This is a genomic window from Paenibacillus sp. 1A_MP2 (genome assembly GCF_052244825.1).
GTDB classification, from domain to species: domain Bacteria; phylum Bacillota; class Bacilli; order Paenibacillales; family Paenibacillaceae; genus Paenibacillus; species Paenibacillus vandeheii.
On sequence record NZ_JBQQCS010000001.1, the window covers coordinates 2,938,890 to 2,996,560 of the forward strand.

Consider the following 57,671-nt stretch of genomic DNA (forward strand, 5'->3'; position numbering starts at 1 on the left):
GTTCCTATCCGGCAGGTGTAATTTGTGAAGTGATCAAGGAAGATGGCACGATGGCCAGACTTCCGGATCTGCAGGAGATCGCTCGCAAGCATGATCTGAAGTTGATCAGCATTCAGGACATGATTCGTTATCGGAATGAAAAGGAACAGCTGGTTCAACGCGAAGTGGCTGTACGCATGCCAACGGACTTCGGTGAATTCCAGGCGGTTGCTTATACAAATGCGGTGGACAACAAAGAGCATATCGCTTTGGTTAAAGGCGAAATTGACGGTTCCAAGCCTGTTTTGGTCCGAGTACACTCCGAATGTCTCACAGGAGATGTGTTCCATTCTCATCGCTGCGACTGTGGTCCGCAATTCGATGCAGCATTAAAACAGATTCACGACGAAGGCAACGGCGTTCTGCTTTATATGAGACAGGAAGGCCGCGGTATTGGACTGATCAACAAGCTCAAAGCCTACAAGTTGCAAGAGGAAGGTCTGGACACGGTGGATGCCAACCTGAAGCTTGGATTTGCCGCCGATCTTCGTGATTATGGCATTGGAGCCCAAATTCTCAAGGATCTTGGCGTTCGTCAAATTCGGTTGTTAACCAACAATCCGCGCAAAATTAAAGGACTTGAAGGTTACGGGCTTGAAGTGGTGGAGCGAGTTTCGATTCAGATGGAAGAGAACGAGGATAATACGGTCTACTTGCACACGAAGCAGGCGAAGCTTGGTCATATGTTGAAGTTCGACGATATCGAGCAGAATGAAGAAAAAAACTGAGCAGCTTTTCTGATGGTAAAAAAGAGTTGAAATATTTTGCCCGAAGTTCAGCAGTGTACATCATAAAAAATAATTAGGGAGATGACTTGAATGCCACACTTTTTTGAAGGACATTTGGTATCGGAAGGATTAAAATATGGAGTGGTCGTAGGACGTTTTAACGAGTTCATTACTAGCAAATTGCTTAGCGGAGCGCTGGATGCGTTCAAACGTCACGGTGTTCAAGATGATGAAGTGGATGTAGCCTGGGTTCCGGGTGCCTTCGAAATCCCGTTGATTGCACAAAAAATGGCCGAAAGTGGCAAATACGATGCAGTCATTACGTTGGGAACGGTGATCCGCGGTTCAACGACACATTATGATTATGTGTGTAATGAGATGGCTAAGGGTGTAGCCGCAATTAACCTGAAAACAGGCGTGCCAACCATCTTCGGTTTGGTTACGACTGAGAATATCGAACAGGCCATCGAGCGTGCCGGAACAAAGGCAGGAAACAAAGGCTGGGATGCAGCTACTGCCGCTATTGAAATGGCGAACTTGACGAAACAGTTAAAATAGTGCTTATTTAATATAGTGCCCTGCTCTGCGCAGACGAAAACGGGAGACCGGATTCGGCGGCTTAGCGGGGGTTTTTATTTTTCTGGCGGGAGGATTCGTCTAGTGACGGTAGTTACATACAAACTGGAGACTTTTGAAGGGCCTTTGGATCTGCTGCTTCATCTGATCGATAAGGCAGAGATTCATATCCAGGATATTCCCATCAGCGATATTACCGATCAATATATGGCGTATCTGCATTCGATGCAGGAGCTGGAGCTGGATATTACGAGTGAATTTCTGGTAATGGCGGCGACACTTCTGTCGATCAAGAGCAAACTATTACTGCCCAAACCACCGGTAATCGAGGACTTTGAGGATTATGCATATATGGAAGATGAAGATTATGATCCACGTGCAGAACTGATTGCACGTCTGATTGAATATCGCAAATACAAGGGAATTGCGCGTCACTTGCACGAACGGGAGTGGGAACGCAGCCTTATTTTCTCCAAAGAGCCCGAGGATTTGCGACCGTATATGCCTGTAGAAGCACAATCGAATCCGGTCGAGGGTTTGCATACCTCGGATCTGATTGCAGCCTTCCAGAAGGCGCTGCGCAAAGCGGAGAAGCGTACAACCGTAACTCGCATCCAACGGGATGAGATTTCGGTTAAGGATCGCATTCGCGATGTCATCGGTGCGTTGGAAAGTATGGGACCGGGAGGCAGGCTGTTATTCTCCAAGCTGCTGGATAACCAAATTTATCGGCATGAGATTGTCGTGACCTTTTTGGCGGTGCTGGAGCTGATGAAGATGAAGCAGATTGTCTGTTATCAGGAGCGGATGTTTGAGGATATCGTTATGGAGTGGAGAGGGGAAACAAAGAATCATGGATTTTCCGAAATTGAAATCGATTATTGAAGGCCTGCTGTTTTGTCCGGAGAAGAAGGTCTGAGTATCAAACAAATCGCCGAAATCGTGGATCAACGTACCGAACTGGTGTCGGATGCGATAGAGGAAATGATCGCTGAATTTGCCAATCAGGGACGTGGTGTACAAATTCTTAAAATTGCAGGGGTAGTCCAACTAGGTACGTTACCGGAACATGCGGCTTATTTTGAGAAATTGGCCTATTCTCCATCACGTACCTCTTTATCCCAGGCAGCTTTGGAGACACTCGCTATTGTGGCGTATCGTCAACCTATCACGCGGGTAGAGATTGAGGAAATCCGTGGTGTGAAATCCGAACGCGCCATCCATACGCTTGTGAACAAGGATCTCATTCAGGAAGTGGGACGAGCTGAAGCGATTGGACGCCCGATTCTATACGGCACTACCAAGTCTTTCCTGGATTACTTTGGTTTGGCTTCGCTCAAAGATCTGCCTGAGCCAGGATTGTTTGAAGATTCCGAAAATCTGGAGGAAGAAACTCAGCTGCTCTTTGAAAAATTGGATGTGCAGCATGTGGATCTGGACCTGGACAGTTCGAGTCTGGAAGACGATGCAAATACAATCGATATAACTAATCAAGATGATCCTATGGATTCATAACGTTGAAGCTGGATCGATCCAAAACCGGTACCCTGTCGGGGTGCCGGTTTTTTTGACGTGTTATCGGAATGGCTTGCAAGGTGATGTTTCAAAGAATAAATGGAATTTTCAGGTCGGACGTGAATTTTTTCCTATATAGAGTGTCATACTAGACGAGAAAAGAATTGAGGGCTTGGAGGTAAGGCCTGTGTGGATTTGGCTTGGAGGAATCGGCTTGTTGATCGCACTGCTTCTTGTCGCAGTCCTCATCTCGTATGTTCATGTGCATTTTACATTCAGGAAACATAATCATGATGATTATGCCAAGATTACGGTTCGTCTGCTATATGGCATTGTGCGTATTAACTATGAAATTCCCAGCATCGTCTTTCGTAATATGAAGGAAGGTTTTCTGGTGAAGACGGAGCAGCGAATGAGTCATTCGAGGGAAGCCCAGAGCCACGAGCGTGTTAACAAACGTAAAGTAAAAAAGTGGGCTAAGGATGTAAAAGTCATGCTCAGGGCAACGGAAGCATTGAAGCTCTGGATCAAGCAAACACTTTCTCGTGTACATATGACTGATTTGTCCTGGTCTACCCGCGTTGGCATCGGCGATGCAGCGTATACGGCTGTTCTCATAGGTTGGGTGTGGAGTATCAAGTCCATCATCATTGGATACCTCTCTTATCAAATCCATTTTGAACAAACGCCAAAGTTACAGGTTGTGCCTGTGTGGGAAGATGAAATGGAGTTCCAAACCCAGCTGGATTGGAAGCTGAAAATTCGGATTACAGCAGTCCTAATCGCAGGAATTACGTTGTTAACCCGGGTGCTCCAGGTTGAGGGAGGATGGCGTATGTGGTTAAAACTTTTAAAAGAGCAGCGGCGCAGACGCAAGCTAAAGCTCAAGAGACAACACAGCAAAGCGCACACATAAGTATGTGAATTAGCGGATATTTTCCACAGTTTGTTCCAACTGGCGGGTTTTATTTTAACGAGTCAGCAGTTTCAAGTTTAGAGGTTTTGTTAAATGGCTGGCTTACATAAGTCCCTTCAACTTTGGGGATGATATGTTTAGATCAAACCTAGCTTAAATTGAAACTGGAGGGAATTTAAATGTCAGATCATCCAATTCAAGGCTTAATGGAAACCGCAATGGAAAATATCAAGGCCATGGTGGATGTCAATACAATCGTGGGTGATGCGGTTGAAACACCTGACGGTACAGTAATCCTGCCAATTAGTAAAGTGGGATTCGGATTTGCTGCCGGTGGCAGTGATTTTCATGTGAATGAAGGAAGCAGCAAAGGGGGAAGCGGGGAAGCAGTACGACTGAACATGCCAGCTCCGCTTCGGTGGCCTCACCATTTGGAGGCGGAAGCGGGGGCGGCGTATCCATTCGTCCTATCGCGTTCCTGGTGGTTGGCAAACAGGGCGTTCACATCGTTCCGCTTGACAATTCAACTCACCTGTTCGAGAAACTGATCGATTCCACCCCATATGTGATGGATAGAATTCAGGACATGTTCCGCAGTCGGAATACAGCACAAACTCCAGAGTCAGGCATTCCTGTCACACCTGATCCTTCTACGTACAGCTAATGATTCAGCGAAGATCCCTTCCGCAGCGCATATGCGAAAGGGATTTTTGCTGTTCACTTAGTGGAATGCTGAGGAGAATAAACAAAGGCAACAACATCTCATGAGACTTATCCCCTTGTTCCGCCTAACCTAAACATGAAAAAGATATTGAAGGGGGAAGGCGATTTGCAAAGAGATACGATCTTTACGGTTTTATGTGGATGGCTGTTGTCTGCCATGGTGTACTTGGTTGGAGGGATGGATCACCTGTTTATTGCAGTAACGATTTTTGTGGGGTTGGATTACATGACAGGTGTGTTATCTGCTTGGTACAAAAAGGAACTTTCCAGCAGGGTTGGATGGTGGGGACTTGCTCGCAAGTCACTGACATTTGTATTCGTCATTATTGCTCATCAACTGGATATAGTTTGGGCAATTCCAACGACTTTATGAGAGATGCCATGCTGATGTTCATCATCGGTACTGAAGGAATAAGTATTCTCGAGAACATGGGAAAATTAGGACTTCCTGTACCGAAATTTATCACTTCTGCTCTTTTCAAGCTTCGGGGTGAGGAAGATCAATCTGAAGGGAAGGAGAAGATGTAATGATTCCGATTACCAAGGACTACATACCTGTTAATAAATATAGTCGAGCGGGAATGAAACTGAAGGCTAAACGAGGAATTGTTATGCATTATACGGCTTCTCCAGGAGCATCGGCAAGAAACATTAGTACATATTTTGCGAGCTTAGCACAGCAAATTGGGAAAGGTCGTTATGCAAGTGCACATTACTCTGTAGATCGAACTTCCATCTATAATAGCCTTCCAGATGATGAACTTGCATACCATTGCGGGAGTGAGACGTATACAAAGGAAGCTTTATCCCATCTTGGAACATATCCAAACAATAGCACAGTGGGAATTGAAATGTGTATTGAGAAGGACGGCAGCATTCATGAGGATACATTTAATAACGTTGTAGACCTTGCAGTATATTTGATTAGTGAACGTGGCTTTCCCAATGTGTTCTTTACACATAAAGAAGTTGTTGGGTGGAAGGAATGTCCATTACCTTGGATCAAAAAACCTGAGGAATATGAAAGATTTAAGCAAGTAGTCAATTCTAAATTAAGTCCACTTAAGGAAGAAGTGGCTACGGAGGATGATGATATGAATAAAGTGCTGGATTATGCTCAATGGACATGGAATGAACTTGATAAATACGTAGGAGATGCCTATAACGACAAAATCATTGACGAATGGGCATGGGTGGAGAAAGTACGCAAGAAGAAGCTCACCTACGGGGAATTGCTCATGTTGAAGGTTTTGATTGATGAACGCAGACGCCAAAAAGCTTGAGAGGACGATAAGGTAAAGAGAGGATTATTCGCAACGTTCATTTAACCAATCATTAAAATGAGCTGCGTCTTTCAAAAAATAATAATTTTGTATGATCACAATTTTGGTAGGATGTTCATGCTCATATTGTGAGTGAAACAAGGTTGAATCCACCACTCCAATTACAGAGTGATTTAAATGGTCTGTAACATGTTCTAAACCTGCTTGGTTCATATAACCATCCTTTCGTTAAATAGGTCATGTTGAAGAAGGAGATATCTGTGATGTCTCCTACATGTTCTATACGAGTTCAGAGGATGGATGTTAAGCCGTCTAATGTAAATTAGAAAAAAGTAGAGCCCCAAGTCCAATGACTTGAGGCTCTACTTTTTTGGCTTCGTTTTCCAAAAAAAATATATATCCGGTCAATTCTAAATACTGAAACTGTGTAGCTAATCTTGTAAAAAAGCGGAAAGGGCTTCATCTGCAAAATCGAGTTCTGCAAAGGCTCTGCACACTTTCTGGAAGGATCTAATGGTATTGGTTTCGTATAAAATGTTAATGGGATCGAAACCTAGCATAACTAGCGAATCAACAAGTTCTGTCTGGTCCACTTCGATATGGTGCAGTGCTTCAAGCATGGTTTCAATGACTGCTAAAAATAGAATTGCTTTATTTACTTGATCCATACGTGTTGCTCCCTTCGTTAATTCCTTTTCTCCTGTCATTCTGCCAAGGTCTATTCTTAGAATAAGCAGGGTGAGATGGAAAATAACGCGAAGCACATAAGCAAGCCAATATAAACTAAATAAATCTGAAATGAGGGGAGAACAAAAAAACAAAATAAAAATAAAAGGTCAGATGGATTTCAATGAATCTCCCCTAGTATGTAAGATTAGGCGTTCTCGTTGACCTCATTGATGATTGAATCAATTAACTCATCATCAACCAATGTACTGGCTTTTTCAAGTGCTGATAAAATGCCTTGCGGATTATCAAAAAAAACATTAAACAGAATGGGAGCGACGTCGTCTATGTTAATTTTCTGAGCTTTAACCATACTAATCAGAGCAACAACGATTTCGTGCCCCTCAACATTGCCTTCCATGAATCTATTTCTTAAGTGAGTTGCCACTGCTTCGGTCTTTGACTGCGAGTACGCCATTACATTCCCTCCAACGATTGAATAGTCTAAGTAGTGCTCCTCTTTTATGCAAGTCTAAACCAGGTTAGATTAGGAGTTATCTTAACAATAATAAGTCAGTTAGTTCAATTTATCAATAACTACTACAGCAATGAAATTTCACATGAATCCTGTCTATATACAACAAAAAAGACCCTAGAAGGGTCTTTTTTTTGGTCTTCCTTCCCAATAATCGGGAAATCCTTCGTAGTCCCAAGCGTACAGATTTTCGCTGTCTGCCTGAATGGCAACATCTGCTCCTGAACCGAAATCAACACCTACAGAGCCAAGTTCTTTTGCTTTAATGGCTAATACTTTGCCAGGTGCCCCTGCACATACAAGAGCCAGTTTCCAAGGTGTTTTTTTATGGATGTTTTCCATTTCTTTAGAGGCTGCGCTCACATGAGACCAAGAGGGACAGTCCACTGTTGCAACGATGCCTGTCCAACCGTAACGGCGTTCCAGAACTTCTTTGTATTGTTCGGCCTTGGCTCCACAGATGAGTATGGGCATGGTTTTGAACGTTTCATAGAACAGCTTAAACCGGGCGATGTAATTATTTTCAAACGCATAAAATGTCTTCTTGGGCTTAATCTTGTAATACGCTAGACACATATCAAACAAGGGTCTGAAATACCAGTGATCCGTCTGAGTCAAGTGACCAACATAATCGGCTTCTCTCAGGCAATGTACAATGATCTCTCTCGCTCCTGCATTGGGTAGCGTAATGCCACAGTATGTGGGATCATTCACCCACCCGTAATGGGATTGGATGAAATCCATGGTTAGGACAGTTCCATGGGCCAGAATAGTATTGGAAGCATCCCCGAATCGAACGGAAGCATGAGGTTCTCCATCCGAAGCCTTTTGGAACCAGTTATGAATTAATTCAACGCTCCCAAGCACGCTCTTCACCCTCTTTCGGATTGAAATGATTCAAGTCCTTGTTGTACATCTCCATCATCTCCTTCTTTTATAGAATAGAAGAAACAGATCATTCTCTCTCCTCTTTCGTGTGAAAAGTCTTTTTTGTTGGATACGCTGAAGATTGGCGAAGAACAGTCTACACTATGTGAAAGGGGAGGGATGAACGGTGGCTGACGTATTCATAGGTGCTCCTGTGAGAAACCGGGCATGGATTATGGAGCGGCACTTGCAGTCGCTCAAGCAACAGACAGTAAACAAGCGATTTTTTTACATTGTGAATGATAGTGAAGATCAGACAGAACAAATTTTAAATGATCATCAAATCTCGTATATGACTTATAACTTGGGCAAGACATGCGGTCATTTGCGCGGTCAATACTCCTATCACCATCTGGCGCAACTAAGAAATATACTTTTGGATGAGTTTCTGAAATCGGATTGTGATTATCTGTTTTCCATTGATACAGATATCATTATTCCTGAACAGAGCCTGGAGCGCTTACTCGAAAATGAGAAGGACATCTGTGCCATGCTGATTCGAAATCACCCAAGATTAAAGGCTCATAATGCAATGATTGGTGGAAAGCACGTACAAAAATTCAGCGAGGGCGTAATCCCCGTTGATTTGACAGGTGCCGTGTATCTGATTAAACGCGAAGTTATTGAAGCGGGAGTTCGATATGGTTCACATCCGATTGGTGAGGATGCTCCTTTCTGTGAGCAGGCTCAGCAGCTTGGTTATGGACTATATGTGGATACACGGCTTCGTCCGGTTCATGCCTATGAGGAAGGAGTGGAGTTGGTTGCTGAATTGGCTGGTACATAGAAGTAGGCAAAAAAACGCATGTATTGAAAGCATTGAAATGACGATCATATATCCACCTGCACTCGATTGGAATCTGTTGTTTCAACGTCCACAGCAATTAATGACCGCATTCTCCAAGATTCCAGGGGTGCGTGCTATTTTTATTAATGAAGAAACGTATAAGAAACAGAGCCGTCCGATTGAAAAATTGAATGACGACCTCTTCCTTGTGCAAAAGGGTATTAACTATGACCATCTAGTCAAAGGAAAAAAGGTACTCTGGTTCTCCAGTCCAGGTCAGTATAACTATGGGGATGGTCGTAATTTTGATTTTACCGTATTTGACTACTTGGACAATTCAGCCGATGAATTTGCGGTGTGGAAGGATTACATTCCGAAATGTTTTGAACGAGCAGATCTTATTGCTACAACGGCTAAGGTGATGTACGAAGCTCATAAAAATGACGGCAAACCGATCTTTATGTGCCCGAATGGGGCGGATTATGAGCATTTTAAGAAAGCGCGTGTATCACTCCCAATACCGGCAGACTTCCCCGAAGTTAAGGAGAGACAAAAGGTTGTGGGATTCCATGGGGCTATGGCTTCATGGGTGGACTATTCACTTATTACCGACATTGCAGACAAGGGATATCATGTAGTTCTGATAGGAAACAATGCTCTGTATCAAAAGAACATTGTGCATCCGAATATAACTTGTCTTCCACATAAGGATTACAGAGTTCTTCCGCCTATATTGCCCAATTTGATGTTTGTATTGTGCCATTCAAACTGACAGAAATGATCCGTGGATGTGACCCGATTAAATATTACGAATATTTGTCTGCGGGCAAGCCTGTTATAACGACTCGTATGGAGGAAATCGTCAATAAATACAGTGATGTAACCTACTTTATGGATCGCCATAATTGTGGGCAGATGCTTCAGAAAGCAATTAGTGAGAACAGCGAGGCCAAAATCGCGGCCCGTGCAAAGGTGGCAAGAGCTAATGGCTGGGACAGCAGGGCTATGGAAGCTGTCAAAATGATAAATCAGGTGATAGGAGGCAACGCGGATGAAACAGATGTTCAAACGAATTTTCGGTAGCCAGGCGGCTAAGCCGCCAATTGAAGTTGAAAAAATAGAGGTTCAAATGAGTGAGTTCAATTTTGAAAAATATGTGCCCCAAACCAATACAACCATTGTATATCTGCCTGCTATAGATTTTCACAGTGAACGATTTGGGCGTCGGCCACAACGACTGTTAAGAGAACTTGCGGCGATTGGTTATCATGTGATTTATATAAATTCCAGTGATGAGTTTTATCAGGTGGATGCATTGGAGTATCCTCACCCTGAGCTTCCGAATTTTGTCGTGGCTCGTGTTGGTCAGAATGTTCGTCCGTTGTTTCAGGGTGAAAGAGTCATCTATTGGGTGAATGACAGCCGCTTGGCAAGTTCGGTCGAGACATCATATCCTAATCTGGTTGTATTCGATTCACTTACGGATCCCGACCGATTTGAAAAAGACAAGCACAAGATGGAAGCTGTTGCTGACGTAGTGTTTATTACACCAGAGCGAATTTATGAGCATGGAAAATACTGCTCTCATGTTCATCTGATTACTGCCGATGAATTCGAAATCAAGGAGCGAGCAGAACAGATTGCTCAAATTATAGATGAATTGCCCAATAGACCGGCCCCTCTTATGTAGGGGTCTTTTCTGTTTATTTGATCTTAATAGAAGCTGTTCAGCTTACAGAGAAATCCCGTTTAAACTTTCGTTCAACGTATTCAGTGATATGTGTTAGGGAATGAGATTAGCGTTCTACACTATGAAAAGCAGAGACAGCCACCAGCCAAACTGCTTGGAGGAATGAAATTCTGATCTTTTCAATCCTTCGACCAGCCGCAGGCTCATGTAAGTCTCGGTAGCTAAATAATGATATTACAAATCTAAGGAGTGGACTGTTCAATGGCTAAAAAAATGATTATCAAAGGTGTAGGTACATTCATGGCGAAGCGTTATCCTACAGACCCGCTGGGTGCAATTGAAGTAATTACACTGGGTACCCTGCAAGATCTGAAAATTGACCTCAATGTAGAGCTGGAGGACATCTTTGGGGGTGATGGCCTGTTCGCCATCGACGTACTGGTGAAGTCGAAGTCCATTGAAGTATCTGCTACAGATGCTAAGTTCGATCTGGATGCGATTCAGCTGATGATGGGTTCAACCGTACAGGAACAAGTGAAGTCCTACGTATGGGTTTTGAATGAGCAGGATACTGTAACTACTGGCGCAAATAATTCCGGATTTGTTGAAGTCAAACCCAAATATGCAAGTTCAATTTATGAAAATAACGGAGATATTACGGTTCGTCTCAAAGACTCTAACAAGTTGCTGAAACAACTCAGTTCAAAGGCTGCAGCTGTGGCACCGGATGAATTCTTCTATGATGAAGCAAATGATGTTGTAGTTCTGAACGCTGCGCATATCAGTAAAGAAATTGTGCTCAACTACAAACGCGAAGAAGTGGTAGACATGGTTGATTTGCTGGTTGACGAAGTGCCTTTCCCAATCTCTGTGATTCATCATGGTACATTCCAGCAAAAAGATGGCTCTTTTGCAGGAGTTGAAACCGAACTGTACATGTGCCGTGCCAAAGGTACATTCAGCATCAATGCTCAGCGCGCTGCAGCATCGGCGTCTGCGATTTCCTTGCAGATTCTTGATCCTGAACGTGCAGACGGCAAATTGGGAAGCATCAAACGCTTTAGCGCAACAAGCAAAATCTAAGATCTCATACGATGTTCCATTGCTCCTGGCAAGGTATTTTACGGTGTCTGTGTCCTCCCCTGCACAGACCCTTGCCTTGCCAGGTTCTTTATTTTACAGGGGAGAGTATGTTCAGGGGAGGTTCTAATGATGGTGGAAACAGAACAGGAAAAGGCTGAGCGTGAGCTGGCGGAACAATTGAACGAGGAAGCTGCCGAACGAATCAAAAATGATCCGGCGAATAAACGGGTAACCCCCGAGGAAGCCGAAGCTGCTGAACGGGCATTCTTCGAAGATGATGAGATTATAACACTGCGTGATCGGCGGAAGTACCGCATCCCGCCATGTAACCTGAAGGATGCACGTCGTCTGATGAAACTGCTGAAAACGGTGAACATCGACGCCATTATTCTTAACTTTATTCCAACAGAGAATGATGAACTGGATGCAAAACGACAACAGGACTTATTTGATGTGTTGGCTATGGCGTTTAAAAACTATCCGCACATTGTGACCAAAGATGAACAGGGTGAGTATGTCATTAATCGAGAATATCTGGATGAGTACCTTGATTTAAATACGGCTCGAAAAGTCATTGATATGCTTATTGGTCTAAATGGTCTAAAAAAGTAGAACGCGCCGAGGGTGAGCCTCTGGAGGGAACCGAAATCCGTGATGAGGAAACGCAAGAGCCAATTCACTGGGGAGAAATCTTCTTTACCCTTCACAAGCACTGTGGGCTGAACAAGTGGGAGATCTGGGAGTACACACTCCCTCAGGTCGCGGAGCTGTGCAAGTCAGCCGAGAAATATATTCAATTTGAGGTTGAATTAATGACGGCACCTCTTCGCATGTTCGGTGGCGGCAGAGGGGAAGAGGAAGTTGGGGAAGATGGAAGTATTAGACGTAAACGGACCTTTGATGACGCGGACTACACAGAAATATCCGAGGATGACATCGGTTTGCTTGCACAAGCACTTGGAGGATAAGTGAGAGACGTCCCGTTTGCCTACACTAAGGTAGAACGGGATTTATGTATAAAGGTGGTGATGAATTTGGCTAATACAGAAGAACAAAAACACTCTTTAACCCAAGAGATATTAACGGATGTGGAACAGTCTGATATCCGAACCGCAGACCTGAAAGATGGAAATCGATCAGGCATTCAATCCCTTGTTCAGCGTGTTGAAGAGATGAGGGACGATATGCAGTCCCAAATGATTGCAACGTTAACCAAGGATTTGGAGACATTTTATCGTGGGGCTTTCAATGAAATGAAAGATCTGCCGGAAGCTGGTTCACAGGAGCTATTGAACTCCATGGGCAACATGATGAAATATATCTCCTCAGGCAAAGCCATAGGGTACTCACCCACTATGCTGAAGGAATCACTTGAGTCGTCACGTCAAATGGATGACCAGATGACCAAGGCCAATCAAAATTTCGAGATCAGATCATCAGGTCAGACAGGTCAAACAGACGGGATCGTCAAGGACCTGCAACGGATTGCACTGCAGCATGGCATGGATCAGGAGGATGTGGGTCTCGCATATCGCATTGGTTCCCGTTCCTATGATAATCCTGAGGAAGCCACAGCCTTTGCTAAAGAAGTCGCCAAGTTGAATTCGTTTGACAATGTGGATGTAGAGAAGACTGCTACGGGCTTGGAAGGTATTTCCACTGCTTGGGAACTGAGTGGTTATGATCTATCCAAAGTGACGGACATGATGCTTAAGGCTGCAACTATCTCACAGATAAACATCCAGGATCTGATCAAGGCCATGCAACAAACGGTGCCTGCATCGGGTGAACGTGATGGTGAAGTAACAAAAGAAGATGCTCTTGCCCGTTTCATGGCTACGTCTTCATTGTCTCTTCAGGAGAAAGGCCATTCAACGAGTGGTGGTTTAGCCCAGGATCAAGCATCAGTTGGCGCTCTTGAGGAGCAACTTAAGGCAGTTGACGAGAATAAAGCTTCCATGGTTCCGCGGACAGAGACAAGAGATAACTTGCAATTTCGTCAAAGCCAGTTCCGTACTGCATTCCAAATCTCTACATATGAAGCCATGAAGGGGTTGAAAGAGGATTTTTCTGGGCTCCAGACCTATCTTATTTCGTTCTTGCGATTAATTGGAGACCAAGCCAGCGGTATTTCAGATCATATGGAACTGATTAATCGGATTATGGAAGAAGCAGGTGTTCAAGTGGCCTGGGACAAGTTCGCCGATGTGATGAACAAAGGAGAACAGACACGTTATGGTATGGGTGATACAGGTACAGTGAAGAGCGAAAGCTCAGGAGGCAACACATCCTACCCAATCGGAGTTGCTGATGTGCACCGTGCGGGTGTAACGCAGGAAAGGGCAAGACAGCAAAACCGTCTTCGTGCTCAAGGTACCCGTAAAGCGGAGATACAGACAAGGGCAACTGCCAAGCAAGAAGAAGTGTTCAAGCTACATACTAGACGAGATGAACAACAATCACTCTATGAGCAGGCAATCCAGAATGGGAATTCAGCAGCTTCTACCTTTCACGCAGGGGAACGTGACCAAGCGGAGAAGGAAGCCAAGGCCAAAAGCAGGGAACTTCGTCTGTTGCGTGAGGAATTGAATTCACTCGATGAACAGATCGCGAAGACAAAACGGAGTCTTGAATTTCTAAGCCGTGAGTTGGATGAAAACGGAAAAGCGATTATTCAGCTTGAACATCAAGCGAGAATGCTGATGTTGGCGATGGATGATATGGATCTGGATGCTGTGGAGCTTCGAAATAAGTTGTATTTCCTGAATGCCGAGTTCCTTTATGGCTCAACCGATGTTCAGCGTTACGAATCCGAGATCCAGAAACTGCGCAAACAATCGATTCTGTTAAATGATGTGCTATCCAAATTAAGAAGTGAAGTGAATGCCCTGAATGCCTCATTCAGACAGGGATCAATGGATGCTGCGGCATATATCTCCAAATTGAAGGAGCTTGAGCAGGCTCAATTGGCAGCGATGATGAACTCTTCTGGAGGAATACTGGTCGTTCCGGGTACGGGAAGTGCAGGTGCCGGATCAGCTGCAAAAGATGATAAAGATGAAGCGAAGAATAAAACCTTTGTGGCTCGACATGAAGACCTGATTAAGGATGTCATGAAAGATGCGATAATGGATGAATTCAATCCGGGGGGCGATTCCAAAAAGGAAAATCAAAAGACCAAAAAAAGGGGCCTACTTTCCAGATTTAAGGACATGAAAGAGACAGGCAATCGTAAAGCATTTTTTGACAGCAATGCTCCGACTCGTGATGAAGGTGGAAATATTCTTCGAGATAGACAAGGTAATTTGATTACTCAGCGTGCTATCAATGCGGAGCGTGCTGCACGTGGGATTAAAACACCGGGAAAACTTTCGAAATTAGTGAAAACCGGCTCAAGGTTCTTAAGACCTTTAAAAGCCGTACCAGGGCTTGGTGTTGCAATGGGGGCCATGGATGTAATTACAGGCCTTGTTGATCCGCTTAGCAATATGGGCAAGTCTGAAGCGGAGAAGCAGAATATTCGGGCTACAAACAAGGAAGAGTTGGCAAAACAATTCAAAGATGTGGAGCAGTCATCTTTTATAGGGAAAGTATGGAAGGGACTTAACCTGGGGATGGATGCCGCTATATCCGGGACAATGAGTACGGTATTTGGAGACAATGCTACCAATAACAAGTTTGGCGATTATGTGGATGGATTCAAAGCTTTGTGGACTGAAAATGGCGGAGATGCGGTCGAGAAAAAGTTGGCCAAAGAGTATAACTACGAGCAAGAGAAAAAAGAGTCGCAGCTTCAAATGGACAAGGAGTCCGGCAAGGCGCCTGAGCAGAACGCTCAACCACAATATGTGCAGCCTCAGATTCAGTACATTCCTGCTGCTGGCGGAATGGGTACCATTGCTAACGGGTATACACCTCAGCCGCAAAGCAATGGCATTGATGAAATGATCGCCAAGATCAATCGTCAGCTCAACAAGTCAACAAGTGACAACGAAACGAATTATCAAGTTGCTCGATCCCGTCTGTTAATTAGCGGTGTCCGCGAGGATTCTGGCCAGATGCGCGCTCTGATGGAGAAATATTTGCAAGAAAATATCAAGTTTTTTGATAAGGCGATTGCTAGTTTGCAGAAGACGTATGACAAGATGGCTGAGGGCAAGGAAAAAGACGAACTCGGTCTGGAGATTAATGAGAAGAAACAGCAAAAGGCACAATCAGAGCTTGAACTGAACGGTGTTAAAAACAGTAAAATTGATGAACTCAGACGCAAGATGAATGATCAGCTTGAGCTGACACAGTTGGATTATGACAAACGAATGTACGATCTTTTGGCGGCCAATGGGGGTAAGGAAGATGCACCAGAATTGATTGCATTGAACAAATCTCGTGCATCTGAGCTGAACTCACAAATGAGTTCGATCAAGCAAGAATGGCAGAATTTGCTGAAAAGTGGCGTGTTTAAACCGGGCTCGGATGAATATATGGAAATTTTTAAACAAATCCAATCATTGGGTGTAGAACAGTCCAAGAATCTGGCCGAAATCAGCAAAAAAATGGATAAACCTATATCTACATTCAACATTCCAGCAGGACTTAAAGTCATGGATTACTTTGATTATATGACGACAAACAATACACATAAAAGTGTGATGGTTGGGGCGGGCGATGTCACGGTGCATGTGAATATCGACAATATGACTGGCAGTACAAAAGATGTGGAGAAACTGACGTCTTCACTGGATAAGACACTACGGCAGAACAACCCGGGTCTTGTAAACAGGATGGCTAGTAATGTCGGTGCAAGAATGGGGAGCAATTATCCCGTATCTTTTATTAGGTAAGGAGGGCATCTGATATGTCACAGCAAGACCCGTTTGGCTTAGTTAATGACCGGTATAAAAGAAAGCTGTATGTCGATACAGGGATGAAGTTCGAACCTGTGATGGGTCGGATTATTGATCCGTACTCTTCGCCGTCGCCCAATCCGCAAGTGAGGGAAATTAAAATGATTAATGCTCCCTCGCATTTCCATCAGATGGGTGTGTCTTCGTACAAGTCCATCATTAACATCCTGTTTAAAGACAAGCAGTCCTATCATGACTACGCCATGTACGTAGGCTGGACGCACAAATTTTATGATGAAAAGGGCAATATTTATGTTGGTGTTGTAGAGTCCATCAAAGTCGACCCTATCTTCTATCATCAGGATACGATGGATAAAGATCAGAAAGGGTACAAGGTCGAACTGACCATGACCCTGATCAAAAAAGATGGATATGACCGCAAGAGTGCGGTTCAGTTTCAGGATTTACAGACGACGGAAGGTAAGAATCACTGGGCAAGACATTCCATTGAACGCATGGCTGATTTGGGGCTGACTGTTGTAACAGAATTGGACGGCACACCCATTCTATACTTCAGGCCGGAAGATTTTATAACCAGAGCAGAATTTGTTACTTTCCTGATGCGCACCAAGCGTCTGTTGGAACGAACAATTCGAGAGTAGGGTGACCTACTCTCTTTCTGTCTATTCTAAAGATAGGGGGTGTTTATCATACGAAAATGGGTTGATGTAAACGAAGGGGACTGGTTCTATAACGATGTTATGGAAGCCACGAATATGGTTTTGGAAGATGGTGAAGTCTTTGTTGCGGGGATCAACTATAACAAGTTTGAGGAAGGCAAGCCTTTTGTATATGAGGAAATCAAGGGACAAGCGGGGAAACCTCATTTAGTCTGCCTGTTCTGATCAAGCCGACAGATAACAATCCACTGTATGTGTTTATTGATGGTGTTCAAACGATCTACCAAACGGCTGAAACCAATAGCAAGGGTTTAACGGATGTAGAGTTGTATACCGGTGTGAAAGCAGGTCAGGTGGTGTCCTTCTGTAGTTATGGAGAACCGTTGCTGGACAGTGATTGGAAGAGGCCACCCGTGTCCTGGACTGGAGATCTGCCCAGAGCTGCACTTAGTGCAGCGACGACATATTTCTACGATCCATTCAGTCGTAATCATCAGGAATATTTGTATGCAGCAGGGCAGCCGCTTCGCAGACTCAGTATTCCTTCCGAGGTATGGGCAGATACCATGGGGGATGCAGCGGCAGTAACCAAAATTGCAACAAAGGCAATCGGTTATCGAACAGATGTCTATTGTGTCAGTCCTGGGGGATCAGTGTTTCTTCCCTTTAATCTGAATGGTGTCACTTGTAAGTTCAACTATTGGACGAAGAATAGCGGTGGCGCATTCAAATTCAAGAGTGAAGACATTAAAGCGACAACCCTCAAGCCGGCATACAATAACTGTTTCTTTCCTAAAGCGATTATACAGCGGGGAGAAGCCTTTCATCTGATTAACAAGCTACGCAAGGTATTCTATGCCAGATTTACGGACAAGGAAGCACCAACGACGGGTATAAATGAGCCTATTACGGCATTTCAGGGACAACGGGTGTTTAGACTTAACGGCAATTATCCAGCAGGCAAAAAGAAACTTAAAGTTACAGTGAAATTCAAAGAAGAAAAAAAGATAAAGTCCAAGAAACTCCGGCTTATTCGGAAATTGACAACCATACGGTTGTCTTCAATCAACCTTTCTCAGAAGGCGACGAAGTGACTTTCTATTATCTCAAGGATGTGAGCGAAAGGTTCGCAGACGTCGGAAAAGATTCGGCCATTTACTATCAGAACAAAGATGAGCGAGTCGTACAGAACAAGGATGCATTCTGGAAAATGGCTGTCTCTGAAATGGAAGACGAAACATTTGCCAATAATGATCCGCTGATTGCAGGCATCAATATCAAGAAAAAGGTGGATGGTGCAGCAGTGGTAACGAATATGGGCAGGCCTGTAGGTGGTACGGAACCGGATGAGACATGGTTTTTGGGTAACTCTGCTATGACACGGGCTGAAGCCGTGGCCTTCCTGGACCGATTCATGAAGTGGACCATTGAGCGATTCAAGTAAGGGGAGATAATATATGATTCCAATTTCGGATGAGGTTATGAATGTGCTGTCCCAGCGTCTGAAGCTGGGGAAGGAGCACTTCCCAATATCCGGGTTGAAGTGGACAGGCTGGCATTTATCCCGGGACGGACAGAAGAGTTCAGGCATATGGTTTCTGAGCTAGTACCTGTCATCAGTACACAATCCGTTTGGGTGGATGAGTCGAGTAACGGGATTTATAATGGCTCGACCGAAGCTACCGCCCAGGATATTTGTTTTCCGATCAAGGGTAAAACGCTGATTACCACCGAGGTTACAGATGAATTTGGTGCTCCTCGTAAAAGCGCGTCAAAAATTCACCGAGGCATCGATTTATGGGAGCAGATCGGAACGCCAATTCTGGCTGCATGGGCGGGAAAAGTAGTCCGCATATCCCGGAATAAACAGAAGGTGCCGGTAATGCCGTGAATATAAGACATGATAATGGTATTATTACCAAATATTTTCATTTGAAAGAAATTCTCTGTTCGGTGGATGATGAAGTAGCTCAAGGGGCGGTCATTGGAACACTAGGCAATACGGGTGGCGTATATACCAATGGCCATAAGGTTTCTGCTGCTGAACGTGCAGCGGGTAAAGGGAGACATCTACATTTTGAAATTTGGGAAGGGGTTAATCCAACAACGAAAACCGGAGAAGGTGGTAAGGCGGTTAATCCCAGATTATATCTGAGCGGACAGCGCAAACTGCACGGAAATGCGAAAACAACATTTACTGATGTAGTGCCGGTTCAGGTTGAAGGATATCCAGGAGAGATTAAACTGAATGAGAAATTTGATAAACGGAACTGGTATGAGAAAAGCGTTTATACAACCGGATTAAAATTTTCAGATTACGCCAAGATCGAATCGGGCTGGACCCTGTTTGATTCAGGAGGCAAGTTGCTATATACGTTTGAAGGAAAAGCCGCGGTAGTCGAATTTGAGATCAACGTGACTAAACTGAGCATGCCTACTCAAGGGCTTCTTAGTATTGGAATGGGGACTAATTTTAGTGAAGCGGCCGGGGATTCTTTCGCTGTGGTGATTGATGGTAAAACGTATGCTTATGTCAATAAGTTCACCGGGGCATATGACCTGACTAAACTAACGGAATTGAATAATATTGTGATCCCCGCAAAGGCCAAAAGCATCAAAATTAAGGTGACTTATGGGGGCAAACAAAACGCCACTGTTCCAGCCGGCACAGTTCCTGCTACGAAGGTGAAATACAAAAAATTCGCCATTGATTATATTCGTATACAAGAGTTGTTGCCTGCTCCGTTGAAGAATCAAAAGAGTGAAGAAGGACTTGATCCGTCCAAAGGCTATTATCAAACGAATAGCTATGAAGGTTTTGTCATGAACAATAGGCCAGAATCGGATTTTATTCAGGTTGGATCTTTTGTCTATATGGACACGCAAGTTCTTCCCAATATCATTAGTGCCGAAATTGATGATCAGTTTGACTCTGAAGCCAGGGAAGCACGGCTGACCATCTCCAATCCCAGAGGATTCTTTTCACCGGACTATAATCCTGCCCATTTTCCCGAGCTTGGGGGCGTCCCATCTCCATGGTCTTATTTTGCCAATGGATTCCATGTTGGAGTTCTCAGTGAAAACACACCGATACGCATTTACATGGGCTACGGTCAGCATATGATGCGGGTATTTACCGGATTGATCGACAAAGTCGACATTAATGGTGAGGGCTCTACCCTGGAGATCACGGCTCGAGATATGTACAAGCGCATTATCGAGAAAGTCATTTCGGAGAAAAAGCTTATCCAGAGGTAGATGAGATTGATAATGTGCCGGATCCGGTGCCGCCTGCAGCGGTAGGGACGGACCGGACATCAACCATTATTCAGGCTGCCCAAGCTCAAGCTGCAAATTATGGTGTACCGGATCACAAATTTTTGCTTGCAATATGCAAGCATGAGACCGTACTTGGCACACAAGGCATGGGTAAGGAAGAGAACGGCAGTTTTATTCTTGGATACGGAATCCCTAAGAAGGAATACGAAGGTATTCAGGAGCAGATGAAACGTGGAGCAGAACGGATGTCCAAAGCACTGGCTTCCAGAGGGAAGAAAGTGACTTCCAAGGCGGATGTACTGTATTTCCATAATGGAGGAGACATCGCTCCAATGATCTGGAGTGAAGATCGTGATAATTGGGTGAACAAGGTATGGACCTTTTATCAGGAGATGCTCGCAGACCCGGCAAGCTGGACCATTACATCTACATCCACACCGGCGGTTACACCGACACCAGCTCAGCCTGTGGAACTTGAAAAGCCGGCCTGGGTTAAATCCACGGTTGTACTAGATCTGGTTAAACATGCAGGTATGGTGGGGTGGAGGGCAACCAGTGAGGATCGCTCTTATCCTGACTATGTGATCGACGAGACCTATCTGATTGAGGTGAATCAGAAGACGGGCAGAGTCATTGTTCCGGTACCGGGACAGGAGGGTGAGTTTGAAGTCAAGGATGCAAGTACGGTACTTACGCCCAATGGATGGCTTAATCCATTCATTGAGGAGTATGGCAAAACGTTTGAGCAATGGTCCGCCAAAGTTACGGAAGCCGTTCAGGATATTATTTCGGAGATTCCTTATCGAAGCTACTGTGACCGTTATGGTACATACCGATTGGAACGCTTGAATTATGACAAACCGGTCGTTGCCGAGTTTTCCGAGAATGACAATCTGATCTCCATTACCAAATCGACGGATTGGTCCAGAGGAAGAAGTCACATCGTGGTTATCGACTCGAATCAGCAACAGAGCAGTTTTGTGGACAAGGAGATCTTGCTCGAACTCAAAGGTGAGATCCGAACTATGGTGCTAGCGGTTCCTTGGGCGAAGACTGTTGAGGCCAAGAGGCAGGTGGCAGAGCGAGCTTTTTTTGATATGAAACGTATGTGCCGTACGCTACAGGTATCCATTCCTGCGAATCCTGCTCTTGATCTGCTTGACAACGTTATCGTGACGGATAAAACGACTACCACCCGCTCCGTTTACACGATTAAAAGTATCAAAACAAGCTATTCCGTGGATCGGGGCATGCTTCAGGTCATTGATATGATGTGGGCAAGAAAGGGAGTGATGGTGTAATGGCCGGCATCGTGAATGAAAATATTGTTTTTCCTGTGCTGGATCTGATCCACCGGGAATTACGCAAGTATAGCAGTACTTCAAATTCGAACAGTTCTCCTCTTGAGGGGGAACCTTCCGTTACATTATATCGGGAACACATGCAGGACCCGGACAGGGTGACTGGAGCAGACCTGTTCTACGAATCGGAATGGAAGGTTTCAATCTGGATGAAGTTCGGCTCTGAGGATGAAGAAGACTTTCCTTCCGGGGTGGGCTATTCCCACCCGGATTATGAATACTACAAATATTTCAGGTTAACACAGGTGACCGCCCGCACATTTGATCCAAGTGGAGATTCGATGTTCACCTACAATATTGGTCTAAATTATGATGACGACGGACGCTTAACTGGAACGAGCGTAAATCGTATATAGCATGTAGGGGGTGGTTCCATGGCATTTAATGTTTCTTACATCGCGGGTGGCGTCATCGACAAAGTGCGCGAGCTGCCGTACCCACACTTCAGTAAAAAAACGATCCCTTTCATACGGGGACAGATGTTGGACATTCCGGCGGCCAAGACCACCAAGTCCGATACGTTTACTCTGGCGTATGATACGGAGTTTCTGAGCATTGCGTTTGCTGCGAGTCACTACTGTGTCGGCGATTACTGGGAACTGACGATCGGAACTGAAAAGGTGTGCCACACCATCTATGCGAAGGAGCTTCCTGAGTCGGTATCCATGGGTAACAGTTTCGGAATTGTCTACCCGATTCCGGCGGGAACGATCATTAAGTTTGACTTCTTCAACGCGGTGGCTGAAGCCAAGTCGGTCTGGTACAACATCAAATTTTTGAGATAAGGAGGGTGACGATGGCACTGCAAAAACCGCAGACGAACTTTGCCGCCTATATTGACGGAGAGTCGGAAGCACAAAATCTGATCAACACGTTGGCCGATGAGATTGTGAGTGCTGACATTCCCAGAGCAGAAGGCGGGATTGACGCAAATCGTTGGGAAAAAGTCTATGAGGCTGAACAAGATTATTGGGTAACATACACCCCAAAGACTCGTCCTAACATTCAAGGGAAGTACCTTCATACGGATGGTAACTTGTATGACGTGGTTAAAATTCCTGACTACAGTAAACTTAAATTCAAGAATGGAACACCTGCTGTTGAAAAAGATGGATTTCTCTATGAAGTAAGGTCAATTTATTGGGATCCAGTCGTAGAGGGCAGCGAAGTTCCTAAAGTAAGAGATAAGGATTATGGTAACTACAAGACGGGAAGAAAGATTCAGGTCGTTCAGTTTTCTTATACTGATAAGATGGGAGATACTATTTTTGTAGATGTTCCTAATCAGCTTGCAATTTTGGTTACAGATCTTACTAAACCTGATGGTGTTTCTGCGTATATTGTAAAGCAGAGACAGACTCTTAGTACCGGTGAGGTAGTTTATTTGGATGACTGGAATGAATTCGAACTGGTTACGGAACTTCCAGATGACTGGAACTATGCTCTGAAGACGGCTTATCAGTGGGAGTATGTGAGATATTACGATTATTATAGTCCGTGGACAACGTTAAAGAACAGTCTCGTAGAGCCTAGTAAATCCAAATATACGTTTACTGAGCGTTATTATACTGCTGATCCGGTCCATGATGTGCCTTCAAGAGTAGTAGTTAAAGGTACACCAACGGTACCCACAGGAATTCCTGTTCGAGAGTACTCCGTTATGTTTGAGCAACCTACGAATGACTGGAACTACATTAACATTTATTATGGCGAAGACTTTGAGGGTATTAACGCAAGTGGAGATTCGTCGACCACATATACAGGGGCTTGTGATCCAGCTACGGTTAAACCGGGTTTAACGCCTATAGTAATAGATCAAGCCAAAGCACAAGCAATCTATGAGATGTGGAATACTGATACGATTGTCAAAACTTTCATCCCACCATCCACGAAGTGGAAGTTGGACTACGACGGGAAAACAGAAATTGTCAGCCCGGCGGCTCGCTTTTTCCATGGGCGAGATTCTACAACGTCTTGGCTGCCTAACAAAAAACGCAGACCAGATTACCTGGTAGCCTACACGCTATCGGTAAATAATGATCGGGTTATCGTTGTTCTTGAAGGTGATCCTTCACCGAATATCCACAGCTATTATCGAAGTTTTGGATACATAGGCAAAATTGTTCCGTTCAATGACTTTGACCATGGCGGGAACTTCGGGGTTACGGTTGGTATGGGTGATTTGCGGACGGATATGACAGGTTATACGAAAAAAGATATTTTAACCGACCTTAATCCGGATCTGTACGCCAAATATGGGGAGTACACTTCAAATGGCATGGATTCCATGTCCATGTTGAAGACACGGAGTAATGTCCTGTTCCAACGTTATTACCCGGCCTTTATTTCGCATCTCCCGAATTACCCTTCTGTCGGTACGCTTCCTCCGGGGCTGTCCAAACTTGTTGTCGATACGGACGGTTTCCAGAAGTCCCTCTGGACAGGAAAGTATCACGCCAGTCCAATCTACCTTGTTCATCAGGCTGAGGGGTATCGGGGATATATGGATGGTGTGGTCGCGATTTACGATCATAATCTGGTTAATCGTGATGAATTAATCGTAGATACAGAGATTTTGAAAGATAAGTCTAACCCTTCTCTGGGCACATGGACAGAAGTTTATAAATTTTTCAGTATCAAGAGCCCGTTGAACCTCTTCAAGCATTCACCATCACCAGACGTTATTACCATTGCATTTTTGAAAGAGATAAAATAAGGAGGACTACTATACAATGGCAAACTTTAAATATGTAGAGACAATCACCACTTCCCAGGACTTGTTGACAAAACTGAAAGAGGAAGTCACGGGCTTTAAGAGCTTCCCTTTTGAGTCAACTGCGAGTGAGACCCAGGAACAAAATTTGTGGGAAGTATTCTATGAGGAAAAGGACAGCAACGATCGCGTTCAGGAACTCATTCTTCGTGGAGTTATGACGATCGGTACTCAAGCAACTCCAATCACCAAAAAATTCTATGTTAGCTTCATCAATCACGCTTTGGTACCACGAGTCGTTGCACCTGTTCCGGCTTATGAAGAGCATAGTACTCTAACTGTACAGTTGCTTGAAGGACTCGAGGGCAGTGAGCCAACTACATTACCGGTTACAACCCGACCTACGTTCAAGCTGACAGGTCATCCGGTACTTTACCAATGGGCATTGGAAAACTATACACCAACGGATCGAAATAAAGAGAAACCTGTATATATGTATGTAAATGTCATGAACAACCGCTTGGCGATGGTTCTTGTTGCAGACCCTGCGGTGAACTTCCTTGATTACAAAAAATCTTTCCTGTATGCAGGTGCCTTGAAACCGTTCAAATACAACCTGAATGATGTAGACGGTAACGTGATGCTCACAGCCGGTGCCGTGATTGAGGAACCCGATATTTCTCAGATTGCCAAAACAGGAACATACTATTATGGTCAATATACTTCTGCAGGTAACAACACACTTCAGATGTTGAAAACTAAATCAGGTATTGAATTCCAGCAGCATTACCCTTCCTTTATTACACAAGCTCCACCGAAAGGTAAAGCGTATCTTGATCCGGAATTGGGGATACAGGTCTGGAACTGGAACCACAAGGCTTCCAGGCATCGAAATGGACTTCCAAATATCACTTGTCTCCAATCTATGTGGTTCACCCTTATGAGGGCTACCGCGGTCAATTCGATAACTGCATCGCAGTTACGAAGCATAATATCCTTCACCTCGATGAGTTGATCATTGATGTGGAAGGTAAGTCTTGGAACCAAGAAGTGTATCGTTACTTCGATACAGATACAGCACAGAACTTTATGAATCTATCTGCCAACCAACGCATGGGCGTGGCCATTCTGAAGGAAGTACGCTACTTGTAAGTTGAACTGAATGAAAGCTGAATCGTATAGATTCAGTGAGAGGGAACTTTCTGAGACTCCACTCAGGGGTTCCCTTTTTCATTGGAAGGGGGCAGTGACGTGAGTCAAGTAGTTAACCAGTACGATTTTACCGTAATAGATTATACGACAACTCAGTACGGCTACCTGTTCACTGTTGGAACTACAGGAAGCAGGCCTGAGGATTATCGATTTATATATATGCCTTACAGCCGTTATCCAAGTGTCCTGATGCTTGATTTCTATATGGCAAGATCGATTTCTCACGGGTTCAATCATCAACTTGTGGAAGCGATTCGCAAGGATCTTGAAGGAGAAGAACGGTTTATTGTTCTGGGTGATGCCAAACAGGGTAAAGAAGGCATTCTACCTCGCTCTTCAGAAGGAACGGGCTCGACAACTAAGCAAGGCAATATTATGGATTTTTCATTTGAGATGGAGAGATCTGCGTTAATTGAAGCTTTGGAGATGGATCATCGGCAAGAAGGTCATAGGCTAAATGATGAGAAAGTATCAGCCGTCGATGAAGATATGACAGAAGGCTGGCGGGTGGATAACGACAAAGAGCTGAAAATTGTGCGGAATTTGGGTCTTACCCGTAACTTTGTAAAGAATTTGGACAAGCTGGAGCCCGGCAAAATCAGTTTCAGGGTCAGTGATTTTGGGATGATTGCCGACTATGCAGATAGCGCAGAGGAAGACAGTCAATCCGAATTGGTGATTAAGCAATTAGTGCACTCCGTCAGAAATGATAAACCGGATATGGATGTGGCAGAGGTTTTCGAGGAAGTGAAGAAGAATATCGGACGATCAACGGAGAACAATTTTCTGTTGGAAGCACTCCAAGATAATCTTAGGACTACAGTACTCGGGGAAAGTATTCAGTCTCAGAAGGTGAGCAGACAAAATGTAGAGCTTCTGTATCAGGACTTGCTTGGGCAAAGGGAGAGCGGTAAGGAGACATTTACCGAGGAAGCTACCATCATCGGGGCGAGGATCTACAATGACCAGCAGTTATCTATTTTTTCAGAAATGTCTACAGCTTTTATACGCCGATTTCAGGAAATAAAGTATATGCATATTGATCGGACGAGCCCTCAAGGTACAAGAGTATATAACACTTCCCAGCTGGCTCTCATGCGAACGCTGGGTGGTGCTATACGAGAGACTACATTTAGTGGTATGACCACGGGGAAAATTGCTCAAGCGTTCAGGGACATTGAAGAGAGTATATTCCTGTCACAATTGAATCAAGCTACTCGCGACATTGAGTATGAGATGATGACTCATGAGAATGTGCTTGCCAAATTGAAGGACCGTCAATACCCGACATTTCTCCATACGGATATAAGAGGTGTACGCCAAGTCGATAAGAGACTTCATCTCCAAGATGATCTCGGTCAAAGCACCCGTGATCGATATCGATATGAGCCAGTACTTCGTCCAAGTGATATTCTCTGGCATCCGATGCAAGCTCAAAGAATTATAAACAAACATCCTTCAACTATAGAATCGGACATTATTTTCGCCAAAAGGGATATAGAGTCAATTACCGATGTGGAAAGGCAATTTCCATGGGCTGTTCGAAGTCATGCTGAAGATATGAACATCATAAATGATCTGACTACTGCTCAGAGAGTTTATCTGGAGAGCATGTATATTGAATATGAACGCCCTGAGGCTCGACGGATTTATGTGGTGCAAAGTACTGTTGATCGTGATGCGGATCAGGCTTACCGCGAAAGTACAGAGTATGGTTTCGTTTTCAGAGATCTGCAAGAAAGCAGACGAATCAGCAAAATTCCAGGGTATGTAGAAAGGGAAAGTACAATAGGTAAACGAGTGTTCGTAGAGGCTCTTGAATTACTTAGTAATCTTTCTCTAGGTGAAAGACAGAGTAAGCTCGAAACCTATATCGAGGAAAGATTCCATACTGCAAAATTAGAACAAAGGAAACTTTTTATTCCCAACATTGAGGAAAGTGCAGACAGAAAAAAATCCTTTAATGGTTATACGACAGAATTAACAACGGCAGAGAGAGCGCTGGCCCATGATTTATGGTTACCTGAGTTTGAGGAACATCTGGCTGAGAAAAAAGTGATACGTCCTTCCCTGTTCGAAAATTTAAAAACGTTTGGAAAGAACGATAATCAGAAGCAATTGCATCTAACAGATAAACCACTTGAATCGCACCGAGATCGTAAGAAGATGGATATGGAAGCCATTCTTCAGTCTATTCGAGATATGGGTCGGCCGACGATGATTCGAGACGAACTCTTGGACAAATTGGTTGGTGGAGGCTGGTTGGGGAATAAAGCGTACCCTGGATATCTGGACGAGGAATTCATCGTTGGGGAGATCTTGCAGAACAGTCCTGCTGTCATTCTGGAAATGATGATGGAGGCTGTGAATGATGATCGTGCTTCTAGTTACTTTGACGAAAACTTCCTGATTGGGGTTAGGGAACGGGTAGATGCGTTAATCGACTGTGGGATCTTGACAGCTGACAAAGAAGGAGCAAGGTCAGGTATTATATCCTTTAATTTCGAAGGTTCGAAGAAATCTCAGATTGGTGTTATTGGGAAGGAACTTGCAGAAGCATCGAAAAATTTGAGTGAAACAATACTTGAAGATGAATCCCTATCGGCTGAAATGAACAGACGTAGGTCCACTTTAGAGGCAGACGATTTCGAGGGAGTAAAAGTGAAGGAGAATCTGCATGGCGAAATTACGGAAGTAATTTATGGGGCAGATTTTAATGCAAGGCCGGCTATTATTGAGGCTGAAGATCCATTAGGCTACCTGATCCCAGGCGGGGGATTATATCCAGACGATCCGGCGTATCAGGGAAGTAAGGTTGAACGTAGAGGACAAGCCTCTGCCGAGTATACGGCAGGAGCAAAATTTGAACGTGATGGAGCGACTCTCGATCATGGTGTCATGGGTTCCAGCGGAAATCGTGAAAGTGTACTTCATACCGAATTCAATATGGGTGGGGCTTCCCGCGACCGTTATGGAATCATCAATGAAGAATACACACTGGGTGGCACGAACTTGCGCCAGATGCTTTTAAACACTGAAAATCTCATTGGAACACCAGTGCTTCGTGAGGGATATTCGAAAGAACATGAGGCTATGGGAACAATTCCAACAAGAGAAGCTCTATTTACTGAAGAGTACTCCATAGGTACAGCCAAGATTAGACAGTTGTATTTTAATGAGAGCTATTCTATTGGATGGATTGAACTACGCCAAGCAGCTATTGATATAGATTATTCTCTGGCTACATTGATATGGAGACCGTCTTTTCTTAGCAAGGATTATTCCATAAGCAGCGCAAAATCTCGAGATGGTGAAGCAGAGATTAGAAATACATTCGGTTCCTTGTGGGCAAGGGAAAGTGCGATGGATATTGAGTTTAATGCAGGAATGCGCCAAACTTGGGAATCGACTTTGGAAAGCGTCGCTCCTGTAGGGAACCGGGGAGATCTTTATGGTATGCTGCAAAATGAGGTGTCTCTGGCATTTACAGAAGTGAAAACTGCTGACCTTGACGATATTCTGTTGGCTGATTCAATTAAACGCGAGGGCCAATTGAGCGTTGATATCATTTCGGATAACATAAACAGATTGTCCTTCATGCTTGAAGAAAACCATTCCACAAGAATCATGAAACATGCATCAGTCCATGAGGTTGAGAGTGAAGTGGTTAAATTACGCTTCAGCCAGTTGGATGATGAGGCTGTGTACGGTGGCAAAGGTATTAGGGATGCGGACTTCATTGAACTGATTTATGAAGCGATAAAGGGTAAAAAGGATTCGACACTGGAAGATACCTTGGTTATAGGATCGAAGGGTACACGTATAGCCTTAATGGAGGAGTCCCTTCTTTCCATTCATCTGTATAGAGATACTATAAATTTCGATAATGATGTTGTCTTTGCCTGCAAGAATACTCAGGATGCTTACCTTCATGAGACAACAGAGAGCGTTATAGAAAAGATTGCTAATCTTGAAGAACAACTCGTAGCGGACAAACCGAAATATGGTTACCTTGATCCTGTATTGCCACTGGGCGGTACAAATCTGAAGTATGGTGATGTCCCAGTGGAATCGGTGGGGGCACAGGCCTCAGCTATGGAGATATGCCTATAGAAATAGTTGGCGGAACGAATTTGAAATACGGGGATGTTCCGGTTGAGATTGTAGGCGGCACAAACCTGAAGTATGGAGCGATTGAGAATGTGCTCTCAGCAGATAAGCCTCAGTATGGCAATATGGAAGAGGATCTGTTGGCCGACAAACCTCAATATGGACATTTGGAAGAAAATATTTTCGGATTGAAAAATGTTAAAGATTCATTTCTTCATTCACAGCTTCTCGGCTTGAAATACGGTAAAGAAGCTGACTTGATCCAAACTATTGATTTAAATAAAGATAGTAGATCAGCATTCCAGCATGACAACCTTTTCGGGAGGAAAGGTGAACGATGGGCACATACCCATGAGACGGTCGATGATGTAATGAAACTGCGAAATGGATCGCTGGATCAGGACATGTTATACGGAAACAAGGAGTTAAGAGAATCCATTTTGGAGATGGAACTTGTTGGATTCCAATATAAGCAGCTGGACCTAATCCAAAGCGAAGATGCTTATCTTAAAACGAGAGACGTTCATATTGAAGATGACTCGTTCATGAGCTCCAGAAGTTCTTATGACGCGTATAACCATCAATTGGATTCTGGAATGAACTTGTTAAGAAGCACGACTCTGGATTGGGAGCAACTTGCAGCGGGGAAAATAGATCGATATGGTCATTCACATGAAATGGAAAGTGGCGTTGCGGGTGAGCGAGACGGTGACCATTTCGATGGGATATATGGGACCACACTACAGAGGTTTGCTTTCTCAGGTGAGGAGTTAAGTTACGGAAATAGTCTTCCATACACAAGTTGCATTGTTAATGATGGCGAGACTTTTGGCAGCAAGTTAATAGACCCAGGTTATCTCAGTAAGAATGATTTTGAAGGGATAACTGAGGAACGTGAAACTAGCATAGAGAGAGAGTTACCGACAGGAATAGCCAATGCCAGACTATCTGAAATTGAGGATCCTGATCGGCTCATGGCTTCATTTGAAGAACGCTGTTCTCAAGTCATCACAGGTTTTATTTTCGCTGAAAGGCCTGAGAAAAGAGCAGAATATTTGGAACAGCTACACGCGTTTCTTCCTGAGAGAACAGCTCATCTCATGGAGATTTATCATGAAGCCAAGATGGAACCGCGAGATAGCTTCACACTGACTGATCATCCAGTGGGGCATCGTGAATCCACTGATGCTTACATACCGATGATGGATACGATGGCACAGGGACTTATATTCGATTACTCAGATGATTTACTGGATCGAGGGATGGATCCTGAAGATTGGGAGGGAGGCTTGGGCGTACCAGAGGACTACGATCCGAATGATCCGTTCAATGTATACTATCCTTACTCCAAGGATATGGATGCTTTGGAGCTATCCCAGTCTGATGACTGGAACAAATTCGGTAAGGGTGATTGGGATCGGGACCGATTGATTGGAAAGTTTTATTCCAAAGAAGATACGAAGGACATCAGTGGATGGTATCGTAATAATTTTCTGGCAGAGACCTACAAGTTCTCCGTTGACTTCAAGGTTGATACGGACACGGATGGTGACGGTGCAGGAATTATATTCAAATACTTTGATGAAAATAATTATTGGATGTTTATGGTTCACGGAGGAGACAGTGATAACAGCCTGGATATGAGGACACCGATGCAGTTATATAAAATCGTTGCTGGCAATCCAACTGCAGTAGGTTCTCCGATGCAACCGTTTAAGTGGGAGAAGAATAAATGGTATACATTGTCCGTATCAGTCATGGAAAACAAGCTCCAGATCTACACGGACTCGAAATTACAATATGATCTTACGGGCACCGATTAACTCGGTGCTCTTTTTGTCGTATAGAGAGATTGGGAGGTGATTGGTATGGGTCATACATTTGGTTTGTTCTCCAAGTCACAGAAAGGTGTATTGTTCGCGAATATGAGGGCGAAGATTGCGGACGAAAGTTACGACAACCCTAATAACCCTGCGTATTTACCGCAGAGTCCCAATGCACCAAGGAGCGAAACCGATCGGCATGGTGAAGAAAATAACCCTATTTTGGGTGATCCAGGTTACGGTCAAATCGGACGATGGCAGACGGTTCAATTGGATGCACTGGAGAACAGTATTGATCAAATCATTGAGCAATACCTGAGAGATAAGTCATGGTATGCGAGTGTGCGATGTCGTGAAGCGTTATGGAATATATACCGCAGGATTGAATGGTGGGTGGAACAACAGCAGCCCCCAGACAAAACACAATATCAGCGGGTACTGCAAATGATTAAAGATTGTATTCACAAGATTCTTGAAAATGCACAGAAGCCTGGAGGAAGCCATCATGGTGTGTCATTGCCAGTCTGTCCGGCACCCTATTACCATCATTTTAGTGGAAATTACTTCAATCATTTTGATGCTACCGTATATGAGATACCGCTCTTTTCGATGAAAAAGGATGTACCCTTCTCAAATAAATTTCCTGATTTCTTTAGATATGTCTCATCGACGGAGGATCAGGAATGGGTGACTGTTCACTCGGTAGGTAAAAATGAACAATTCGGTTCCGAAATGATATTGAAGCTCGATCTAGGGCTTCTGGAAATTGGAAACTCCTCCAAAATTACATTTAACTGGCGTGTGAAGCGTTATGGACAGATCAGGTTCAAGTACTTGGCTAGTTCCAAGCGCGGTAATGGCATGCTGTTCTATATCAACGGGCAGCAAGTCGGAGGCGAATGGAGCGAGAATAGCGGTTGGCAGGAAGCAGCGTTTACGCTGCAGCCAGGACAGATGTATAAGTTTGATTGGCTGATCCGTAAAATGCGCCCAGAAGTATGGCAGAACAATGGCATCTATATCAAGGATGTTGAAGTTGTTGAGATTGTGGATACACGCAAGCCGCCTGCGCCGAAGGATTACGATCTGGATGGGGAGCATGTATATGAGTATGGAAACTGGGTTGTAAGATCACCACAAAGTGTGGCACAGGCACATTTTAAAGGGCAGTTCATTATGGATGATTTGCGTAAGAAATCCATGACAATGGACCTGGACAATGAATGTGATGGTACGGTTTCATTTGCTTACAAAATGGGTGTAGATGAAGAGCCGTATCCGGATCATGATTATCAGTTGTTTTTTGACGACGAATTCGTTCAGCGGACCCAGCGTGGAGATGGAGATCATGGTAGCTATGCTCGCTCAGTGCATGGTGTGGAATGGATACTGAATGGGGACTATTCAGAAACGGAGGCCAATCAGGCCAAAATAGAGTATGAAATCGTTGCGGGGCCTGATACGACCGTGGACTTGAGAGGTACAGTTGAGGTCACGTGTCCTCCGAGAGAAATTGATCATTGGGAACCATTTCATCGTGGACAAGGGATAGGGAAATATGAATGGTACATGTCGGGAAGTCCCAGTTGGATTGATCAAGGAGAAGTATTGCGTCTGGAAGAGCCAAAGGAAGGGGATATGATTGCTCAGACCTCGGTACCTTTACAGGATGAGGGGTGGTTCATATTCAGTTATAAGCACCAGTTACGGCCTACTGAAGCGTTTGAGGTAGCTGTAAATGGTATGTCCGTTCATTATACAACGATGAATGGTAACGGCGAACAAGTACGTATTCCTCTGCAAGCTGGAAACAACGTAATCCAATTTCGAATCAGAGATAGTTTAACGGAAGAACCCTTTAAATATAAGTTGGACAAGTTGTTTACTTATGGTAATAACACGGGCAATACATACCGGACAACATCTCCTCTAGGTTCATATGTTGATGTGACACGTGGATGGGATGTAACTGATGCTGGAGCGTCTACACAAACAAGCGGTGATACCATTACATACAGTGCAGAGCTAAATCCTGGTGCCAAATTAAATATTAAAGAGCATATGCGTATTTATCCCGCGATGGATTACAATTATAATCCAAAAACGGGTGCAAATAGAGATGAAATGGTGTTTGATGAATTGTTCAATGATGAAGATAAGATTGATTCAAGATTAAGATTTATAGGAAGCTGGGATTGGAAAGAATTGATTCATGGTGATGGAGTGATGTGGGCGCAGGGACATGATCAGGAATTCATCTGCGAACTTGATGCGCAACTGGATAAGCCGGGTTACATATTCTGGCAATATGGTGGCGATTTTGATCCTGGAGAAAAATTGGAGCTTCAGGTAGATGGCATTTCCGTCTGGACAGGAAATCAATCGAATGGAGACGATGGAACAAACTGCATGTATCCTTTGCCCCCAGGCAGCCATCGTTTCCGTTGGATATATAGAGATGGGAAGTCGTATGTGCCTGGCGATGGTAACACAGGGGGATCAGGAAGCGGAACTGTCGGTGGCAACGGTAATGGTCAGTCCAATCAGCCAACCCAAAGCCCGTTTGGAGAAGTATGTTTTCCTAGTGGAATGAAAAATCATGAAATTCAGTATGGACAAAGTTCTTATTCAGGACGGTCTGACCAAACGAGTTGGTGGGGATGGAAAAATGAAGGAGCAACCTATGACGGTAGTCATAGACTTTTGGATGAAGGGAAGTTCATTACACGTGACTTTTATGCTCCTCACATTGGTAAAATTGATTATGTTGAGACGCTTAAAGTTTATCCAGTCCAAAATTTAAATACGTCGGGTTTGCGACCCATCAAAACTTCAAGTATGCAGATTCCGTATTATGCTGGGGACGGTGTGATCTATCAAAATAAAGAAAGTAATTATTATAGTTTAAATGTGAAAAATTTAAAACCAGGGACTCCTCAAACCGAATTTGATAGTCCTCATACCAAGATGATATACAAAAGGATATACTGCGATGGCGAGTTTCAAATAAATTTTAGATATATCTGTTATCTCAAAGATGGAATACAACCAAAAGCAAGATTCAGGGTATATTTTTATCCTGAAAAGGGCTCTAAACGTACAATGCTATTAGATGAATCTGACAACAGAGGTGCCAAAAACGGAAAAGTAAATTATAAATATATTACTCCCGTTGAATGGAATATAGCGGCTAATTTTACGGAAACCATTACAGATTTGAAAGCAGGTTATTACTATATTTGTTTTGGTATCACGGATACGAAGGAGGATTCTGATCAAGATTCAAGTGGTATTTTATATCATGCATCAATAAAAAATTTATCTATAAAAACCAAAGACTCTACTGGGATAAATGGGTGGGAACTGGTTTATCCTAACAGAAAAGATAGTGATACGTATGTTTTGGTTGATTTAATAGATAGAGCTACAGGAGCATCGATGTATTCATATCAGTATCCTGCAAGCAATGGCCAAGTTACAACATACCCTATGGATTTTTCTAATTATACGCAGCCTGGCAGGGCCTACACAGTTAAATATAGCTTGCACAGAGCTGCCGGCGGTTTTGGGGAAGTGGTCTAGATGCTGGTGGATTCACTCTCAGCGGAGGGCGCTTCAAAGAAACCTGGAATGCTTACTGTAAAGATGCTCAGGGACTATTGTATCGAGAAGGAGAGTCCCCTCACCCGGGAGAAGACTCGTGGAATCCACCTGGGCCAGGTACAACTGCTCCGGATGGTGGGAGCCACGCTTGGCTTGACGTCATTCGGTTATACAAAAATACGAGCAGAGCCTGTCCAGGCACAAGAATTGTCATTGAAACTTTCGAGGACGGTCAACTACTACTTCCACCACAGTACGTGACGAAAGAAGAGGACCAAATCATATCTATTGAAGTCGAAAATACATCAGATAAGAAAAAGAAATATGAAGTTCGTGTTAAATTCGAGCAGGGATGCGCAGGAGACGGTGCAATGATTTGGGGTGGTTCGTTGCATTTAGATGATATTGATAAACTTGATCCATCATGGGCAGAAGTGACCCACTTTGAAGTATGGGACAACAAACCGATCTGGATGGGCGGCTGTGATAACAGTAATATGCAAGTGAAAATTACTAGAGAAGATGGAAAGGTACTTCTAGATGAAAAGTATTACGGCAATGGTTTCCGTGGCTTTAATCTGAATGACCTGGCTCCCAAACCCTATAGTAAGTATAAAGTGGAGATTACCACAGATCAGAAGGGGCAGATCAGCGACTGGACAGGAAAGCGATATATGACCACCTTCCGGGTGCATGACTTCAAAGCCTATGAAAGATGGGTATGGGTACCTGAGCCATTTGATTGTCAGCTGGATTTTTTCATAGACGGAGAGTTAATCAAAACATTTACCAAAGAGGGTGGTTACTATACCTTCTCACATCCGGTTCCTAAAGGTAAACATGAATTCAAATGGGTATTCACCTCACTACAGGAAGCTGGCACGCGGAGTTATGAATACGCGAATTTGGACTGGATGGAACTGACCAACTGGATCTGTGATGACGTCTATGTCATTCCTTACTGCGAAGGCGGAGGTGGAGACCAGTGTGTAGAAGCACTCATCAAGTGCTTGCTGGAAGTTTGGAAAGCAAGGCCCAAGATGTGTGTGATCGGTAAACGTATCTGGCTATTCACGTAATGAAAGGAGGATCTTTATGGGTGTTGCAAGATTGAAAGAGTCGGGCAGGATTTACGAGGAAGACTTTGCAAATTCCAACTCCAGCCTTGATTTCAAATGGGAAGTGCTGCCTAACGACCCTGCCCGCTATGACGCGGGTAGAGGTAGCTTAGTGCTGAAACATGGCTCCGATCCACTGTACATGTTCTACAAACCTTTAACGGATATCAAGCAATTTGTGATGGATGTGAGGAACAGCTACAATCCTGATACGGAGGGGTGTTACGGAGGCGTTATCGTTTTTGTGGACGAGCATAATTTCATGGAGATTGAAGAGTTTCTGGATATGACTTTACCAACACCTTTGTTGAAAACTTATCCATGGATTCGGTTAGTACGGGACTACAACTATTATACGGCATATTGGTCAGATGATGGCCTGCTGTGGAACATTATAGGTTCAGTTGAATTGGCGGGAGCGCCCAAGATTGGTCTCTATTTAAAAGGGGATGGAGATCATCCAATGCAAGTTCAGTATATTCGAATCAACAAAGGGACGTCTGTTGCCGTAGATAATTTGACCAAAGGAACTGTGGTTGATCTGATTGACAAGAATGGCATTGTGCTCGAATCAAGAGTATGTCGGTCCGAAGAAACGGTTGTACATTTTGATATGGGGCAATATTCGTATCCGTTTGAGGGGAATTTCGGGGTTAAGCTTCCCGATGGCAATCGTTTTCAGGCCATGGATTCCATAAAGCTCTTTAGAGGTGACCAAATGTATTTCGAGGTTACTCCAGATTTATATTATAAAGAGTCAAATCCTGAAACAGGAGAAGATTTCGATGTGCTCCTTTATCCCAATACGGATCGTTTCCTTGGTTATTTAACAGCAGGTGGTTCTGCAACTCAAGAAGTTCGAATGTTCGCCAAAAATCCCATGATGTCAGGAGAATTTAGAGATGTAACCTTTGCGCTCACAACAGGCACGGAAAAAGTACAAATTGCTCCTGACGTTGGAGGTATCCCAGGTGCTTTCAGTTACTCAATCACGGCCTTTAGTATTTCGCCGGGAGCCTCCTATCCATTTTGGCTGCGAATGGAGAGGGAAGAATCACAAGACAGATATGCCTCCCAAGTTAAATTTTCTCTGCAAATGTATTCGACATACATCTAGCTTAATTTTGTTGAAACCATTACGTATAGATTATGTAAGGCAAGAATGGAGGTGGTCAAATGTCAGTAAGAATTAACCAGTCTCATACATCGTCCGCCAGAAGTCATAAGGAACTAAGTGATATCGGGGTTAGAACGCATACTGAGATTGATTCCTGTCTTGCAGAATTGGATGACGCCAGAGGTTCTGAGGTTAGTCTGGGTGATCGAATTACCCTAGTAGAAGAATCTGCAAATGTTAGCCGGGATAAGGTAAATGATCATGAGCAGAGACTAGGCGATGTGGAGACTACAGTTACTTCGAACATCTCGCGACTTGATGATGTTCAGAAGGACATTCTGACGGTAAGAGCAGATGTCAACGTCCTTTCGAAGAATCAGGATGATCATGAGAAAAGATTAAGTTTGGCAGAGATAGAAATTAAGGAAGCGCGTGGAGCAGAGTCGTCCATAGATCACCGGTTTGATACGTTGGAGAAAGCCGTTGAGGTTGTATCAAAGCAGCCCATTCAGGATCTCGGTATTACGAATCCAACATATCTGAGTATGTATAACAGTGTTCAAGTTACGATTAATGCCGGTAGAGCAAGTATCAACAAGGTTATTGTGGATCAATTTTCCCAAACATTCAGCATTCCGGACATCACGGCAAATACATCTTATTATATTTTTCTGCATGAGGACGGCAGGTACTCCTATAGTTTGAAAAAGAGGAGCCACAAGATGCCATAATTATTGGTGGACTTGATGTCGGGGTATCACCAACGACTTCACTCACGGCTATGGATTTTAGATATTTCCTAACCAAGGGCTCTATCGAAAATGACATGTCTGCACTAGGAGAACGTGTATCTGATCTGGAAACAACTGTTGGCAAGCATACCACAAAAATCGTTACACATGATGCAACGATCAAAGCCATGCAGACCGAATTGGAAACCACTTCAAATGAGGTTGTTGTTTCACGGGAAGATAAAAATGGAGTCGTCTATGATGCTCTCAAAGACAGACTCGACAACATGCAGAGCCGACTGGAGTTAGCTGAAAGCCGAGGTACCATGGAACATCAATCGGTATTTCACTTCACATCGTCTCCTAACAGCAGATTGTCGATTACCAGGGATTTTCAGGTACCACGATACGTGATTGGTTCGAATTCCGCAGAGGTATTTCTGGACGGAATACGTATGGATGTAGGAGACGATTACATTGAATATAGTGATACGCTTATTCGGTTTAGATTTGATGTGCCCAAGGAAGCCAGAGTAACTGTCATTGGCCGTGGGTCTGTTATTAACACAACTTCGGTAACGGACTATACCTACTATACCGATGGAAAAGTACATATAGAAAAGGTTAATGGAGGAATTAATCGTACTATTGAGTACTTCTATAGCATGGATGGAAACCTGGAACGACAAGAGATTACTGAAAGTAACGGACAGATCAAGTCTATTGAGTATCAGCGTGATCTTACAGGTAAGGTCCTGAGGGAAATTAACAATGGAGCTGAGTATTACGTGCTTCAAGGGGGAGATACCTTCGATGATACGGACATCCGCAGAAGAATTGATTTTCTCGAAGGATCTGCGCAGGAGCTAGACATCGTATATAACTATTATTCAAATGGTGACATCGAGTCCGAAGAAGTGTACTCTGTGAACGCAACTCCGCATCTTTTGAAAAGAACATCTTTTACCTACAATACGGACGGTACGGTTAAGACCGAAACCTTGATTTATGACGGCCGGGAGTTCATAAAGCATTTGAATATGACGCTATCGGTAATATCAAACAAGTAAAAATCAGAAAGGTTGTGATTTGAAGTGACGAGGACTGTACAGGATGTCAAATTTGCACTCCATACCATTATGGATAAGTTAGTGGGCAATAATTCGGAGCCGTTCAATACAGAGGAAATTGAAGTACTGATTTTCGCTTTTGAAAGCCATATTCTGTTTGATAATGTGGCACATAAGTTTTTGTCCTCGCTTAAAGGATTGGTTGAAATTTCAGATTTGAATTCAAATAAGAATAATGAAGAGCACACACCAGAAAGTAGAGAATTTTTATTTATTCAAGAAAGAAGCACGATGGTTAAAACTCTTCTTCTAACTGTTATTAAAGAAAGCATCCTTCGAGAAATGAGTATTCGATTCGGTAGTTAAGGGGGGAAATCATGGCTGAAAATATATTACTCGGACCATTACGAAGATATGAATTCTATTCTTACTGTAATAACTTTATTTCTGAACTACACAAGACCGTAACTCAAGATTTATATGGAGATATTCATTGGGAGTGGTCATATTATAACAATAATGAGTATGCCGTACCTAAAAGTTGGAATTCTACGGGGCGGACTTCTACTAATCAGGGACAATTACCGCGAAGAATGTAAAAGACCCAAGTATGTTCTTTACAATTAGCATGAATTTCTCGCGTTTCTATACGAATTACGATTATGTAGATTACAGCAGAAGTTATGTTTGGCGAGTAGGTTTACGAAACAATGGGACTGAAATCAAGCCAGACTTATACACAGATGTTGGTCACATGACAGAGATACCTTTGAATACTTGTATTCTAGATGGAGGAACTCGTAGTCATAATGCAGTTAACACTTATTATAAGTGGAATTTGTTCATCACGGAGCAGTATATTTTCCTCTATGGAGAACCTCAATCAGGAAATCAGGCATATCCAGTAAGACTATACATGGGAAGATTGATGGCTCTTGAGAATGAAGATCCACTTATTGCAAATGACTTTGTTGGAGTTTTTAGTCACTATCCTCTCGGCCTGAATAATGATGATGATGAGCTCATGTATAGGGCAGGACGAGGTTATGTGCGTTCTTCACGAAATGGTAAGCCTAACTCTTTATACCATTTTGCTACAAGTTCTCAAGTTCCGTCACCTGGAGTAGGGGGAAGATTTTTTATTTCTCCATTTTATGTTTGGCATGATAGAGAAGGTGTAAGAGGCGAGTTTTATGGAGTGAAGACAGCAGTTCTTAGAGATTCAAGTATGTATCCAGATGGTTCGATTCTCGATCTCGGAGATGAAAGGTATTATGTCTTTCATACCTTATCTCAGCAGAATCCACCAACTTATCAAGGTTGGGCCTCTACAGCAGGTGGATTTTTCTCAGGCCAACCATACTTCTTCGATTCCCCTTTACTTCTCGGTGGCGGACAGCGAGTGCTGTTGTTCGAGATTGAAAAGGAGGTTTAGCGCATGACCATGATTCGTAGACACGAATTTACCAGCACCCTGAGTCTATTCGCTACTACACTTGTTAGCACGTTAAAAGATGCACTGGATCCCTATTGGGATACGATATATACGGCTGAAACGACCTATGCCAACTGGGGAAATGCGCTACTTACCAATAAAAAAAATTCATCCATGCGTTTTACGATGTGTGTATGGGCGCACGCCAGAGGAGTCAATATTCGTTGGGGACTGAAGAACCTTGGAAGCAATGTAGCATCGCCAGATCTATTCGTAAATCCGCCAGTAGATACAGATAAATTCATGTTGGAAACTCCCTTTTTGTGTCATAACGGACAGTATAATGTGAACTATAAATGGTCTGTGATTACGAACGAAGATATCTTGTTCATCCACGGTGAGAGTCTGAACTACCCGGAACGAGCTTACCCAGTACGGATATTTCTAGGCAAATGTCAGTCGCTGGAACAAGAGGATCCGGCGATCGCCAATAAGTTCTATGGTATATTCCCTCATATGCCTTTCAATACTTCGGATAACAACACAGTAGATCAATATGATACACCAAGGGGTGTCGTAATGACTTCCCGGAATGGAACAGAATATGCGCTATACAACTTTGGAACGGAATCCATTCCTTCTCCGGGTGTTGGCTCAAGGTACTATGTCACTCCGTTCATGGTCTACCATCCATTAGAAGGTGCGCGGGGTGAATTCAAAGGCATGCGGTCCATTGTTTTCAAAAATAGTACTCAGCACCCGGACGGATCGATACTCGACCTTGGCAATGATGGCAAGTATTACGTGTTTCATGTTGTGGATCAGGATTATCCCAATACGGATTATGGACGTTATTACCACAATACGAATCTGGTTACTGTGTATGGCAGGCCTAAGTTTTTCCACGGTGCCAGGCTGCTTGGTGGCGGGCAAAGGGCACTACTTTTCCAAATCTAGGAGGTGTTTATGAGGTATGGCCAATTTCTCAGGTAGAGTTAAAATGAATGAATTATTCGCAAATATGGTGCAGGGGTTTAAAACGATTGCGGGTTCGCCCTGGTCGATCTTTTATGAAACAGCCAGTGTGATCGTGCTCAAATCAGTTGGTACGACAGGTACAGACAAGTTGTTCTTCAGACTTGAGGTTGGAAATACGAAGGGGACTACGGGGAATAAACTGACAGTAAGCGTTGCTGAAGATGTAATGGCAACAGACGGCAGCAACCCGGTGGGCAGAACCGAAGTGAAAAAGGACTTTCTATGTCATACCAGTATCGTGGACACGAATCTATTAATCGATTATCAGGTTTCCGTCCAAGCGAACCGAATCATCATTTATTTGCAGGGTGATGTGAACTCGGTTACAGGGATCTCTAATCTAGGTTACTTCGGAATTTTGAACAGGTATGCCACAGAGGCGGATTCCTCTAGTTTGGGTGTCGGTCTCAGTTACAACGGGGACAACGGCATCCGAACGTTAAGGGATAAAGATAAACAGATGGTCAACAACATCTATGATGCTTATTCTGCAATGCTTCCGGTTAATCCAGGTTGGGGTTCTCTTTATCATCTTGCTCCGGTTATTATGTGCAATGGTGTGGAAGGACCCAGAGGTGAACTCATTGATATTTATGCGGTACCTTCTGCCGGTGTTTCCCATGGAGACGAGATCAAAGTAGGTACCAGAACATATAAGGTGTACTCGTTGTCCATCGGTGGACAAAGCTTCTTATCAGGCGCTACGGTTGCTGTTCTGATGAATTAAGGTGGTGAGTGGACATGACTGTACATCAAGGAAAAGTTGTAGGAACCGCCGCGAGCGGTTCTCTTTTTACCCAAAGTAAGGCGAGAGTTTCTTATCGTGTTGGATACGATCTAGAAGCTGTTCCGTTAACCTTTGAAGGTAAGGAAATGATCTTCTCTGTAGGTACTTTAAACACTACTGCAGAACTGGTTGACATCTATCGTTGGGGAACGTGGAGGCTGCTTGACACCCATGGTGATCATCTCATCGGATTCGTTTCGGACAAGTACATTTACGGAGCAAGAACCAGGACTGGAATTCCTTACGAAAAAAATATGATTCTGAAGCACAAGTTCTTGACTCAATCTAGTGGAGTAGGCTTAATCCGAGAAACGATCCGAGGACTGAAAGTAAATCAGAATTATGCAGGTCTCGATTGGTGTATCAAGGTCAAAATTCCAGTTAACCAGTCTGGATTGGTAGGGAAGACGTGGGGAGATTGGTCTTACGGCAGTGATGGAAATACGTCCGGTGCTCATCTTCGTCCACGGAAATATCCGGATACACATATTCCTAGAAGGAGGGAAGAGTCTTGAATCGAACATGGAAACTGATGGAGGAGATGAGAAAAGTGCTATTGCCAGTTTCGTTTGCCCGAAAAGTAGAGTATGTTGGCGGAGGGGCAAAGGCGTTGATCGATATTCCGATGGAACATCCTCGATTCATGATTAAAACGATCAGGGTCATTCCGTCCAGAGAAACAAATGTGGAAGTTCATGTACTGAATAGCGCTGGCCCTCATCCAGAAGTTCTGTATTTCAACAATGCCCAATACTCGACGGGAAATTTTATGGAAGGCATTTACGATATGATCGATTTGCCTTATGAGGACATTGACGGAACTTCTACACTTCACTTGTCGTTGAAAAATTTGGGAACAGATGTGGCCAACTTCGATGTTGAGGTCGTTGGTTTGACTACAAGGTAGGAGGGGGATACCATGGATATTGTTTCATTCAGCAAAGCTGCCAAGGTAGAACGTGAAGTCAAACAAGCCAGAGATTCCTTTGCCACGCTTGATGGAAGGCTGGACGCAGTGTCCACTGGCAATGTCGTTTCGGTGAGACTAAAGACAGAGCTGCCGACCATAGGTGAAGCAGGAAGATTATATCTGGTACGCCAGGACTCAAGCAATCAGAACACCTCAACTACGTATACATACAGTGGTGGGGAATATGTGAAGGTTGGCGGTGACCGAGTTTCTAATCATATCGATAACGGAGCAGTGAGTATCAATGGTACCAAAACGTTGATTTATTCCCACCCCGACACACATAGTGCGGACATGTTGGTAGATGGAAACACGAAAGTGGTTATGACTTCACAAGAGCGTGAGAAGCTGTTCAATGTAGAGATCGAAGCGAATCATTATATTCATCCGGATACACATAGCGCAGATATGATCATCGATGGCGCAACCCATGTGAGCATGACTGTATCCGAGCGCAAGCGCCTGAGTGTGTTGGACCCATGGGATGCAATCAGTGATTTGGTGGATTATACAGACGTAGTTACTTATTTTGCTAATGATATGCAAGGCCGGGTCATTCGACAAGTCGTCACAGACAATTACACGGAGCAGGTAGTCACAAAGCCATTGCTGACCATGCCGATTTCGACAGATGGGTATGTGCAAAATGATTCGTTCTTGGTGATTTCGATTGGTGAAGTCCATCGGTTTGATGGAAAAGCATTCGTGCAGCTGCCGACCTTGGTCGATGTTATATATCAATATGATGATGATGGAAGACTGGAATCAAAGTCCATCACCAGAATGGCAGTCACCCCAATTCAAGCCAACTACAAATACTTCTATGACTCTCTGGGCAATCGTATAGCGGTTAAGAAATATTAAGGGATAGCTTATGCTGTCCTTTTTTTTGTTCTAAAAAAAGAATTCCGACTTAACAGGTTAACATCCTGACGATTAGGACGTATGAGAGAATAGTGAAGATATGAAGGCTTCACTTGAATTTTATTTCTTTATTTCCTAGTACGTTAGAACACTATTTTTGCCCAGGAGGTATTACTAGATGAATATTGGACTCACCGCTCATTTCTATTTCAAGGGAAGTGGCAAAAAGAAAACAGTAACATGGATTGAGGATAATCCCAGGCTGCAACAGAAAGAGAAGGATTCCGATATAGTAGTTCGCGAGATTCCTTTAACTGCTGATGAGGTCAAGCAAGAGTATCGCAGGCTTTTTACCAAACATAAAAATGAGGGAAAGTCGATCACTTTGGAAGATACAGATCAGATTGTGCACATCATTGATCTCACCGATGTTCGTAATATAGAGCTTACTTCGAAGGAGGAGAACACCGATGCTGTACAGACTGACCTTTGCGCTGAATAATGAGGAGATTGTCACAATGGAGATGACCACGGAGAAGGACGATCTAGTTGGTGCAACGGAAGAGGCATTCGATGTGATTGAGAGGGAGTATGGTGCCACTGTGGTGTTGAATCTGGTGGCGTTCAGTCTGCTCAAAGTTGATGTACCCAATGAACAACAAAGTTAAAAATAGCTATTTGAATGAAACTGTTTAGTTCTAAGCGTAAAGTTCTGCTTTATTTGCATAATTGTAAACCATAGTAAAACCAGTGATATACCCCAAGCCTTCTTCTGGGGTCTATTCCTTTTTCTGAAAAGATACCGGGAACTTTAGTCCATAAACGCATTGAAACTTGTCTTGTATAAGGAGTTTTGATTAAATTAGGTTTGATTATTGTATTCAGGGCAATAGGAGGAAAAAGGATGATTGTAGGGAGGGATGTGAACATTGAGATAAAAGACTTGGAAAGAGAACTCGCGAAAATGGCATCAAGAATAAGAAAAGATTTTACTGAACGCGGGCCAGTAGATACCAGAGTCGTCATCATGAATCATTTTATCATCCTGAAGTTTACAGCAAAATTCACCAAACCTGAAGCGTTCATGCTTGAACATATGCAATCGCATTCCAGTCAGATCTTTGCCGAATACAAGCTGAAGCTTGCACAAATGATGAGAGAAGATTTCAGTCCTGTTTTCTCCTATATTCACCTGGGTTTAAAAATTGAAGATATTGAAACCATGTTCTTTGGAACTGATTTTGCTGAACAGGTGACCGTCTTTAAAATGAACAAGGATATTGAGGGGCTGCTGAAAAATGATGCTATAAACATGCCTTAAGACCTAATAAATTTCGTTTTGTTATTGGATAGGTTCTTCGGAACTAATTTTAATGTTGACAATATCCTACATATTTCCTTATACTACCCTTATGGCGATCAGATAGAATTAATAATCTTGACGAAGCCTGTAACTGTATTTGAGAGCTTCAAGACCATATCTTCGGTAATTGGAACGAAATAGATGTCAGACCAAGACCGACACATTCCACCATTTTGGTATTTTCCTAGTGGTGCGCTCTGTGTTGGTCTTTTTGTTTGCAAAAAACGGGCTTTACGTTTCCTAGTTGGCTTCGTATAAAGTGGGTAAAAGGTGTATAGACGAAGCTGATAAAAATATGTTGCGAACATTAGTTCGTATTTGTTATTCTGAATGTAATAGGTTGGAAAAGTGAAACTGAACAAATTGTCTCATTGCTGTGTTATGAAAGTTAGGATTCAATCTTGTTGTTGTGGATATCGGAATGGGGAGGTGAATCATTTACGAAATTTTTATGCAATGCAAAATACTTATCTAGCTTTAAGCTTCGCCTAAAGAAGATGTTTCATATTTACGAAGAAGTGATACGACTACATATTAGATATGGTTTTTTTGGATATCGGCAAGTCATTTATAAAGTTTGGTTATGGTGAGAGATGCTAGATTGTGAGTGAAAGAATTGATGATAATTATAGCTATAGAAATACAAGTTAAAGTTTAACTAACAACTAAATAATCATTGGGGGAAAATGATAATGTCTGCTACGACTGCTATGGGGTTTGATGATTTATTTGAAATTGGGGATATAGATACGTTCTTGAACAAAGCACAGGAAAAATGTCGCCATAAGCTTAGGGGCAAAACGTTTGCAGGGATGGAAAAAGAGGATGTAACGCAGGAGATCATGATTAAGTTATATAACGCGCTGGACAAGTATGATGCTGAAAAAGCAAAAATGTCGACGTTTGTTGATCACTTGATCGAGAATAAAATCAAGGATATGTATCGCAAATGCATGTCTGAGAAAAACCTCAGTGTCGTTAACGCTGTCCAGCTTGTGTGTACTGATCTTGGCTCCAGTGATGAAAGTGAGGGAACAGATACAGCGCTAACACTTGGGCACGCCGGGTTTGCTTTTGAGAATTTTGAATTCGTGACTGACATCATGGAGAATATGAAGCTTAATGAGCGGGAGAAAGAGATTTTTAAACTTCGAACCTCGGGGTACGAGTTTGTAGAAATTGCAGCAATGTTAGGTGTATCCAAGGCACGCATATCACAGTTGTGGAAAGCGATTCGTGAGAAATACGAAGCTCTGTAGTATCAAATTAAATGGCAATTAATAGCCGAAGCTTGTTGCAGATTGATCATCAAAACGATACATATCATTAAAAGCACCCTTAACGGGGTGCTTTTTTATGTCGTATAGAGTAATTGATCGATTGAATAATGGAGGGTGGCAGAAAAATATGCTCAGTGTTGTTGTGTTGGGATTTACGTTGGAAAGTATGTCGGCATTTCCTGATATTGCTTGGGCCCACCATGATTCGTCTACCGCTTCCGACCTAAGTAACCGGGAGTATGCGTTGATTATTGAGAAGGTTGTCTTACAAGCAGATGCGTTGCTAGTTAATCTCGATGTGGAAAAGCTTACTCCTACTGAGGTAGTGATCTTACATCATGCGTATATGCAAAACAAACCGATTATGGGTGTAGGACTTAGGGTATGGGAGCCTGTGATTGAGGAAATGTTGTCCAAGCGAATGAATGACCTAAATCGGGCAGTTGTTCATATTCGAACGTATTATACGCTCATTAGTGGTGCCCCAGATATTTCTCCTGTATTAAAACGTTAACTGTCAATGATACAACGCGTATAGAGCAATTGAAGAGCTGAAAAGCCAGACTCAAGATATTTTGAATATATGGAGGAATGACCGTATGACACAAATGATAAAAGCAAAAGACGATACATTAACCGAAGAGTTGGTTGCAGGTCTAGTTGGAAAATGCGTTCACGCACCAACAAATATGCATGAGATTCAAACGCCCACAGGCGCAACAACAAAAGCCAATGTTTGGTTTGCGGGTACTGTAGCTGGCTATGAAAAAGCAGTTATTGGATTCAACTATGAAGCGGACAAATTTCACGAGAAACCGCAAACCTACTACAACGTCCATTTAACAGATGGTATGGGATATATTCTCACAAGTGCGTTTGAACTGGAGATATATGAGCTGACTCAAGAGGAGTTTGCTCAGCTGATCGAGGAGAAAAAGAAAGAAGAGAACACCGAGAACGTCAACGAATCCCTTTCCGATGTGCTAAGTAATAAAGAAACAAACGAAGAATTAAATCCCGAGCTTCTTATCGGTAATGAATAAATGAACATGAAAAATTATGCCGTAGATATTGCTGTGAAGATGTTTATATCCCCATCACCACTGGATTTAGAGGAACAGCTCAACACCTGGATGTATGTCAAACCAAATGTATTGGTTATTGGGTTGGATGTTACTTCCGCCTACGACCCAGCAAACAGCAGGTTAGAATATACAGCAATCTTGGCATATCAAACCAGTGAGCGAGATGCGCCTTAATAGGAAAAGGAGATCTATAAACTTGCAACAACAGACCTATAAATTATTGGGGTACAAGTTCGTGCAAGCAGGCATAAACTACGGTTTCCTTCTATTATATAAGGTCCAACCTAAGGAGGTGAGCAATCCCGTTGGTTATTTTTGAAAAAATCGGGATGATCATTACGGTGGTACTGGCATCTATAACGTTATATGGCGGGCTGATTGCACCAACGGCTCCTAATTCAATTGGAGAACAACATACAAAACATGCCCTCAAAGTGAAATCAGATCCGGATTCTACGTCCCATAAAGAAATGGTAGATATGTTGGAGCAATATATTGAATCGTATCAAGAGAAGATGGTAAGCCAGGCTAAATTGTTGAAGTATGTGAAGTGGGTAGATCAATATATTGAAGTTTCCAATATAGACTCCCTGTGGATATTCGCCATGATGTGGCAGGAGAGCCGCTTAATAGAGGATAGCACATCAAATCATGGAGCCATCGGGCTCCTTCAAATACTGCCGAGTACGGCCAAAACGTTTGGTGTTAAAGGCAGTGACTTATACAAGCCTGAAGTTAACATCAAAACCAGCATTAAATATATGGAATATCTTTTGGGAAAGTATGATGGAAACCTTCGCACAGCAACGATTGCGTACAATCAAGGAGAAGGAAATGTCGACAAGGGTAAGGCTCGCCCCTGGTATTACAACCAAGTGAAGAAACACCATAGCAAGATGATTCAGATGTTAAAGAAAAATTAAGTAAGAACGTTAGGATTGTTGGTGAATTTCCACAACATTTACATAGGGAGATCTAGATGGATAAATTTTCAGAACATATTAACATGAATTTGAAGTTGGACAAGAAATTTTACTCTATGGACCTTGTAGGAAATATTGAACGATGTCAAGTCGATGAACATTTTCTAGGAGATAGCATCTTGGTTAACGAGAACTTGATTTGGCATTCCGTACATAAATACATTGGAAAACCGGAAGTCATTATCAAAAATCATTGTGTGGAAAAAGACGATATTCTTCAATTGGGTCGCCTTGGTTTCATTAAAGCGGTCAAAGCATTTGACACGGGGCGTGGAGTGAAATTTAGTTCGTTTGCGGTTACTGCCATTGTAAGGGAAATCCGATGTTTTCTGAGAGATAGCGCAAGCATCATTCGACCCACTCGTACAGCTACTGAATTAATTAACCGAATCAATCGGCTGGAGCATGATATGGGGTATCTCCCGACAGCTCATGAAATCGCCTTGTTGCTCGACGAAGAAGAGGAGAAAATCAACAAGGCGCTTCAAGTGGGCAAGGGAGTCAAATACCTGGATGAGCCTGTCGGAGCAGATGATCAGCAAGCTCAAGCAGTTACGTTGATGGATACCATCTATAGTGGGGAAAACATTGAGGATGGAGTGGTAGACCGAATTTATGTTGACGCAGTTATTGACTCAGTGAAGCGAAAGTTAAGCGAGAAGGAAGTCACTGTCCTGAAACATCGGGTAGACGGCTTTAATCAAACACAAACAGCGGAGATGGAAGACATTAGCCAGATGAGAGTCTCCAGAATTATGCGAAAAGTGGCCAAGATGCTGGATAATAACTAATATTAATCACGCCTGGCAACTCCTCTTCAAGACTACAACATCCCTTCCGCAGCGCATATGCGAAAGGGATTTTTGCTGTTTTCTAACAGTGGGACATACTTCGGGTTGTCCAGACATAAGCTAGTACAAGATTCCAAGTGACCCGGAGGAATGAATCGATGCGAAAAATAATGAAATTTATGGCATGTATGCTGGTACCCTTGTTCCTGTTTCCTTCATTTGGGCTTGCTGAAGCCCAGGGAACAATACCTGGCCCTTCAACCCATGCCCAAAGCGCTGCTCTCATTGACGTGACATCGGGCCGAATATTGTACAGCAAAGATGGGGATAAGGAACTCCGAATTGCCAGCTTGACCAAAATCATGACGGCAATTGTAGCGATTGAACACGGTAAACTGGATGACAAAGTAAAAGTGACTTCCTCGGCGTTTGCCAAAGAAGGATCATCCATCTATCTCAAGCTGGGTGAAGAAATGACGCTGGAAAACATGCTGTATGGGCTAATGCTACGATCAGGCAACGATGCGGCCTCGGCGATTGCTGAACATATCGGTGGATCTGAAGAAGGATTTGTCCTGTTAATGAACAAAAAGGCAGAGCAAATTGGTTTGACCCATTCTCATTTTATGAATCCTCACGGACTTGACGCCGATGGACATTATTCCACCGCCAATGATCTGGCACGTTTAACCGCGTATGCGCTCAAGAATCCGGTATTCAAACGTATTGTAGCGACAGAGAACAAGTCTGCCCCCAATCCAAATGAGAGCTGGGATTACTCCTGGCAAAACAAAAATAAAATGCTGCGACTGTACGAGGGAGCCGATGGCGTAAAGACAGGATATACCAAGAAGGCATTTCGCTGTCTGGTCAGCTCTGCTACTCGTAATGGTCAACAACTTGCTGCGGTAACCCTGAACGACGGCGATGACTGGAATGATCATGCGCGTATGTTAGATTTCGGCTTTGAAAATTTCCCTTTGGTGGAAATTGCAAAAAAGAACAGCCTGTACAGAACACGGATGTGGTCACAGGCCGCGGGTTCACTTATCCTCTGGCGAAGAGTGAGACATCCTCATTGACGAAAAAGCTGATTTTACTCGAAAACCGTGTCCAGGAGAGTACAGAGGGTGATGCAAAATCGACAGATCCTTCTTTTGGCTTGGCAGGCCGAATTGATATGCAACTTGATGGGAAGCTGGTGGGTTCAATTCCTGTGTATCGCAAAGGTAGTTATATTCCGCCGGAGCCGAAAACCGAGGATGCCACTCTGGGGGAATCGGTGAAATTTCTACCTGGGCTTCCGCATGGCGTGCAGTATTAAGCCATCTGTTATCTCCATAATGAGGGGAGGGTTATCCTTTGATCAATTTAATCTGGCTTCTCATGATTGTAACCGGCTTTGCTTTTGCAGCAGCTCAGGGCAAAATTGAAGTCGTAACCCAGGCAGCTTTTGATGGAGCAGCAACGGGTGTAACAGTATGTTTTGGACTGATCAGTGTGCTCGTATTCTGGATGGGAATGATGAAAATGGCTGAGGATGCCGGGCTACTGGGCCGGATTGCGAAGCTCCTGGGTCCGGTTGTCGGCTTTTTGTTTCCTGATGTCCCACGGAACCATCCTGCTATGGGCTACATTTTATCCAACATGAGTGCCAATCTGCTTGGCCTCGGGAATGCGGCTACCCCAATGGGGATCAAAGCCATGCAGCAGCTGCAAGAGCTGAATCCGGATAAACAGACAGCGTCCCCTGCCATGTGTACCTTGCTGGCTCTGAATACGGCGAGCATCACCATTATTCCGACAACCCTGATAGCCATTCGTCTTAATTATCATTCTGCGAATGCCACGGAAATTGTAGGCACAACGCTAATGGCAACCATTGTTGCGACATTTGCAGCTATCGCAGCGGACCGCTGGTACCGAAACAGGGCGCTTCACAGGCCGCCGCGTGTACATAAAAGTGACAATCCCGGTATGAAAGGATGAGTAGCGTTGTTAACCTTCATCAACTGGATTTCCGCCTGGGCCATTCCGGTTATTATCGCGTTTGTTCCATTATATGCGTTTACCAAAAAGGTCCCGGTCTACGAATCCTTTGTTGATGGGGCCAAAGATGGATCTCTACGGCAATCAGCATTATTCCCCATCTGGTAGGCATGATGGTAGCAATCAGTGTTTTCCGTGCTTCAGGTGCGCTGGATTATGTGATCAGTCTGATCGCCCCACTCGTGTCCTGGATGGGAGTTCCGGGAGAAGTATTGCCACTTGGCATTTTGCGTCCCTTGACCGGGACAGGCTCGCTCGCCTTTACGACAGATCTGATCAAAACCTATGGTCCCGATTCTATGATTGGCCGCATGGCTTCTACGATTCAAGGGAGTACGGATACAACTCTGTATGTTTTGACTGTTTATTTTGGAGCCGTAGGTATACGTAATGGCCGCTATGCTCTCAAAGTCGGGTTGTTTTCCGATGTGGTTGGTTTTATTGCTGCCTTGGTCATTTGTTTAATCGTTTTTGGATAAAAAATAAGTCCTCTCCTTCCGATATACTAGTTATGCTAGAATAATAGCGGAGGAGAGTGAGGATCATGCAGAAGAGTTGGAAACGAATGCTCCGCATTGGAATGTTAATTGTGGTTGCCATTGCACTGATTGCAGGACAAACAGGTTTTGCGGCGGCTCAAGCCGTCAATACGATTCAATTTACGGGTTACTTCGATAAACAGTTGCGTGCTCAGCTGGCCGTTTTAGCGGATTCTTTTCCAGTTGTGAACGTACGTTTGATCAAAAAGGCTGAACCCGATACGGTATATTATGATGTGGGTACCTCAATACTGATCTCCAAGGATGAAGTACTTACCAACTATCATGTCGTTCAGGATTTTGCTGAATTGTCTGATGGGGATAAAGGCACATTGACCGTAGCGAGCCCAGGTCAGCTGGACAAGTCAGTGAAAGCCAAAATCATCAAAACAGATCCGGTGACGGATATGGCATTGCTGAAGCTGGACAAAGAAATCGATGCACAACCAGTGACGTTTGCTAATGCGAGAGATAATCAAATTGTGTATACCATCGGATTTCCTAAAAATTCAGCTGGGGAACTTGTACTCTTGGACGACGATTTTCCTTCAACTTACAATACGATAGCCAAGAGCCGAGTATTTAATTCACAGGATACGGACGTTCCAGGCAAGATGGGTATTGGCAGTATCGTAAAATCAGTGGCACAAGGCAATTCGGGTGGCCCTGTTCTGGATCAGAATAATCGAGTTATTGGCATGATGACCTTTGTATATGGTGGACGCACTTATTTTATTACTTCAAAAACGCTGCAATCCTTCATTAAAGACAGTGCAACCCCTGCCAAAAAACCGGTTGCTGTTAACGGTAAAGTAGCGAGTTAACCTCATTCAATGTTCAGTGGTTACATACGGCTCAAAGTGAACGGCTCACCCTATGCTCCTGTTGCAAACAGGCAGTAAGAGGGTGAGCTTTTTTGGCATAAATTCATAGTTAAAAACAGCTCATAAGGCGTTTTCAACTCCCGCGTTTACAAATTCGATGGATTATCCTTGTGATTTCCGGCCCTGATGGGTATCATTAGTGTGAGGTGACATGACAAACATGGAAAGATTACAAAAAATTATCGCACAGGCAGGCATTGCATCCCGCCGCAAGAGCGAGGAACTGATCCTGTCCGGCAAAGTAGAAGTTAACGGGGAGGTCGTAACCGAACTGGGTACGAAAGCGAACCCCGAAGAGGATATGATTACGGTTAATGGTAAACCGATCCGCAGTGAAAAGAAAGTGTACATGATGTTGAACAAACCGAAAGGTGTTATCACAAGTGCTTCAGACCCGGAAGGTCGGAAAATTGTATCCGACTATCTTAAAGGTGTCAAAGAACGTGTGTATCCTGTTGGTCGTTTGGATTATGACACGGAAGGCCTGCTGATTCTGACCAATGATGGGGAATTTGCTCATTTGTTGACCCATCCAAAGCATCACGTACCGAAGACGTACCTGGCGACTGTTAAAGGGGTCCCACATGGTACTGCTCTGGAAAAATTAAAGACAGGCATTATGTTGGATGACGGCATGACAGCTCCTGCAGAGGTTGAGTACAAGGATGTTGACACCGCAGGAAATGAAGCTGTAATCTCCATCACCATTTACGAAGGGCGTAATCGTCAGGTTAGACGTATGTTCGAGGCGATTAACCATCCGGTAACACGTCTGAAGCGGATCTCGTTTGGTGGTATTTTGCTGCAAAACCTGAAACGGGGGCTGACACGCAATTTGACCAAAGAAGAAGTCAACAACCTGATTACGCTCGCAAAATCAGAACCCGCCAAAAAAATGAAAAAAAGGTAATGTGAGGACACATAATTTTCATAAAAGCGCCGCAGATTTGTGACGAAATTCGCTATAATTGTTCATAGGATGTTCACAGTTGTCCGAGACCGTAATATGCGAATGCTAGTCACTTAAAAGGGGAGCAGCACATGGGCAAATCAAGAAGAGCGGTGCAAATCGTCATTTTGTTATTGATCCTGGTGTTGGGCGGATACGCGATTACTACATCCGTATCCGGCTCGAATGGCAAGCCAAAAGAAGGGGACAAGGCTCCTTCTTTTGAACTGCTGGGCCTGGATGGACAAGTTCATACGTCTGAGGAATACAAAGGCAAAGCCATGGTAATCAACTTCTGGGGAACATGGTGTGAGCCTTGTGTCAAAGAGATGCCTGCACTTCAAGCGCAAGCGGACAAATGGAAGGACCAGGGTGTTCAATTTGTTGGTATCAATGTTGGGGAAGACCAGATGACCGTGGAAAATTTTGTACAGCAGGTGGGCGTTACGTTTCCGATTATGCTCGACCGTGACAAAAACTCGATCCGGGATTTTGGCATATCACCGATGCCAACGACATTTTTTGTCTCCGACACGGGTAAAATCTCCACCATTCATATCGGTCAACTAGACTTGGACACACTTGACGCTCAAATTTCACAACTGGCGAAACAGCCCTGACAGGAGGTCTAGTCGTGTTCCAGAATACGAAGTGTGAGTGCGGACACCAGAATCCGGTGGGCACTGTACTATGTGAAGCATGCGGCAAGCCGCTGCTGGAGTCCGAGGTCAAATCGGATGAAGTATTGGAAATGCGTTATGATGGCATGGCACGCCGTTCGCAACGTATGAATCCTAAAATCATTGACCGCATATGGAACTTTTTCTCCTCGGTCAAAATTGCGGTTTACATGATTGTGTTTACGCTTGTAGGTTCCATGCTGGGCACGATCTATCCACAAGAAAGTACGTTTCTGAATATTGATCCATCCGTATATTACAAGGACACATACGGTCAGTTGGGTCATATCTATTATCTGCTGGGTCTGTCCCATACATACGAATCCTGGTGGTTTATTTTGCTACTGGTGCTGATCGGTGCCTCACTGGTCATATGCAGTCTTGACCGGGTACTTCCACTATACAAAGCGCTGAACAAACAGAAAATACGTAAACACATGCAGTTTCTTACACGCCAGCGTCTGGTGTACCAAGGCTCCATAGATGAGGCATCAGAAGACTGGATAAAGAAAGCGGTTACTCCGCTTAAAAAGAAAGGTTATCGTGTGCACACCGAGGGTACGGCATTACTGGCTGAGAAACAGCGATTCAGCCGCTGGGGGCCTTATGTCCTTCATATCGGATTGATTATCTTTCTGTTGGCTGTTCTTGTTCGCGGAATTCCTGGTCTGAATCTGGATGAGCATGTTGCTTTTCCCGAAGGGGAGATCAAAAAAATCCCGAACACGTCCATGTATTTGAAGAATGAACAGTTTAATGTTGAATTTTACAGTGAAGATGAAGTCCCGGAACAATTTCGGAATCTGAATAAAACCGTTCCAAAACTGTTTGTAACCAAAGTGGTATTGTATGAATGTACAGCAGATTGTTCGGATCCTTCAAAGAAACCTCAGTTGTCCGAGGTGGCCCGACATGATGTTCGAGTGAACCATCCACTGAATTACAACGGATTGAAAGCGTATCAGTTTGATTATGATCTGACGCCAACGATTCGTTCGGTAACGCCTGATCTGGTCAATGCCCAGACGGGTGAGAAGTACGGAGCAATCCAAATTGCCATGATGGATACGCAGCGAACGTTTGAAGCAGGCCCCTATAGTCTGACAGTTAAAGAAAAATATATGGATTTTGGACTGGATGAAAATGGAGAGCCCAAATCAAAGTCTCCTTCGCCTAATGCGCCTGCCTTTCTATTTAACATCAAGGGGCCCGATTTACCCAAAGAGGGAATGCAGTACTTGTATTTTGCGAAGCAGGTGGATAAGCAGCGTTTTCAACAGGATGCAATTAACAAACAGCTAAATGGAGGAGAAATTCCTTTGCAGCTGGAGGTCGACAGTATGGACAAGGTTGATATCATTCAATCCGTAAGTTACCTCAATATACGTATTGATAAGGCTATGCCTTTCGTATGGGTTGGGGCAGGAATCGTCATGTTGGGTCTGGTTATGGGCTTTTACTGGCATCACCGTCGTATTTGGATTCGGATTGATGATAGACAGCTTACCCTAGGCGGCCATACCAACAAAAACTGGTTTGGCTTCAGGCGTGAAGTTGCAGCTGTGTTAAAACAGTTGAATGTGGAAGTGGATGAGAAGTCGTTGGATAACGGGGGAACCAAACATGAGTTTATTGGATTTCAGCAGCGACGCATTTATCGTATCTTTTTTTCTATATTGTGCTGCATTTATGTTATATGGCGTTGCCGTCATGGGCAAGAAATGGAGTAATCGCGACCCGCAAGTTCATGTAGATCGATGGGGAAAGCGAGCCTTTATTGCATCAACTGTAGCACTAGCTGCACATCTTATCTTTTTTGGTACACGCTGGGCTGGGGCAGGACATATCCCGGTAAGTAATATGTATGAATTTATGAGTTTTCTATCCATGATGATTATGGTGGCATTTATCGTAGTCTATGCAATCTATCGCAAGTCATTGCTGGGACTGTTCGCATTGCCCTAACCATCCTTATTATGGCCTATGCAGCCGTATTTCCTCAGGAAGTACAGCCGCTAATTCCTGCTTTGCAGTCGATATGGCTCAAGATTCATGTGACGTTGGCAGCGCTTGGAGAGGCATTCTTCGCCGTTGGCTTTGCGGCAGGATTCATGTACTTGTTACGTACGGTCGATTTCAGTGGCAAGGACAAGTCCTCCAGACGCCAGCGTGGGTGGGTTGAGTTTACATTAATTACGATCGTCGTTGTGGTTGGGTTTATCGGCTCTGTATTTGCTTTCCGTGCTTCTGGATATGAGGCCGTTTTTGTTAAGCAAACCACTAGCATTGACACAGAGGTACAGGAAAATAGTACAATAGAGAAAGTGATTTATCGCATGCCTCCTATATTTGCACCTTATAATAGTGAAGTGGAGAGCATAAAACCGTTTCTTGGCATGAAGGAACCTTTGCTTGAGACGCCTTCCTGGATGAACGGGGTAAACGCTGGACGTAAACTGAACACGGTAGTCTGGTCGTTAATCGTAGGGCTTATCCTGTATGGACTCATTCGTTTAATTGTAAGAAGACCGCTTGGACAAGCTCTGCAACCGATGCTGGACGGCATTGATTCCGATGATCTGGATGAGATTAGTTATCGTGCAATTGCTATCGGTTTCCCTATATTTACATTGGGAGCATTAATTTTCGCCATGATTTGGGCCCAGATTGCATGGAGCCGCTTCTGGGGATGGGACCCCAAAGAGGTGTGGGCACTGATAACATGGTTATATTATAGTGTGTACCTGCATTTGCGTTTGTCCAGAGGCTGGCAGGGCCGCAAGTCTGCCTGGCTTGCAGTACTTGGATTTTTGGTCGTTATGTTTACACTTGTTGGTGTGAATTT

At 43.8% G+C, this 57,671-nt stretch carries 59 protein-coding genes and 5 pseudogenes (2 of these 64 cut by a window edge); 60 read left to right on the plus strand and 4 right to left on the minus strand.

What is annotated here, in order from left to right; translation table 11 throughout:
- The 8 genes and pseudogenes from ACTWJ7_RS14370 to ACTWJ7_RS14405 all read left to right on the plus strand — a co-directional run.
- A protein-coding gene (locus ACTWJ7_RS14370) for a bifunctional 3,4-dihydroxy-2-butanone-4-phosphate synthase/GTP cyclohydrolase II (RefSeq protein WP_024630944.1) crosses the window boundary here: on the plus strand, positions 1 to 767 show its 3' portion. 472 nt of this gene lie to the left of the window's left edge; 767 of the gene's 1,239 nt are visible here — the last part of the coding sequence; its start codon lies off the left edge, out of view; its stop codon occupies positions 765 to 767.
- Between the two features lie 90 nt (positions 768 to 857).
- Entirely contained in the window at positions 858 to 1,325 is a 468-nt protein-coding gene (gene ribH / locus ACTWJ7_RS14375) for a 6,7-dimethyl-8-ribityllumazine synthase (protein ID WP_024630943.1), read from the plus strand.
- Positions 1,326 to 1,427: 102 nt separating this feature from the next.
- Entirely contained in the window at positions 1,428 to 2,228 is an 801-nt protein-coding gene (locus tag ACTWJ7_RS14380) for a segregation and condensation protein A (RefSeq protein WP_024630942.1), read from the plus strand.
- Positions 2,197 to 2,858 (plus strand): annotated as a pseudogene (gene scpB, locus ACTWJ7_RS14385) (SMC-Scp complex subunit ScpB). The gene ACTWJ7_RS14380 and the pseudogene scpB overlap by 32 nt, the downstream one beginning before the upstream one ends.
- 187 nt (positions 2,859 to 3,045) lie before the next feature.
- On the plus strand, positions 3,046 to 3,774 hold the full coding sequence (locus tag ACTWJ7_RS14390; RefSeq protein WP_301877661.1) for a DUF2953 domain-containing protein: 729 nt from the start codon (positions 3,046 to 3,048) through the stop codon (positions 3,772 to 3,774).
- Between the two features lie 179 nt (positions 3,775 to 3,953).
- Positions 3,954 to 4,322 carry a spore germination protein GerW family protein gene (locus tag ACTWJ7_RS14395; protein WP_443145556.1) on the plus strand — a complete coding sequence of 123 codons (369 nt, stop codon included), beginning with the start codon at positions 3,954 to 3,956 and terminating at the stop codon, positions 4,320 to 4,322.
- 353 nt (positions 4,323 to 4,675) lie between these two features.
- A pseudogene (locus tag ACTWJ7_RS14400) lies at positions 4,676 to 5,025 on the plus strand (phage holin family protein).
- Complete coding sequence (locus ACTWJ7_RS14405; RefSeq protein WP_301877657.1) at positions 5,025 to 5,780, plus strand: peptidoglycan recognition protein family protein; 756 nt, start codon at positions 5,025 to 5,027, stop codon at positions 5,778 to 5,780. The pseudogene ACTWJ7_RS14400 and the gene ACTWJ7_RS14405 overlap by 1 nt, the downstream one beginning before the upstream one ends.
- A 24-nt stretch (positions 5,781 to 5,804) precedes the next feature.
- Here the strand turns inward: ACTWJ7_RS14405 and ACTWJ7_RS14410 are convergent, their stop codons facing one another.
- The 4 genes from ACTWJ7_RS14410 to ACTWJ7_RS14425 all read right to left on the minus strand — a co-directional run bounded on the left by ACTWJ7_RS14410 (position 5,805) and on the right by ACTWJ7_RS14425 (position 7,848).
- Complete coding sequence (locus ACTWJ7_RS14410) at positions 5,805 to 5,993, minus strand: hypothetical protein (RefSeq protein WP_301877655.1); 189 nt, start codon at positions 5,991 to 5,993, stop codon at positions 5,805 to 5,807.
- 218 nt (positions 5,994 to 6,211) lie between these two features.
- Positions 6,212 to 6,448 carry a hypothetical protein gene (locus tag ACTWJ7_RS14415; protein WP_285078672.1) on the minus strand — a complete coding sequence of 79 codons (237 nt, stop codon included), beginning with the start codon at positions 6,446 to 6,448 and terminating at the stop codon, positions 6,212 to 6,214.
- A gap of 206 nt (positions 6,449 to 6,654) precedes the next feature.
- Positions 6,655 to 6,924, minus strand: a complete 270-nt coding sequence (locus ACTWJ7_RS14420) for a hypothetical protein (RefSeq protein WP_094936936.1) — start codon at positions 6,922 to 6,924, stop codon at positions 6,655 to 6,657.
- A 174-nt stretch (positions 6,925 to 7,098) separates the two neighbouring features.
- The gene (locus tag ACTWJ7_RS14425) at positions 7,099 to 7,848 is read right to left on the minus strand and encodes a GT-D fold domain-containing protein (RefSeq protein WP_024634029.1); all 750 of its coding nucleotides are present in this window, start codon (positions 7,846 to 7,848) and stop codon (positions 7,099 to 7,101) included.
- Positions 7,849 to 8,035: 187 nt separating this feature from the next.
- On the opposite strand from ACTWJ7_RS14425, the gene ACTWJ7_RS14430 reads away from it, so the two are divergent.
- The 52 genes and pseudogenes from ACTWJ7_RS14430 to ccsA form a co-directional block, all read left to right on the plus strand.
- Positions 8,036 to 8,695, plus strand: coding sequence for a glycosyltransferase family 2 protein (locus tag ACTWJ7_RS14430; protein WP_301877651.1), 660 nt, complete (start codon positions 8,036 to 8,038; stop codon positions 8,693 to 8,695).
- On the plus strand, positions 8,673 to 9,467 hold the full coding sequence (locus tag ACTWJ7_RS14435) for a hypothetical protein (RefSeq protein WP_443145557.1): 795 nt from the start codon (positions 8,673 to 8,675) through the stop codon (positions 9,465 to 9,467). Before ACTWJ7_RS14430 ends, ACTWJ7_RS14435 begins: the two co-directional genes overlap by 23 nt.
- A complete protein-coding gene (locus ACTWJ7_RS14440; protein WP_443145558.1) occupies positions 9,452 to 9,778 on the plus strand; it encodes a hypothetical protein in 327 nt (108 codons plus the stop codon). The genes ACTWJ7_RS14435 and ACTWJ7_RS14440 overlap by 16 nt, the downstream gene beginning before the upstream one ends.
- Positions 9,747 to 10,385 carry a hypothetical protein gene (locus ACTWJ7_RS14445; protein WP_094936933.1) on the plus strand — a complete coding sequence of 213 codons (639 nt, stop codon included), beginning with the start codon at positions 9,747 to 9,749 and terminating at the stop codon, positions 10,383 to 10,385. The genes ACTWJ7_RS14440 and ACTWJ7_RS14445 overlap by 32 nt, the downstream gene beginning before the upstream one ends.
- 261 nt (positions 10,386 to 10,646) lie before the next feature.
- Positions 10,647 to 11,468: a hypothetical protein gene (locus tag ACTWJ7_RS14450; protein WP_094936932.1), complete on the plus strand. Its 822-nt coding sequence runs from the start codon at positions 10,647 to 10,649 to the stop codon at positions 11,466 to 11,468.
- 126 nt (positions 11,469 to 11,594) lie between these two features.
- Positions 11,595 to 12,080 carry a hypothetical protein gene (locus ACTWJ7_RS14455; RefSeq protein WP_285078678.1) on the plus strand — a complete coding sequence of 162 codons (486 nt, stop codon included), beginning with the start codon at positions 11,595 to 11,597 and terminating at the stop codon, positions 12,078 to 12,080.
- A 200-nt stretch (positions 12,081 to 12,280) separates the two neighbouring features.
- Positions 12,281 to 12,436, plus strand: coding sequence for a hypothetical protein (locus tag ACTWJ7_RS14460; RefSeq protein ID WP_236703702.1), 156 nt, complete (start codon positions 12,281 to 12,283; stop codon positions 12,434 to 12,436).
- A 66-nt stretch (positions 12,437 to 12,502) separates the two neighbouring features.
- Positions 12,503 to 16,309 carry a hypothetical protein gene (locus tag ACTWJ7_RS14465; RefSeq protein WP_443145559.1) on the plus strand — a complete coding sequence of 1,269 codons (3,807 nt, stop codon included), beginning with the start codon at positions 12,503 to 12,505 and terminating at the stop codon, positions 16,307 to 16,309.
- A gap of 14 nt (positions 16,310 to 16,323) precedes the next feature.
- Complete coding sequence (locus ACTWJ7_RS14470) at positions 16,324 to 16,974, plus strand: S-layer homology domain-containing protein (RefSeq protein WP_053784469.1); 651 nt, start codon at positions 16,324 to 16,326, stop codon at positions 16,972 to 16,974.
- Between the two features lie 39 nt (positions 16,975 to 17,013).
- Positions 17,014 to 17,217, plus strand: coding sequence for a hypothetical protein (locus ACTWJ7_RS14475; protein WP_443145560.1), 204 nt, complete (start codon positions 17,014 to 17,016; stop codon positions 17,215 to 17,217).
- A 29-nt stretch (positions 17,218 to 17,246) separates the two neighbouring features.
- The gene (locus tag ACTWJ7_RS14480; RefSeq protein WP_443145561.1) at positions 17,247 to 18,086 is read left to right on the plus strand and encodes a hypothetical protein; all 840 of its coding nucleotides are present in this window, start codon (positions 17,247 to 17,249) and stop codon (positions 18,084 to 18,086) included.
- Positions 18,083 to 18,436: a hypothetical protein gene (locus tag ACTWJ7_RS14485; RefSeq protein ID WP_443145562.1), complete on the plus strand. Its 354-nt coding sequence runs from the start codon at positions 18,083 to 18,085 to the stop codon at positions 18,434 to 18,436. Before ACTWJ7_RS14480 ends, ACTWJ7_RS14485 begins: the two co-directional genes overlap by 4 nt.
- Positions 18,437 to 18,449: 13 nt before the next feature.
- A complete protein-coding gene (locus ACTWJ7_RS14490) occupies positions 18,450 to 18,599 on the plus strand; it encodes a hypothetical protein (RefSeq protein ID WP_443145563.1) in 150 nt (49 codons plus the stop codon).
- A complete protein-coding gene (locus ACTWJ7_RS14495) occupies positions 18,584 to 18,883 on the plus strand; it encodes a M23 family metallopeptidase (RefSeq protein WP_443145564.1) in 300 nt (99 codons plus the stop codon). The genes ACTWJ7_RS14490 and ACTWJ7_RS14495 overlap by 16 nt, the downstream gene beginning before the upstream one ends.
- A complete protein-coding gene (locus tag ACTWJ7_RS14500) occupies positions 18,880 to 20,250 on the plus strand; it encodes a M23 family metallopeptidase (RefSeq protein ID WP_443145565.1) in 1,371 nt (456 codons plus the stop codon). Before ACTWJ7_RS14495 ends, ACTWJ7_RS14500 begins: the two co-directional genes overlap by 4 nt.
- A 14-nt stretch (positions 20,251 to 20,264) precedes the next feature.
- Positions 20,265 to 21,572, plus strand: a complete 1,308-nt coding sequence (locus ACTWJ7_RS14505) for a hypothetical protein (protein ID WP_443145566.1) — start codon at positions 20,265 to 20,267, stop codon at positions 21,570 to 21,572.
- Complete coding sequence (locus ACTWJ7_RS14510; protein WP_094936927.1) at positions 21,572 to 21,988, plus strand: hypothetical protein; 417 nt, start codon at positions 21,572 to 21,574, stop codon at positions 21,986 to 21,988. The genes ACTWJ7_RS14505 and ACTWJ7_RS14510 overlap by 1 nt, the downstream gene beginning before the upstream one ends.
- Positions 21,989 to 22,006: 18 nt before the next feature.
- A complete protein-coding gene (locus tag ACTWJ7_RS14515) occupies positions 22,007 to 22,417 on the plus strand; it encodes a hypothetical protein (RefSeq protein ID WP_094936926.1) in 411 nt (136 codons plus the stop codon).
- An 11-nt stretch (positions 22,418 to 22,428) separates the two neighbouring features.
- A complete protein-coding gene (locus ACTWJ7_RS14520; protein ID WP_094936925.1) occupies positions 22,429 to 24,348 on the plus strand; it encodes a hypothetical protein in 1,920 nt (639 codons plus the stop codon).
- Positions 24,349 to 24,364: 16 nt separating this feature from the next.
- On the plus strand, positions 24,365 to 25,360 hold the full coding sequence (locus tag ACTWJ7_RS14525) for a hypothetical protein (protein ID WP_443145567.1): 996 nt from the start codon (positions 24,365 to 24,367) through the stop codon (positions 25,358 to 25,360).
- Positions 25,361 to 25,368: 8 nt separating this feature from the next.
- Complete coding sequence (locus ACTWJ7_RS14530) at positions 25,369 to 25,497, plus strand: hypothetical protein (protein ID WP_443145568.1); 129 nt, start codon at positions 25,369 to 25,371, stop codon at positions 25,495 to 25,497.
- A 99-nt stretch (positions 25,498 to 25,596) separates the two neighbouring features.
- Positions 25,597 to 29,670 carry a hypothetical protein gene (locus ACTWJ7_RS14535; protein ID WP_443145569.1) on the plus strand — a complete coding sequence of 1,358 codons (4,074 nt, stop codon included), beginning with the start codon at positions 25,597 to 25,599 and terminating at the stop codon, positions 29,668 to 29,670.
- Entirely contained in the window at positions 29,661 to 31,490 is a 1,830-nt protein-coding gene (locus ACTWJ7_RS14540; RefSeq protein ID WP_443145570.1) for a hypothetical protein, read from the plus strand. The genes ACTWJ7_RS14535 and ACTWJ7_RS14540 overlap by 10 nt, the downstream gene beginning before the upstream one ends.
- Positions 31,491 to 31,760: 270 nt before the next feature.
- A complete protein-coding gene (locus tag ACTWJ7_RS14545; RefSeq protein ID WP_443145571.1) occupies positions 31,761 to 35,072 on the plus strand; it encodes a hypothetical protein in 3,312 nt (1,103 codons plus the stop codon).
- Positions 35,073 to 35,149: 77 nt separating this feature from the next.
- Positions 35,150 to 36,172, plus strand: a complete 1,023-nt coding sequence (locus ACTWJ7_RS14550; RefSeq protein ID WP_443145572.1) for a hypothetical protein — start codon at positions 35,150 to 35,152, stop codon at positions 36,170 to 36,172.
- Between the two features lie 16 nt (positions 36,173 to 36,188).
- Positions 36,189 to 37,328, plus strand: coding sequence for a hypothetical protein (locus tag ACTWJ7_RS14555; RefSeq protein WP_301877642.1), 1,140 nt, complete (start codon positions 36,189 to 36,191; stop codon positions 37,326 to 37,328).
- Positions 37,329 to 37,387: 59 nt separating this feature from the next.
- Positions 37,388 to 38,059 (plus strand): hypothetical protein, encoded by a 672-nt coding sequence (locus ACTWJ7_RS14560; protein ID WP_443145573.1) that lies wholly within the window; start codon positions 37,388 to 37,390, stop codon positions 38,057 to 38,059.
- 95 nt (positions 38,060 to 38,154) lie between these two features.
- A complete protein-coding gene (locus tag ACTWJ7_RS14565; protein WP_443145574.1) occupies positions 38,155 to 39,129 on the plus strand; it encodes a hypothetical protein in 975 nt (324 codons plus the stop codon).
- Between the two features lie 24 nt (positions 39,130 to 39,153).
- The gene (locus ACTWJ7_RS14570; RefSeq protein ID WP_094936919.1) at positions 39,154 to 39,495 is read left to right on the plus strand and encodes a hypothetical protein; all 342 of its coding nucleotides are present in this window, start codon (positions 39,154 to 39,156) and stop codon (positions 39,493 to 39,495) included.
- A gap of 244 nt (positions 39,496 to 39,739) precedes the next feature.
- A complete protein-coding gene (locus tag ACTWJ7_RS14575) occupies positions 39,740 to 40,564 on the plus strand; it encodes a hypothetical protein (RefSeq protein ID WP_443145575.1) in 825 nt (274 codons plus the stop codon).
- A gap of 3 nt (positions 40,565 to 40,567) precedes the next feature.
- The gene (locus ACTWJ7_RS14580; protein ID WP_094936917.1) at positions 40,568 to 41,521 is read left to right on the plus strand and encodes a hypothetical protein; all 954 of its coding nucleotides are present in this window, start codon (positions 40,568 to 40,570) and stop codon (positions 41,519 to 41,521) included.
- A 16-nt stretch (positions 41,522 to 41,537) separates the two neighbouring features.
- A complete protein-coding gene (locus tag ACTWJ7_RS14585; RefSeq protein ID WP_094936916.1) occupies positions 41,538 to 42,329 on the plus strand; it encodes a hypothetical protein in 792 nt (263 codons plus the stop codon).
- A gap of 14 nt (positions 42,330 to 42,343) precedes the next feature.
- Complete coding sequence (locus ACTWJ7_RS14590; protein WP_094936915.1) at positions 42,344 to 42,904, plus strand: hypothetical protein; 561 nt, start codon at positions 42,344 to 42,346, stop codon at positions 42,902 to 42,904.
- Positions 42,901 to 43,296 (plus strand): hypothetical protein, encoded by a 396-nt coding sequence (locus tag ACTWJ7_RS14595; RefSeq protein WP_094936914.1) that lies wholly within the window; start codon positions 42,901 to 42,903, stop codon positions 43,294 to 43,296. Before ACTWJ7_RS14590 ends, ACTWJ7_RS14595 begins: the two co-directional genes overlap by 4 nt.
- 12 nt (positions 43,297 to 43,308) lie before the next feature.
- Complete coding sequence (locus ACTWJ7_RS14600) at positions 43,309 to 44,223, plus strand: hypothetical protein (RefSeq protein ID WP_094936913.1); 915 nt, start codon at positions 43,309 to 43,311, stop codon at positions 44,221 to 44,223.
- Positions 44,224 to 44,401: 178 nt separating this feature from the next.
- Complete coding sequence (locus ACTWJ7_RS14605) at positions 44,402 to 44,725, plus strand: hypothetical protein (RefSeq protein ID WP_094936912.1); 324 nt, start codon at positions 44,402 to 44,404, stop codon at positions 44,723 to 44,725.
- On the plus strand, positions 44,694 to 44,891 hold the full coding sequence (locus ACTWJ7_RS14610; protein ID WP_024634039.1) for a hypothetical protein: 198 nt from the start codon (positions 44,694 to 44,696) through the stop codon (positions 44,889 to 44,891). Before ACTWJ7_RS14605 ends, ACTWJ7_RS14610 begins: the two co-directional genes overlap by 32 nt.
- Before the next feature lie 185 nt (positions 44,892 to 45,076).
- Entirely contained in the window at positions 45,077 to 45,544 is a 468-nt protein-coding gene (locus ACTWJ7_RS14615; RefSeq protein WP_152532778.1) for a Na-translocating system protein MpsC family protein, read from the plus strand.
- 734 nt (positions 45,545 to 46,278) lie between these two features.
- Positions 46,279 to 46,845, plus strand: a complete 567-nt coding sequence (locus ACTWJ7_RS14620) for a sigma-70 family RNA polymerase sigma factor (protein WP_179282955.1) — start codon at positions 46,279 to 46,281, stop codon at positions 46,843 to 46,845.
- A 97-nt stretch (positions 46,846 to 46,942) separates the two neighbouring features.
- Positions 46,943 to 47,380 (plus strand): hypothetical protein, encoded by a 438-nt coding sequence (locus tag ACTWJ7_RS14625; RefSeq protein WP_143812604.1) that lies wholly within the window; start codon positions 46,943 to 46,945, stop codon positions 47,378 to 47,380.
- 85 nt (positions 47,381 to 47,465) lie between these two features.
- Complete coding sequence (locus tag ACTWJ7_RS14630) at positions 47,466 to 47,909, plus strand: hypothetical protein (RefSeq protein WP_443145576.1); 444 nt, start codon at positions 47,466 to 47,468, stop codon at positions 47,907 to 47,909.
- A 6-nt stretch (positions 47,910 to 47,915) separates the two neighbouring features.
- On the plus strand, positions 47,916 to 48,125 hold the full coding sequence (locus tag ACTWJ7_RS14635; RefSeq protein ID WP_179282954.1) for a hypothetical protein: 210 nt from the start codon (positions 47,916 to 47,918) through the stop codon (positions 48,123 to 48,125).
- 131 nt (positions 48,126 to 48,256) lie between these two features.
- Complete coding sequence (locus ACTWJ7_RS14640) at positions 48,257 to 48,874, plus strand: lytic transglycosylase domain-containing protein (protein WP_094936907.1); 618 nt, start codon at positions 48,257 to 48,259, stop codon at positions 48,872 to 48,874.
- Positions 48,875 to 49,053: 179 nt separating this feature from the next.
- Positions 49,054 to 49,725 carry a sigma-70 family RNA polymerase sigma factor gene (locus ACTWJ7_RS14645; RefSeq protein WP_256984461.1) on the plus strand — a complete coding sequence of 224 codons (672 nt, stop codon included), beginning with the start codon at positions 49,054 to 49,056 and terminating at the stop codon, positions 49,723 to 49,725.
- Positions 49,726 to 49,883: 158 nt separating this feature from the next.
- Positions 49,884 to 51,069, plus strand: a pseudogene (locus ACTWJ7_RS14650) (D-alanyl-D-alanine carboxypeptidase family protein).
- An 18-nt stretch (positions 51,070 to 51,087) separates the two neighbouring features.
- The gene (locus ACTWJ7_RS14655; protein ID WP_024634048.1) at positions 51,088 to 51,714 is read left to right on the plus strand and encodes a nucleoside recognition domain-containing protein; all 627 of its coding nucleotides are present in this window, start codon (positions 51,088 to 51,090) and stop codon (positions 51,712 to 51,714) included.
- A gap of 6 nt (positions 51,715 to 51,720) precedes the next feature.
- Positions 51,721 to 52,253 (plus strand): annotated as a pseudogene (locus tag ACTWJ7_RS14660) (spore maturation protein).
- Positions 52,254 to 52,318: 65 nt separating this feature from the next.
- Positions 52,319 to 53,137 carry a S1 family peptidase gene (locus ACTWJ7_RS14665; protein WP_301877635.1) on the plus strand — a complete coding sequence of 273 codons (819 nt, stop codon included), beginning with the start codon at positions 52,319 to 52,321 and terminating at the stop codon, positions 53,135 to 53,137.
- A gap of 220 nt (positions 53,138 to 53,357) precedes the next feature.
- A complete protein-coding gene (locus ACTWJ7_RS14670) occupies positions 53,358 to 54,107 on the plus strand; it encodes a pseudouridine synthase (protein WP_024634051.1) in 750 nt (249 codons plus the stop codon).
- A gap of 131 nt (positions 54,108 to 54,238) precedes the next feature.
- The gene (locus ACTWJ7_RS14675; protein ID WP_053784499.1) at positions 54,239 to 54,766 is read left to right on the plus strand and encodes a redoxin domain-containing protein; all 528 of its coding nucleotides are present in this window, start codon (positions 54,239 to 54,241) and stop codon (positions 54,764 to 54,766) included.
- Positions 54,767 to 54,780: 14 nt separating this feature from the next.
- Positions 54,781 to 56,556 (plus strand): cytochrome c biogenesis protein ResB, encoded by a 1,776-nt coding sequence (gene resB / locus ACTWJ7_RS14680; RefSeq protein ID WP_443145577.1) that lies wholly within the window; start codon positions 54,781 to 54,783, stop codon positions 56,554 to 56,556.
- Positions 56,450 to 57,671, plus strand: a pseudogene (gene ccsA / locus ACTWJ7_RS14685) (cytochrome c biogenesis protein CcsA); it runs 40 nt beyond the window's last position. The gene resB and the pseudogene ccsA overlap by 107 nt, the downstream one beginning before the upstream one ends.

What these genes read in the sequence shown, in the direction of transcription:
- ribH (WP_024630943.1), top strand. Translation starts at nt 858, where the DNA reads ATGCCACACTTTTTTGAAGGACATTTGGTATCGGAAGGATTAAAATAT.
- ACTWJ7_RS14395 (WP_443145556.1), top strand. Translation starts at nt 3,954, where the DNA reads ATGTCAGATCATCCAATTCAAGGCTTAATGGAAACCGCAATGGAAAAT.
- ACTWJ7_RS14405 (WP_301877657.1), top strand. Translation starts at nt 5,025, where the DNA reads ATGATTCCGATTACCAAGGACTACATACCTGTTAATAAATATAGTCGA.
- ACTWJ7_RS14410 (WP_301877655.1), bottom strand. Translation starts at nt 5,993, where the DNA reads ATGAACCAAGCAGGTTTAGAACATGTTACAGACCATTTAAATCACTCT.
- ACTWJ7_RS14415 (WP_285078672.1), bottom strand. Translation starts at nt 6,448, where the DNA reads ATGGATCAAGTAAATAAAGCAATTCTATTTTTAGCAGTCATTGAAACC.
- ACTWJ7_RS14420 (WP_094936936.1), bottom strand. Translation starts at nt 6,924, where the DNA reads ATGGCGTACTCGCAGTCAAAGACCGAAGCAGTGGCAACTCACTTAAGA.
- ACTWJ7_RS14445 (WP_094936933.1), top strand. Translation starts at nt 9,747, where the DNA reads ATGAAACAGATGTTCAAACGAATTTTCGGTAGCCAGGCGGCTAAGCCG.
- ACTWJ7_RS14450 (WP_094936932.1), top strand. Translation starts at nt 10,647, where the DNA reads ATGGCTAAAAAAATGATTATCAAAGGTGTAGGTACATTCATGGCGAAG.
- ACTWJ7_RS14455 (WP_285078678.1), top strand. Translation starts at nt 11,595, where the DNA reads ATGATGGTGGAAACAGAACAGGAAAAGGCTGAGCGTGAGCTGGCGGAA.
- ACTWJ7_RS14460 (WP_236703702.1), top strand. Translation starts at nt 12,281, where the DNA reads ATGACGGCACCTCTTCGCATGTTCGGTGGCGGCAGAGGGGAAGAGGAA.
- ACTWJ7_RS14470 (WP_053784469.1), top strand. Translation starts at nt 16,324, where the DNA reads ATGTCACAGCAAGACCCGTTTGGCTTAGTTAATGACCGGTATAAAAGA.
- ACTWJ7_RS14490 (WP_443145563.1), top strand. Translation starts at nt 18,450, where the DNA reads ATGATTCCAATTTCGGATGAGGTTATGAATGTGCTGTCCCAGCGTCTG.
- ACTWJ7_RS14495 (WP_443145564.1), top strand. Translation starts at nt 18,584, where the DNA reads ATGGTTTCTGAGCTAGTACCTGTCATCAGTACACAATCCGTTTGGGTG.
- ACTWJ7_RS14510 (WP_094936927.1), top strand. Translation starts at nt 21,572, where the DNA reads ATGGCCGGCATCGTGAATGAAAATATTGTTTTTCCTGTGCTGGATCTG.
- ACTWJ7_RS14515 (WP_094936926.1), top strand. Translation starts at nt 22,007, where the DNA reads ATGGCATTTAATGTTTCTTACATCGCGGGTGGCGTCATCGACAAAGTG.
- ACTWJ7_RS14520 (WP_094936925.1), top strand. Translation starts at nt 22,429, where the DNA reads ATGGCACTGCAAAAACCGCAGACGAACTTTGCCGCCTATATTGACGGA.
- ACTWJ7_RS14525 (WP_443145567.1), top strand. Translation starts at nt 24,365, where the DNA reads ATGGCAAACTTTAAATATGTAGAGACAATCACCACTTCCCAGGACTTG.
- ACTWJ7_RS14540 (WP_443145570.1), top strand. Translation starts at nt 29,661, where the DNA reads ATGCCTATAGAAATAGTTGGCGGAACGAATTTGAAATACGGGGATGTT.
- ACTWJ7_RS14555 (WP_301877642.1), top strand. Translation starts at nt 36,189, where the DNA reads ATGGGTGTTGCAAGATTGAAAGAGTCGGGCAGGATTTACGAGGAAGAC.
- ACTWJ7_RS14560 (WP_443145573.1), top strand. Translation starts at nt 37,388, where the DNA reads ATGTCAGTAAGAATTAACCAGTCTCATACATCGTCCGCCAGAAGTCAT.
- ACTWJ7_RS14565 (WP_443145574.1), top strand. Translation starts at nt 38,155, where the DNA reads ATGTCTGCACTAGGAGAACGTGTATCTGATCTGGAAACAACTGTTGGC.
- ACTWJ7_RS14575 (WP_443145575.1), top strand. Translation starts at nt 39,740, where the DNA reads ATGTTCTTTACAATTAGCATGAATTTCTCGCGTTTCTATACGAATTAC.
- ACTWJ7_RS14580 (WP_094936917.1), top strand. Translation starts at nt 40,568, where the DNA reads ATGACCATGATTCGTAGACACGAATTTACCAGCACCCTGAGTCTATTC.
- ACTWJ7_RS14585 (WP_094936916.1), top strand. Translation starts at nt 41,538, where the DNA reads ATGGCCAATTTCTCAGGTAGAGTTAAAATGAATGAATTATTCGCAAAT.
- ACTWJ7_RS14590 (WP_094936915.1), top strand. Translation starts at nt 42,344, where the DNA reads ATGACTGTACATCAAGGAAAAGTTGTAGGAACCGCCGCGAGCGGTTCT.
- ACTWJ7_RS14600 (WP_094936913.1), top strand. Translation starts at nt 43,309, where the DNA reads ATGGATATTGTTTCATTCAGCAAAGCTGCCAAGGTAGAACGTGAAGTC.
- ACTWJ7_RS14605 (WP_094936912.1), top strand. Translation starts at nt 44,402, where the DNA reads ATGAATATTGGACTCACCGCTCATTTCTATTTCAAGGGAAGTGGCAAA.
- ACTWJ7_RS14610 (WP_024634039.1), top strand. Translation starts at nt 44,694, where the DNA reads ATGCTGTACAGACTGACCTTTGCGCTGAATAATGAGGAGATTGTCACA.
- ACTWJ7_RS14620 (WP_179282955.1), top strand. Translation starts at nt 46,279, where the DNA reads ATGTCTGCTACGACTGCTATGGGGTTTGATGATTTATTTGAAATTGGG.
- ACTWJ7_RS14625 (WP_143812604.1), top strand. Translation starts at nt 46,943, where the DNA reads ATGTCGTATAGAGTAATTGATCGATTGAATAATGGAGGGTGGCAGAAA.
- ACTWJ7_RS14630 (WP_443145576.1), top strand. Translation starts at nt 47,466, where the DNA reads ATGACACAAATGATAAAAGCAAAAGACGATACATTAACCGAAGAGTTG.
- ACTWJ7_RS14635 (WP_179282954.1), top strand. Translation starts at nt 47,916, where the DNA reads ATGAAAAATTATGCCGTAGATATTGCTGTGAAGATGTTTATATCCCCA.
- ACTWJ7_RS14665 (WP_301877635.1), top strand. Translation starts at nt 52,319, where the DNA reads ATGCAGAAGAGTTGGAAACGAATGCTCCGCATTGGAATGTTAATTGTG.
- ACTWJ7_RS14670 (WP_024634051.1), top strand. Translation starts at nt 53,358, where the DNA reads ATGGAAAGATTACAAAAAATTATCGCACAGGCAGGCATTGCATCCCGC.
- ACTWJ7_RS14675 (WP_053784499.1), top strand. Translation starts at nt 54,239, where the DNA reads ATGGGCAAATCAAGAAGAGCGGTGCAAATCGTCATTTTGTTATTGATC.